Source organism: Vibrio sp. 10N.222.55.C6, from assembly GCF_041473395.1.
Lineage (GTDB): Bacteria > Pseudomonadota > Gammaproteobacteria > Enterobacterales > Vibrionaceae > Vibrio > Vibrio crassostreae_C.
Map to the genome: position 1 here is coordinate 57672 of NZ_JBFRSD010000010.1, position 46051 is coordinate 103722.

The window sequence follows — 46051 nt, forward strand, 5'->3', positions numbered from 1 at the left end:
TAGAAGAGTAATCGTATGAAGATTTTAAGCCTAGAATTTGAAAACCTGAACTCTTTGAAAGGGCGCTGGAAGCTCGATTTTACCCAATCGCCGTTTGCAGAAAACGGTCTGTTCGCAATTACTGGTCCAACTGGGGCGGGTAAAACCACCATTCTTGATGCGATTTGCTTGGCACTTTTCCATCGCACACCGCGTTTGAAAAGCATTGCTAAAGGTAATAATGAATTAATGACTCGTGGTACGGGCGAGTGCTTTGCTGAGCTTGAATTTGAAGTGCAAGGTAAAACGTACCGCTCTAACTTCCACCAAAAGCGCGCACGTGGCAAACATGATGGCGCACTGCAAACGCCGACCTGTGAATTTGCAGATGCCGACACAGATAAAGTGTTAGAGACCATGCTCACTAAGAAGATCAAGTTGGTGGAGCAGGTCACGGGCCTCGATTTCTCACGCTTCACTAAATCCATCATGTTGTCTCAGGGTGAGTTTGCGGCGTTCTTAAATGCCAATGCTAACGACCGTGCAGAGCTACTTGAAGAGCTGACGGGAACAGAAGTTTATAGCCTGATTTCAGAGCGTATCTACGATCATTTTAAGTCGAGTGAAGAGTCGCTTAATCAACTTAAAGCGAAAGCTGAAGGTGTGAGCTTACTGTCTGAAGAGCAAATCAAAGAGCTGACCGCAGAGCGTGAAACGCTAGAAGTAGAGCAGAAGCGTTTAGCCGAGCAATTAAAAGAGTGGCAAGTGCATCTTAGCTGGTGGAAAGACGTGACCAAAGCTGAGCAAACTATTGCGGCCAGTGAGCTCGATCTGAAAACCGCTCAAGATGAACTAGACCGTAACCAACCGTCACTAGAGCGCTTGGCAAACAGTGAGCCGGCTGAAAAGCTGCGTCCAGTACACAAAGATTTAAAGCGTTGCGAACAAGAGGTGAACACTACTCAAGCTCACCTAGATAACAGCACCAAGTTACTTGCCGCTCGCGATGCAGAAAAACAAGACGCGCAGAGCAAGCTTTCTCAACACAGTGCGATTGTCGAACAGGTAAAAGCCGAACAGCAGGATCAAGAGAAGATCATCGAGCAGGTTCGCCCGTTAGATAACCACATTGCCGTGCTCAAAGACAAACAAACTGCGGCCGTTAATGCAGTGAATACACTCAATGAGCAGCGCACGCAGCAGAGCAAGCAACAGGTCGTTTTGGTTAAAAAAGTTGATGAGCTAAAACAACAGCAACAACTCAGCACTGAGTACTTAAATACGCATCAAGCTGACCAGCATTTGGAAAAATACCTAGGTCAGTGGCAAGCAAAGGTCGAGCAAGTTCGTACTCTAGAGCGCCAGCATTCAGAGCAGTTGAATTCAGCGAAGCAAGCGTTGTCTGCGGTTGATGCACAGCAAACGATTATCAAATCTGCTCAAGACGCTAAAGCAACACAAGATAAAACTTTAGCTGAATTGGTTGTGCTAGAAAGTAGTGCAAAGCAACAGTGGGAAGCCTTGCAAGGCAACACTAGCGAGCAAGTGTTGAATTCGCAAAAAGATCTGTTGGAGTTTTGGAATCGCAATACGCACTCATTACTCGAGATCAATCGTGGTTTCCTAAATGCCCAACAACAGCTGCACGCAAAAACACAGGCACATCAAACCAACACCCAGTTGGTCGACAAGCTTTCGAAAGAGCGTGAAGTGTTGCTTCTGCGATACCAAGAAAAAAAGACCTCACTTGAACGTTTAGTTCGCTTAATTGATCAAGAAGGTGACCTTGCGAAATACCGAGCGTCATTGAAGCCAGGTATGGATTGTCCATTGTGTGGTTCAACAGACCATGCGATCGAACAATCACAAAGTTCGAAGGATTTGAATGCCCAGAAAGAGCTTGAGGAACAAGAATTAGCAGCGATTCAGAAAGAAGGCCAAGAGCATCGTCAGCAGTTAGATTCTCTTACCCTTGTGATTGTGGCGCTTAACGATGACATTCAACGTGCGCAAGCGGATATTCAACAAGCTCAGCTGAATTGGCAAGGCGTTGTCGGCAAGCTTCAACAGAGCTTATCGGATTTCGTTGGCACGGCTCCTGAACTGGCACTGCTAACGATTAACGATTTAGGCAATGAAGCTACAGTCGCGACCTTTGCTCAGCAGTGTGAACTTCAACTAAGTCAGAGCGCGCAGCAACTCAAAGCGTTGGGTGATGCTAAAGCGCATTACGCTGAAGCTGAGAAACAACGCCTGTCTGTAAGTGTTATGGCTGACAAGGCGCAGTCTAATCTCGAGTTGGCCGAGCAACGCTTAGCTGATTTGAATAAGCAAAACCAAGTCGCAAACGAACAAGTGACTCAGATAACTCAAGCGAAAGAGCAGCAATGGAACGCTTTGAAAGAGAGCATTGTTCAAACTTCTATCGAAGCACCTGAACTTGAGCATATCGATGATTGGTTTACTGCGAAATCGCAAGCATCAAGCACATGGCAGCAAACCAAACAGCAACAGGCCGATATTGAGAAGCAACTGATTACTCAAAATGCCGAATTGAAAACGTTAGACGACAAGCTAAGCAGTGTTGAGAAAGAGCTCGCGACACTGACGCAACAGAGTGAGTCTTTAGTGTCAGAACTCACTCGTGTAACGGCTGAAAGAACAGAGTTGTTTGGTGACAAAGACATTCAAGCCACCAGCAATGCGATGAAGCAAAGAGTCACTGAAGCAGTAAATGCATTTGATGCCGCGCAGTTAGTGCTTAACCGCAGCGAACTTGAACATCGAACCGAGCAAACCAAACACACTGGTTTCTCGGACGAGTTAGTCAGTAAGCAATCGAGCTACACACAAGCGTCGAATGCTTGGTTAGAAGCGCTGAAAACTAGCCCGTTCGAAGATGAGGCTAATTTTGAAGCAGCGTTGTTAGATGAAGAGGTTAGAACTCAACTTCAAAGCCTGAAGAAGTCTTTAGACGAAGCGATTGTCAGTGCGCAAGCTAGGTTGAACGCCGCCAAAGCGACACAAGTGGATCTACTAAATCACGAAAATGCGAAAGCATGGCAAGAGCAAGACCAACAGCAAGTTGAAGAAGCGACTACTGAGTGTCAAAACGCACAGCAAAGCCATGCGACCAAGATCGGTGCAATTTCTGCCAATCTTGAAACGGATAGCCAGAACCGCAGTAATCAGCAAGATCTGTTTAAGCAAATTGATGAGCAACAAGTCGAGTTTGATGATATCTCTCGTTTGAACTCACTTATTGGCTCTAAGAACGGCGACAAGTTCCGTAAGTTTGCCCAAGGTTTAACATTGGAAAACTTGGTGTACCTTGCGAACAAGCAGCTACAACGTTTGCATGGTCGTTACGAGCTTAAACGTAAAGCCGACGATGGTTTAGAACTGCAAGTGCTCGACACATGGCAGGGCGATGTGATGCGTGATACAAAGACTTTATCAGGTGGCGAAAGCTTCTTGGTGAGCTTGGCGTTGGCATTAGCGCTATCTGATCTTGTGAGCTACAAAACCAGTATTGATTCTCTGTTCTTAGATGAAGGTTTCGGCACGTTGGATAGTGACACATTGGACATTGCTCTAAACGCTCTCGATAACTTGAATGCATCAGGCAAGATGATCGGTGTCATTAGCCACGTTGAAGCACTGAAAGAGCGAGTGCCCGTTCAGCTTAAAGTGACAAAACACTCTGGCTTAGGTGTGAGTGAGATGGAGAAGCAGTACAAGGTTGTCGCTTAGGTTGTTACTTTGGTTCTTGCTAAATTTATCTGCGCAGAAATAGAAACAGAGCTAGATGAAGCAGATCCCCGACTCAGTCGTTCCTCCTTCTCGAGGATGACGGAGTCGGGAGTAGTCACAAATCACTACGCAGTCACTCCTTAAAGTCAGGAACGAACGTCATAGAGAACTAGGCTTTGTTCGTATTGCCTTCGTCATTCTCTAAAGCGAGGTACGAACGTAATAGGGAATCTAGATTTGTTCGCATTACCTTCGTCATTCCCTAAAGCGAGGTACGAGCGTAATAGGGAATCTCTAGTAAACGCAGGAAGTGGATGCTTCAAGAAGGGAACGGCCATGCACAAGAAACCCCATTTACCGACTAAGATATGTCCTGTTTGCCAAAAGCCTTTCGCATGGCGTAAAAAATGGCAGCGCTGTTGGGATGACGTGATCTACTGTTCTGAACGTTGTCGTCGTAATAAGTCTTAGTCCCATAATCTGAATAGATCAGGTCAATACTCATGATCTAAACCCGTTAACTCCAATATTTCCTTCCTTTGTCGTAATTTTGATGATCCTTTAATCGTTTCGTCATTCATTTCTCAAGTTAATATTTCTATCTGTAAGATAAGTGATGTATAAAGGCGGCATGAAGATACCTAAAAGAATACAGCCTTTAGTTGACGACGGTTTAGTCGACGAGGTGACAAGCCAACTCATGAGTGGCAAAGAAGCATCGGTGTACATTGTGCGCTGCGGCGATACGATCCGTTGTGCCAAGGTATATAAGGAAATAAGCCAACGCAGCTTCAAAAAAGCGACCGCGTATCGTGAAGGCCGAAAAGTCCGAAATAGCCGCCGCGCTCGAGCGATGGAAAAAGGCTCTGGCTTTGGTCGTGAACAACAAGAAAAGGTTTGGCAAAGTGCTGAAGTGGATGCCTTATATAAACTGGCAGAAGCGGGTGTTCGTGTGCCTGTCCCTTATGGTTGCTTTGATGGCGTACTGCTTATGGAGCTGGTCACTGACGATGAGGGTTACGTTGCACCACGTTTGAACGATGTGGTGATGCCAGCAGAGCAAGCGATCGAAGACCACGCCGTGATGATGACTTACGTAGTTAAAATGCTGTGTGTTGGTTTGATCCATGGTGACTTGTCTGAGTTCAACGTATTGGTGGATGAGTACGGTCCAGTAATTATCGACCTACCACAAGCGGTTGACGCTTCGGCTAACAACAACGCTGAGTGGATGCTGGCTCGTGACATCAATAACATCCGTGACTATTACGCTCAGTTTGCTCCTGAACTGGCAAAAACCGAGTATGCCAAGGAAATGTGGGCGCTGTACGAGAAAGGCGACTTGAAGCCAGACAGCAAACTGACGGGTGAGTTTACGGAAACCGACGACTTGGCTGATATCGAAGCCATCATGCAAGAGATAGACGCTGCGCGAATTGAAGAACAACATCGACGCGAGCGAGCTAAAGAAGAGAAAGAAGGTGTTGACGATACTAAGTTCAATTGGGCTGAATAATCGTGATGATCAGTTTTGATCTTTAGCTAGATATCAACCAAACGCCTTTTAAAACAGAGGCGTTCTTTCTAAATAAAAACCCAATGGAGCTTCAACTCTGTTGGGTTTTCTTTTTTAGCACTAATGAAAGACGGACACTCGTATCAACTACCAATTTAACTGTTCACCATCGTAAGCGTAGAAGTGCCCACTGTTATCCGGTGTGGCAGTGCGAATAATATCGACCAACTGATGGGCGACATAGCTTGACTCAAACAACTTACCTTCAGGGACATTGGTCTGAAAAGGCTTCGACAGAGCTGTGTCTGTCGTGCCCGGGTGCAGAGCCAACACGGTGCCTTTCTTAATGGTGCGTTGCCATTCGATCGACATGGTTTTGATGAACATATTTAGGGCTGCTTTCGATGAGCGGTAGCTATACCAACCGCCTAATCTGTTGTCTGAAATACTGCCAACCTTTGCGGATACCACAGCAAACTTTGGATTGTCGCTCGCTTTAAGTATCGGCGTGAAGTGTTTTGCTAATAATAAGCTGGGCAGGGTATTCACAGAGATGTTTTTGAGGAAAAAATCAGGGTCGATGGACGATAAGTTTTTCTCCGGTCCAAGATCTGGAGTGTGGAGCATACCCACGCAGTTGATCAACCAATCAAGTTGTTCAAACTCAGAACTCAAACGCTTGATATCAGCTTCGTCGGTGGCGTCGACTTTGTGCCAGGTCAAGCGATTGTTTTCTAGTTCCGGCTGTTGAGAGTGGTAAGTCGCGTCTACATGCACATCAAGAAAATCAAACCGAGAGAGCTCAGATAATAGGTGTTTAACCACAGCGAAACCAATACCGCCGCTCCCACCGACCACCAATATGTGTAATCTGAGTTGCTCCACCATTATAAGTTCTCCAAGTTTGTGATTCGTTGTTCAGCAGTATCGAGAATCGCTTGTTGTGATTGCTCATCCATGTTGTCCCAAGAGCGATATAACATGCCCATACGTGCGTTGCGGTTTAACGCATCGCGGTGCTGGTCCATAAAGCGCCAATACAAGCTATTGAAAGGGCAAGATTGCTCGCCGCTGCGTTCTTTTATCTTGTAGTGACAGCCTTTGCAGTAGTCACTCATGCGGTTGATATAGGAACCGCTGGCAGAGTATGGTTTGGTTCCTACGATCCCGCCATCCGCAAACAGTGCCATACCTCGCGTATTTGGCATTTCAACCCACTCAATCGCGTCGACGTAAATACCGAGGTACCAACTATCGACTTGGTCAGGGTCTATACCCGTGATTAAACAGAAGTTGCCAGTGATCATTAACCTTTGGATGTGGTGCGCGTAAGCAAACTCAAGAGACTGGTCAATCGCATGCTTCATGCAGTTCATCTTGGTTTGTCCGTCCCAAAAGTAATGGGGCAGGTTATTATGTGCTGAGTAATGGTTTTTGTTGGCGTAAGCAGGCATGTTTGCCCAATAGACGGCGCGTATGTACTCTCGCCACCCCAGTATTTGGCGTACAAATCCTTCGACCTGTGCAATATCGATGCTTGGCTTATCTGGTGAGCTGTCTCGAAGACAGGATGCTTGGTAGGCCGACAGTGCTGCATCAATCACTTCTTTAGGGCTCAGCAGTTTACTGTTCAGCGAGAACGATATACGGCTATGATACAAGCTCCATTTAGAGTCGTGCTCTGTCGTCATCGCATCTTGAAACTGCCCAAATAACGGCAAGCAGACTTGGCAGAAATGAGCGAGTAGAGACAAGCTTTGTGCGCGGTTCACCGGCCATAGTAACTGGTTACCGACTTGACCAATGGTTTGTACTTGGTGACGTTCGATACGTTGCAAAATGTCGGTTATATCATTGGTAAACATCAGCGGCTGAGGTAGGTTTTCGATGTCTTGTTTCTTGAGTTTCTTTCGATTGTTCGCGTCGTAATTCCATTTGCCGCCAACGGGCTTTCCGTCTTCTAGCAAAATGTCGAAACGTTTTCTCATTCGGCGATAGAAGTGTTCCATCATGATGTGTTTGTCTTTTGGAAACTGTTGTTCTATCTCCTCGAATGGAAAGAGGAAGTGTTCTGTATCACAACAACCTTTGGTCGCATTGGTCAGCTTGAGCTTGTTCATCTGCTCTAAGAGGCGATATTCATCTGGCCTTTGATATTCGAATTTCTCTGCGCCGAATTCGTGTACATAGTGCTTTAAAAGTGTGTCTAGGTTTTCAAATTGCGTTGTGTCGTCAAGAGTAAGGTGGAGTACTTGATGACCTTGTTCTTTGAGTTCGTTAGCGAAGTAACCCATCGCACAGAAAAACGCGGCCACTTTTTGAACGTGAGAGGCAACATAATCTGTTTCTTGTTTTAGCTCAGCAATGATGTAAATAACGTCATCGTTAACCTGTCTAAACCATGAATGCTCAATGTTGAGTTGGTCACCTAATACAAGTCGTACCGTTTTAAATTTCATAATGCGTCCTGGTTTGTGAGGCTTGTTGTGACTGCGTTACCGCCTGTCCATTGATTGATGAAGGCATGGTCTGGGTCGTACATTTCAGTACGTTGATTCAAATCGAAATGACGTGATTTGTTAATTATTAGACGCTTACGAGTTGATAGGCTGACAAGATCACAAATGACTACTCTAAGCGGGAAATAGGAGATTTCGGTCAGGATGAGTGTGTTGAAGAGGATATCAAGCCAACCAATAATACCGATAGAGGTTGGCAAAGCCGGTTATTTTTGAGTGTCGAACTGGAGCTTCTATTCCATAGGAACAACGAGAATATCGATAGGGGAAGTATCGATGATCTGTTTAGAATGGGAGATGAGCTTATGCCAAAAATCATGGTGATGGCCGCATAGCAATAGGTCAACGCCGTTGGCTTCGATGGCATTTTTGAGCTTATCGTTCAAATCACCCGTTCCCACGAAAATGTGCTTGATTGGGTGCTTGGCGTAGGCTTCAAACTCTTTCAAATGCTTAACGGCATCTTCATTGATGGGTAAATCACCGTCATTTCCCTGAATATCAACGAGCTCTGGATAAATTTCTCCATGCGTACCATCGATATAAACAAATGAAATGCCAGCCTCCAGTTTATCAGCGAAGAAGGTCGCTCTATCAATGAGAATCTTGGTGTCGTCAGACAGTTCAAGTGCGACCAGAATATGTCGGTAATCCATAATTAAAGCCTCTTGTTGTGAGTTATGTAACAAGCATAGTTTCTGTTGACGCAAATGATATCGAAGAGATCTCATATTCCGTAAAATCATCATTCAATGTTCTTCTAAGCACTATCGTATTTATATCGCTTTGATTGGTAAGAAATTTACAAAAGGTTGATATAGTGGTTGAAGCGCTAGCTTATGCTGTTAGATAGGCTTGATAGTTCAATGCGCCAATAACGAAGAGGCATCAATGACAGCACTACTAACCATTCCCACTCGAACATTAGGTTTCGACTACGATATTGAGATCCGAGACTGGTCTCAAAAGCTCGTCGGCTTTCATGTGTTTGAAGATGGTAGACGACCGCTTGATGGAGGCATTGGGCTGAGCCTCAACCTTGTTGAACAGTTTGACGTGAATGGTCGTTGGCTAAATTCATTACCTGCGCGTTATCGTGAAATCACCGACGACTTTCCAGAATACCAATACCAGATGTTGTGGCTTGCTGCGAATACTTATGAAGCCGCGCAATTGCTTGAATTAAGGCCTGTTATTTTGGCTTTGATCTGCATGAAATACAGTGTCGACAACAAGAAAGCACTGGCACTAAGTCGCTTAGGGCAGAAGAAGATCCTTACCAAGTTGGGCTTAGACGGCAGCAAGGCGACACTCAAATTCATCGACAAGCTAGAGCTTCATTACAATGTTGGTGATGAACTCGACCACATTGTTCGTATTCTCGAACCGCTGCAAAGACGAGTCCTTAAGTTTAAGCATTACTCAAAAGTTGGATACACAGCCCTGCGTTTGGACCAAGTTCATCCATTTCTAACTGGCAGCCGATTAGGGATTGCAATGGTGGAAGAGGGTAGACTTAATGCACCGTCGAAGATGGCGATGTTCCAAGATGCGATATTGTTAGGGCAAGATTTGGAGATGGATGATCCACTGCGTGCGATTACCAGTCAGAACTCTTTTGCGATGTTTGAGCAACTGCATGACCGCTGGACGGAGCAACGCCAATTACGACGCTTAGAGGGTAACTGCCCAATGGATAAAGACATCCCTTATCCCGTTCCTTTACTTGGCAATGACAACATTCATCCGCTCACGGATTATTACGACCTTGAACACGAAGGCATCGAGCAGAAGCACTGTATTGGCGTGTATCACAACCGAATCATGAGCGATCGTTATGTGGTGTTCCGCATGCTCAAGCCTCAGCGTTTAACCATAGGTTTACGCCGCGTCCCGAGCAAAGCATTTCCTTTTGAAATAGACCAAATCTGCGGAAAACGAAATGCACCTCCGTCGGAATCCGCTCGCCAAGTGATTCACGACTGGCTAGAAGCGAGTAAGCAAAAATATCCTAAGCAATAGCCATTAAGTAGAAGGAATACAGGATGTTTCAACAAGGCGATCTTTGCCCTCATTGTGGTTTGATTATTGTGATGCCTACGGATCTGCAAGGTGAATGCCTAGGATGCGGCGAAGAAATTAATCAAGACCCAGCAGACGATTACGACGAAGAAGAGTAGCTTTACCTACACTTAGATTAAACAAGGCTAGGATAGCCGAATTACTCTCTTTAAAAGGACGGAAAAATGCAGAAAGTAATCTTTAGAAATTGCGATGAAAACTCACCTTATTGGCATGAGTTAGAGGGCTTATTTCAAAGTGAATGGTCTGATTTCAAGTTTAAAGATACATATAAAGAAAACGTACAACTCCCTCCAGTAATAACAGTACTTCGCGATAATGTGGTCATTGGTGGCTTGGCGTATTCCTATTTTCAAGAACCTCACCAAGTTCGTGATGTAGTGTGGATCAACGCTGTGTTTGTCGACCCTCAATGGCGCGGTCAAGGCATTGCCAGTGAACTGATTAATCGTGGTGTCAGACAGGTTTCTTCTGCAGTGCAAACTCAACTCTACGCGTACACCAATATCATGGGTCTCTACCAAGGGCTAGGTTGGTCAATCGTAAATATCGAATCAGAACCGAACCATAAAGTGATGAGTATTGAGCTTAATCGATAAGCTCGGAATAAAAGCCTGATATTAGTTTATCTGCCGTTCGAGTAATGAATTTCTCCCTTTCATCCATAATGCATAAACCTGTTAAATTTTCGTTGAAACTCATGCCGATATCGCCTTTAAATCAAACAACTAGCTGTTGATTAAAACGATCAAGACGATTTATTGCAGCAGTTGTTGAGCACAAAGCCTATATTGACTAGAATGACGCACTTTTTTTATTTACGTACATACAGGTAATGAACATGAGCGATACTAATTCAAGACCAGCTTTACCAGATCATCTTGCAGGCAACCCACGCAGCCCACACCACGTTGCTGAGTGTTTCGAATACCCAATCGGCATTCGTCTAAATGGTAAAGAGCGTACTGATGTTGAAGAATACTGCATCAGCGAAGGTTGGGTTAAGATCCCTTCTCCAAAAGCGCTAGATCGTTTTGGTCAGCCAATGCTTATTACTCTAAAAGGCACTGTAGAAGCTTTTTACATCGACGCATAATCATGTCGTGTGGCTAGCTAATACTTCGAGTAATTAGCTAATGTTTGCTTAATTAGCCAACATCAAGCCACCAAGCGTTATTACCTAAAAGGGTCTAGAGAAATCTAGACCCTTTTTGTTTGCATTGATTTTAGCGAACTTCTTTAACCAATAGCCCAAACCACCTTCATAACTCCACAGATTCAACCAAAATTGTTGTTATTCACTATGCATTCGCAGTAATAACAAAGTTGTTGTTGGTTGATTTATGTTCGCTCGCTCTTTTTGGATTTATTCGTACTCGAAAGTTCTGATGTTTAATTAAACAGATACAAACAAAAATATGAAGCGCAGTCTAATTAAATGAAACTAATATGCTGTATTTAAAGTTATTTTTTGTTAATAACTACCTCTATCACAGAAATTAATCCTGAAGCACATACAATTCTCTTGATTTCGAATGAGCGCTAAATTTTTTCGTTCGAGCATTTAAATTCTTCCTTCGCCCAATAATTATGAGGTTCTTATGTTTGGAATATTCAAACCTATGGCGCATATCGATCGCTTGTCATCAGATAAGATCGATAGCACCTACACACGACTACGATGGCAGCTGTTTCTTGGCATCTTCGTTGGCTATGCGGGGTACTACTTAGTCCGTAAAAACTTTAGTTTGGCGATGCCTTATCTCATTGAACAAGGTTTTAGCCGTGGAGAACTAGGGGTTGCATTAGCGGCGGTATCTATCGCTTACGGCTTATCTAAGTTCTTAATGGGCAGTGTTTCTGACCGTTCTAACCCTCGTTACTTCCTCAGCGGTGGCTTGTTAATGTCGGCACTGGTGATGTTCTGCTTTGGCTTTATGCCTTGGGCAACAGGCAGCATCACTGCGATGTTTATCCTGCTGTTCTTGAATGGTTGGTTCCAAGGTATGGGTTGGCCAGCTTGTGGACGAACCATGGTCCACTGGTGGTCACGAAAAGAACGTGGTGAGATAGTGTCAGTATGGAACGTTGCTCACAACGTGGGTGGCGGTTTGATTGGCCCAATGTTCTTGTTGGGGCTGTGGGCTTTTAACGACGATTGGCGAACCGCTTTTTATGTTCCTGCATTTTTTGCCACTCTCGTTGCTGTCTTTGTTTGGTTTACTGTAAGAGATACACCTCAATCTTGCGGCTTACCACCGATTGAAGAACATAAAGACGATTACCCAGACGACTACGATACGTCTCATGAGAAAGAAATGACGGCGAAAGAGATCTTCTTTAAGTACGTTTTCTCTAACAAACTGTTGTGGTCAATCGCTATTGCCAATGCGTTTGTTTACCTTATCCGCTATGGCGTACTCGATTGGGCTCCAGTTTACTTAAAAGAAGCAAAAGACTTCTCTGTAGATAAATCATCTTGGGCTTACTTCTTGTATGAGTGGGCAGGTATCCCTGGCACCTTATTGTGTGGTTGGATTTCAGATAAGTTATTCAAAGGCCGACGTGCACCTGCAGGTATCTTGTTCATGGTTCTAGTGACAGTCGCTGTGTTGGTATATTGGCTGAATCCAGCAGGTAACCCAACGGTTGATATGCTGGCACTGGTTGCGATTGGTTTCCTTATCTATGGTCCTGTAATGCTGATCGGTTTGTATGCACTGGAACTTGCGCCTAAGAAAGCAGCGGGTACAGCGGCTGGTCTAACGGGTTTGTTTGGTTACTTAGGTGGCGCGGTTGCTGCGAACGCAATACTCGGCTTTATGGTTGACCATTACGGCTGGGATGGCGGCTTCATTATTTTGGTCGGCGCTTGTGTGGCTTCAATCATCTGTCTGCTTTACGCCTTCTTAGGTGAGCGTGCGCACCATAAACAAAAAGATCTCGAACGAGAGAGAGAAGCGCTAGCTCAGTAGTGTATTTACTGAATCACATCTATAAATAACAACAGAGGCAGGTATATCCTGCTTCTGTTTTATCAAGGGAAACAATAATGAAAACAACGTCACTGTCTCTGACCTTATTAGCACTAAGCTTATCTGCAAATGCATTAGCAGATCCTTTAGTGATTGCGCATCGCGGCGCTTCTGGTTATTTACCTGAACACACTTTACCCGCTAAAGCGCTCGCTTACGCAATGAAACCCGACTACATCGAACAAGATGTCGTGATGACCAAAGACGACCAATTAGTGGTTTTGCATGATCATTATCTAGACCGCGTCACCGATGTCGCGGATCGCTTTCCAACACGCGCTCGCGCAGATGGCCGCTACTACGCGATTGATTTTACGCTCGCTGAGATTAAATCCCTGAAAGTGACCGAAGGCTTTAACCTCGATGACCAAGGTAAAAGAGTGGCAGGGTACCCAACGCGCTTCCCAATGTGGCAGTCTGATTTTCGTGTCGCTACCTTTGCAGAAGAGATCGAGCTGATCCAAGGCCTAAATAAGACCTTAGGTTATGACGTCGGCATCTATCCTGAAATTAAAGCACCTTGGTTCCATCGTCACGAAGGCAAAGACATCTCCAAAGCGGTACTTGCGACCTTGCATCAATATGGTTACCTATCGAAAGACGACAAAGTGTATTTGCAGTGTTTTGACGCCAATGAACTTCAACGCATTAACGATGAGCTCATGCCAGTGATGGAAATGGATCTTAAGCTCGTTCAGTTGATGGCCTATACAGATTGGAATGAAACCAAGACCTACCAAGGTGACAAAGCAACGCCGTACAGTTACGACTGGATATTTGAAGCTGGTGGCATGGAAAAAGTGGCGTCTTATGCGGAAGGAATAGGCCCTTGGAAGCCAATGTTGGTGGACGATGCATCGACCAAAGATAACATCATTATTAAACCGTTAATGAAGTCAGCAAAAGACGCGGGCTTAGATGTTCACCCGTACACGTTCCGTGCTGACCCAGGAAGAATCCCAGCTTATGCTGATAACTTTGATGGCATGTTGGATGTCTTCTACAACCAAGTCAAAGTTGATGGTGTGTTTACCGACTTCCCAGACAAAGCGGTCGACTTCTTGAACCGTTAATACCCCGTCAGTTACGAGCTATTAGTAACGAGATACTAAGAGCCAAAAGCACCGACTAAAGGTGCTTTTGGCTCTTCTTTCACTTTTTGGATCTCCTTGTACTGGCCTCGAAATCCTACCTATATTCTTCTTTCTCAGCCCGCATTTTGATATTCACTCGGTTTACAGCTATAACCTGACTTGATAGGTTACTCCCAATGCAGCCAGATGCTTAATCTATAAGTGTTTATCGGCTCAACCTGATATTGAATTTGGAAAGATCATGGAAGAAAGAAGCAAAGCTTATCTTGATAGCTACCTCAACACATTACCAGCAGACGTTGCTTCGCAATACACCTCTTTTAGTGCCGACTATTACTGTGCTGATGAATACAACGCCAACCTCTGCGCCCAGTTAATTCTCAAGGGTGAAAAACAAGCGTCTTGCAGCCTTGAATATTGGTACAGCCATGAAGGCGAGACGAGACCAGTAGTTGGTCACTTGCAAGTCGTCACTGACTGGGATGGCAAGCCAGTTTGCATTGTAGAGATCACTTCAGTCTCACAGTGCAAATATAACGAAGTGACGGCGGAGTTTGCTGCTGCCGAAGGCGAGGGTGACAAAACACTCGAATGGTGGAAAGAAGCTCACTGGAACTTCTTCTCTCGTGAATGTGAAGAGCTCAAGATCTCACCAAGTGAAGACATGTTACTTATGTTGGAGCGTTTCAAAGTGGTTTATCAATAAAGGGTATTTTGTGTTTAGAAGATCGTGCTCCATAAACAGTAACAAGGTTGTCCATAATGAGCCTAACCGTCCGAGAAGTTTTTATAGGCTCGCTTAAACATTAGATAATTCATCGTATGCAGGAGGCAAGATGACAAAGCTAATCGAATTAACAGAAATAGTCTTATTCGACTGGGGCAATACGCTGATGGTCGATTTGCCAGACGCACAAGGGAAGATGTGTGACTGGGAAACCGTACAAGAAGTGAGTGGTGCTCGTGCATTACTGGGGGAGTTGTCGAAAACTCATCTAGTTTATGTTGCTACCAATGCTGGTGATTCCAGTAAAGACGACATCATTCGAGCCTTTGAGCGTGTTGGCCTGTCTCAATATATCTTGGGTTACTTTTGTAAGGCGAGCATTGGCTTTTCTAAGTTCGAGTCGGGGTTCTATCCTGCCATTATTTCTAAGCTCGGTGTTTCACCACAAGAGATCACCATGGTAGGCGACACTCTAGAGAAAGACATTTACCCAGCACTTGAAGCGGGTTTGCAAGCGGTGTGGTTGAACACGGAAGGTGCTGAGCTTAAGTCACAGCATCCAGGTATCGTACAAGTTCAATCCCTAAGCGAACTGTTGGAGTAGCGCGATTAACTCTCTGATATTAAGTTCAGATAAAGCGCTTGTCCGTTTTGACGTAAACCTCTCATCTCTTTGCTGTTTAATCCTCTAAGCTAACTCTAGTTTCCACTATGAGGGCTAGGTTATGAGTGTCGAACGTCACGGAATATCGGTTGGAATTGAACGTGTTAGCGGTGAAACCATCGTTGTGTTCAAAGCGAAAGGCAAACTCACACACGATGACTATCAGGCAATGATGCCAATTCTAAATACCACGCTAGAAGAACTCGATTCATCTGAACTCAAGATGCTGGTCGACATCTCCACCTTAACGGGTTGGGAGTTACGTGCTGCTTGGGACGATTTTAAACTTGGATTAGAGCTCAATTCGAAGATAGACAAAATCGCGATATATGGTGATAGAAGCTGGCAAGAAATGGCATCAAAAGTCGGCAGTTGGTTTGTGTCGGGTGAGATTAAGTCATTCGAAGATCATGACTCTGCGCTTAATTGGCTAGTCGATTGATTCTATCTGCGGACAGCTAGCTAACAATCCCTAAACAACGCCAATGACAGTAGACGAGCATTGTCTCGAAAGCTGTTATTTTTCGTTTTGGCGATGATATTTCCTATTCGATTCAATAGAATATGTTCACTGCTGGATGTAATATACGCCTAGCGCGATACGTTGTGCTAACCAAAATAATAAACACAATAACAAGGTCTAACGACATGCATAAGGTAATTGATAAGCTGGCTTGGATATTCATCAAAGACGGCGAGTTGTTGATGGTGAGATCAAAAGGCAAAGAACTGTTCTATCTACCGGGTGGTAAGCGTGAAGCTGGCGAAAGTGATGAGCAAGCACTGGTTCGCGAAATCAAAGAAGAGATCTCAGTCGATTTAGTGCCTGATTCCATCAAATACGTCGAGACGTTTACAGGCCAAGCTGATGGCAAAGCGGAAGGCGTATCAGTGCAATTGACTTGTTATCTTGCTGATTATACTGGCGAACTGTCTCCAGATGCTGAAATCGAAGAGCTTAAGTTTGTTGATGGCAACGACAGAGCGGTATGCTCATTGGCAGCACTGGTTGCGCTTGATTGGTTAGAAGCGAACCAGTATTTGGCTTAAGGTTTTGGCTGATATTAGCTAATGCTGAAAATTGATCTTCAAAAGATCATCGCTTACGAATAGCTTGAAGGGCGGCTGTCTTTCATCAATAGGTCGAGTTTCCTTTGAGCTTTCTTCGTGTTTTGTAAATCCACCACCTCAATCATTTCACACTCATCTCGTACCATCTCATTAATCAGACTTGGATAGTGTCTGCAATCTTCTGGTCGGTCTAAGTAGATGCTGCATGTGTACTTGGCTTGAGCCTTGGTGTCTTTAGTCGGAACTAGCTCCAGAAAAGGGCAGCGAGTTAAACGTTCGCCAGATTCAGGGTTAAACCATATCTCGCTTCCTCGAACATATTCAAAGATGTCTGGGTTGAACAGCTCCCACAAATCGATCTCTTCTTGAGTCGCGGCAAGGTCGCCATCTCCGTATTTGATACAGCATTTTCCGCATTGATTACAATCTTTCATTATCGACTTCATAAGTTGGTGAGCTTTTATCATTTTACCACTGATAGCCGTGGCACGTTGACTTTGTTGTTCATGGTTAAGCCGTTACGGGGAGGCATCTTGGAATGGCGGTGCTTAAAATCAATTTATCTATGCACCACCACTCCAATCAAAGATGTAAACAGTGATACAATTTGCGCCTCTCACGTTATTCAAGCAAAGGCATCAAAATGAGAACCGTATACACCACCGAAGGCAACATTAACGCAAAGAAACAAAAAGAGGCTTACCCAAAGCTCGCTTTATGTGACAAGTGCGTTGGTGACTATGTGGTTATCGAGCAAGGTGAACGAACTTACAAGCTTTGTGCTAAATGTGGTGCCGACGATTAATGCGCCTTGATAAATACCTATGTAAAAGCACTGACCTAACCAAGCCTGAAGCGATTGAACGCATCCATAATGGCGAGGTGAACGTAAACAGTGAAACAGTTACTGATGAGTCAGCCCAGGTTCATGAAAGCAACACCATCTTGTTAAATGGCACGCCGCTTAAGTTGCGTGAATTTCGTTACCTCCTGATGCACAAGCCTGCGGGTACTATCTGCTCTAATATCGATGAAGTTTATCCTTCATTGTTTAACTACATCGAGATAGACAAAGCATCAGAACTGCACATCGCAGGGCGCTTAGATGCCGACACCACAGGCTTAGTCTTGATTACCGATGATGGGCGATGGTCATTCAACATCACGCTGCCAACCAAGTCATGTAAGAAGGTGTACCGCGTGACATTGTCACGAGGTATCAAAGACGATGTCGCTGATAAGTTTAAAGCGGGCATTCAATTGCAGGGCGAACAAAAGCCGACGCGTCCGGCAGAGCTCGAGGTGATTACCAGTAAAGAAGTGCTGTTGACCATTACAGAAGGCAAGTTTCATCAAGTAAAACGAATGTTTGCTGCGGTCGGGAATCGAGTTGTTGGCCTACACCGTGAACAGATTGGTGACGTTCGTTTGGATGTTGAAGCAGGCCAGTGGCGTTATCTAACTAAAGCCGAAGTTGACTCATTTTAGCAAGACTATGAATAAGAGCTCGGAATAAACGCCGTAACCACTTAAAGCGTTAAGCGTGTCAGCACCAGAACATCAACACTATAAGGATGTAGGATGGAAAATCTAAAAGTCTCAGAAATTAAGTCTTTCGTACCCGCGAAAGACTTCGATTTATCCAAGCGTTTTTACCAGTCAATCGGCTTCGAAGTGATGTCTGAATTTCACGATATCGCCTATCTACGACACGGCAGTTGCGCCTTCCTTTTGCAAAACTTTTATGAACCTGCGCACTGTCACAATTACATGATGCACTTGCTGGTTGAAGACGTAAAAAGTTGGTATCAACACATCCAAAACTCTAATGTAGTGTCGGAATTTGAAGTTACCGTTTCCGAGGTTGTTGAGCAACCTTGGGGAATGCTTGAGTTTTGTATCACCGACCCAAGTGGTGTGCTGTGGCGTGTGGCTGAAAACATCAGGCCGCGTTAATTCATCCAACTTGCATTGATAGTATGTCTAGGTTCACGGTGCTTTTCTGTCCTATTTGCTAGAGTGACAATTCAATGAGCATGGAGGTTTTATAATGGGAACTGTAATCGGTTTGGTGATTTTAGTTGCTATAGATTGGTATCTTGTTCGTAAAACAGGGCTTCATATTCATAACTGGATCTCTAAAAAGTATGCCGTGTATTTGTCGGAGAAGGGAAACAAAAAATAGCCTTTCTTATTAAGTCATCGGTATAAAAAGCGTTATCGGCTATTCATTTTACACACATTGCAAAGATTGGAGGATTTATGAAAGGTAAAGGAAAGTGCCTATGTGGCTCGGTTAAGTTGGAAGTAGAGTACGCCAGTAATGAATTGGGGGCTTGTCATTGTAGTATGTGTAGAAATTGGTCGGGCGGTCCGATGTTAGCCATTGATTGCGCTGATTCAGTTAAAATATCAGGTGAATCGAATGTAGTTAGATATAAGTCGTCCGATTGGGCTGAGAGGGGTTTCTGCGGTAAATGTGGTACTCACTTGTTTTACTTTTTGGTGCCAAATAATCAGTATCACCTTCCTGTCGGTTTATTGATGTCTGGGGATGACTACAAGTTAACTCATCAGATATTCATCGATGAAAAGCCCGAATACTACGAATTTAAAAATGAAACAAAAAATATGACTGGTGCAGAAGTATTTGCCCACTTTGAAAGTGGAGAGTAGCACTTAGTTTTTATTAGCTTAAGACTAATTCACAACGCTCGGCATTTTTTAGTTTCGGTCGAGTTTTGTGTTTGCGGTGTAATGGTTTCGGTTAGGTGGTGCTCACGCCTAACATCCCAGCATCAACCCCCAACTTGAAGTACCTCGAAACTCGATTATGTGAACTCCTAATAGCTGAATAGTTACTCTAATATACAATGAGTTTTCTAATGGCTCTGAGGGGGCGGACATGACAGATATGGCAATATCAAGTTACCTTGGCTGGTTGTTACTTCTTATAGGTTGTTATCCTTTCTTGCTTGTTGGTGTCAGTATGTTTTTCTATGATGCAGAGCGTAAACAAGCATTAAGGTGGTTGAACGGAGTTAGTTTTCTATTGGCTGTATTCCTTCTTTACATGCATATGCAGACAGAAGTCATCTATGGTCGGGAACTGCTCGAAGCCTGGTATCATGATAACCCAGAAGATAGGCCTCAATAAAAAGTACATAACAAGTGTTTATTATCCATTTCGGTATATAAAAATGATGCTAAACGATTGGCATTTCCAGCTAGAATCAACTTTAGTGTTTTCGGCACAATGGGTGAGGTGAGGTGATCGCGATGTCAGCTACTTCAAGCGGCGATAACTCTTCTAACCAATAGTGCTTATCGGAGTGAACCATGTTCTCTTAACAAGTATAGCTCACCATTTTTGGCATCAACTACGTACGGTTTTTGACTGGTTAAAAGAGTTACTTAATGTTGGTAATTACTTAGGTTACTATTTAGCTCAGTATTGATTTGATATACAAAATTTTTGGACGAAGGTTATGAGAAAAATAATATTAAACATTGTCTTACTATCGGTGTTTGTTGCGTCTTTATTTCTAACAATTTCATCAGCAATAGACATTTCAAAAGAAGTGACAGTAAAGCTCCATGAGTTTGATTGGAGTGGTGTCTCCGGTGTAATGGACATGGTCATGGTTATTTTAACTTTCGTCTTACTGGTTGGACTGAAACAAGGTTCGAAATCTATTGAGGAATCGACCCGAAGTCGTAATGCCGAATTGTTGAATTGGGCGATGGAAGAGATGTCAGCATTAAAACCTGCGATTAGGTTGGTGACAGACGCTCACAAAAGAGAGCCTTATAGTCAGGTAACTAGTGACGTTAGTGTGGATTATGTATCGACATGGAGCAAAGAAGAATTACAAGCAGCTCAAGCTGTAAGTGTCGCGTTGCAGAGAATGGGGTACTTTGCTACTCATGATTTGGTATCAAAAAAGCATTTTCTGAATCTTTGGGGGCCTTTATATCTATCATGTTGGTATTCACTCGAAGGTTGGGTTAAACATAAGCGACTTCAACTTGATGAACCTTTTGATATCGCTGATGGTGCATACTCGAGACTGTACTTTGAAAAATACGCCATGTACTGTGAAGAAAAGTTACCGCCTTTGTTATTGAATAATACAAGAAAGCAGTTTGGCTTAGAGCCAATGGTTCAACCCAAAGCCCACATTAAGTTGGGCATAAAATTGAAAGCAAGGCTCACAGAAAAGGTTGATATCTAACTATTCACATCACAATACTTTTTGGAATCAAAGGGGCTTGTTAACGCGATCAACACATAAATGCCAAGAGTGTATTGGCTGATCGTATATTGAAGAATGTTTCTTCAAAGGGAGATGCATGTCATTGGTTATGTGTAATGGAGAGAATAAGGGAATAACGAAAGTACTAATTGCGGGGGCTAGTGGATACATTGGTCGTCACGTTACATCGCTATTCACAAAAAGTGGCTTTGAAGTTTTTACATACGGTAGAGACAAAGTCGTCACTCCTCCTTTAGTTGGGTTAATAAAAGATAGAGCTGACTATGAAGGCTTCTTTGACGTGGTTGTGAATTGTGCGCGTCCACATTGGTCACAATTCTCCGCACATGAAATTGCCGATGTGGAGCAGGAATTGCTCTCTGAGTTAGACCTACTTGCTGCTAAAGGAGCAACAAAGATACATACATCAGGTGTTTGGCTATTTGGCAACGCCTCTAGCGCTGATTTGAGACAGTTTAGACTGAAACCCTTAGACGCCGTTAGATTAGACGTAGAAACGATACATAGCGCTATTAGAAACAGGTGGCACGTCGTTTACTGTCCTAGTTTGGTTTATGGCGGTGAGGATTGTCAGCTAAAACGAATTGTAGAATCTTTCGCTAGCCAAACGATTCAAGTAGGTGTGCCGTCTATCGGCTATAACCAATATGTTCATGTCTACGACATTGCGAAGTTCTATCTACTTTTGGCGCAAGGCCGAACCTTAGAAAAGCAGCATTTTATTGCTGAGACGCAAGGCTATAGTCCTGCAGAGTTCGCTCGACTCTTACTAGCTGCAAAAGCTGTAACAAAAGTAAGAAAGGTCCGTTGGGAAGAGTTTGAGGTAGAAAACGGTTCGTTAGCTGTAGAAGTCGAGAAGATGAACCTTACACTTCCAATTAGTTATTCGTTTGAGGCTACTGAGTCAATTAGCGAATATATTGGAAATTACATATAGTTGAGTGCTTATTTCTGATTCCCAACCCTCGGTACTTTTAGTTGAGTTTAGTCTCTCCGGCGTATGAGCTTAAGTTAATCAGCAGCGTCATTTTTTAGTTAGCTCGCATTGAACGACAAGCGCGCTCCACACCTTTATACAGCATGAGGCTTACCAAACATGGAGAAGACCTTGATCGTACGGACTGCGACGAAAGAAGACTCAAGTGTCTTGTTAGAGTTTATTGAACAAAAAGCTGACTTTGACCGGAGTATGAGAGGGTTTAGTGGTGAAATCTCGACAACTATAGAGAAAATCGAACGCACACTATTTGGTGATTACGCATTTGCTCATGCATTAATATTGGAACGGAATTGTGAGCCTTTTGGCTTCGCACTGTATCACTATCGATATTCATCCTTCAGTGGAGAGCCATCAATCTGGCTTGACGACCTATTGGTAACAGAAAATCAAAGATCAAAAGGGTATGGCCATGAACTTATGTTGGCTTTAAAGTCACAAGCGGAGTCATCATATGCCTCTCACATCTCATGGACGGCAAGTCCACATAATAAGAAAGCGCATGATTTCTACAAAAGGTTGGGTGCAGAGGTTGAGCGAATGGATGGTCAAAGACCTTATTTCCGTTGGGCAATGTGCGATTCGTAAATGAATCAAAAGGAACTATGAAAATAACGACGCTGGTTGACAACTCTCGACTGGATAACAGGAAAGATTTAGCCGTTGAGCGCGGACTATCACTGCATATTGAAACTGAATCGCTAAAGATCTTGTTCGATATGGGAAGTGGCGATACGTTTTGTCAAAACGCACCATTACTGGGTATTGATATCAAAGATGTAGACCTCGCTGTCATATCACACAGGCATCATGATCATTGTAATGGCACCGCTGATTTTGTTGCTCATAACTCTAAAGCCAAAGTGTTTCTTAAAAATTGCGAACAGAAAAGCTATCATTTCCGGGCTTTCGGTTTCAAAAGTGATGTCGGGATCAATCCGGACTTACTAGAAAACAGCAACGAGCAGTTAGTCTTCGTTAATCGTACGACTGAGATCGCCTCAAATGTCTTTGCTATCACAGATATTAGCGTGAAACACGAACAACCTAAGGGTAATAAATACCTTTATACACAGTCGAAGAATCGACAGGAGCGCGACTCATTTGATCATGAATTACTGTTGGTGATTAAAGAGAAAGACGGTTTAGTTATATTTACTGGTTGTGCGCATAGTGGCGTTCTCAATATGGTTGAAACAGCGGTTACTATGTTCCCAGGAGCGAGAATAAAAGCCGTTGTCGGGGGCTTTCATCTAGTGGGGTTACCATTATTGAATAGTATTGGTGGCACAAAGCAAGACATTAGAGAGCTTGGATTGACGCTGTCTCAATACCCCATTGATAAACTGTATACAGGGCACTGCACAGGCAAGAAAGCTTATGGCCTGTTGAAAGAAGTATTAGGCGAGCGTTTGGAAGCAATGCCGACAGGTCGGCGTATTCATGTGTAGCGTTGGTCAAACCTTAGCTGTACGTTTGTCACTTGGTAAGAATTAAGGAGTTTTAAGTGAGTCAGGAAGTAAGAGTAGGTGTAGCTGCGGTTATTCTACGTGAAGGACGAGTACTACTTGGAGAACGAATTGGTTCTCATGGGGCTCATACGTGGGCAACGCCGGGCGGACACCTTGAGTGGGGTGAAAGTATCGAAGAGTGTGCCAAACGCGAAACACTCGAAGAGACTGGTTTAGTTGTTAGTGCATTTGAGAAGCTTTCTTTTACCAATGATATTTTTGAGAAAGAGAACAAGCACTATATAACGCTGTTTGTTGTTGCTTCTGACGCTAGCGGCGAACCAGAGATAACAGAACCTGATAAATGTAAGCAGTGGAAATGGTTTAAGCTCGATGAGTTACCAGAGCCATTGTTTCTTCCTCTGACGAATTTGCTTAACGATCCGGTCATCCTTGGGAAGCTAGCGCCGTAAACGTGAACGATTGGAGGGCATATCAATGAGATCACCTTTTCAAGTTTTAGTCTTTCCCTACAAAACAGTCGATAACAAATCTCGATTTTTAATCGCACGCAGAAGGGACAATGGTGTTTGGCAGGCAATATCGGGTGGTGGCGAAGACAATGAATCATTACTTGAAGCAGCAAAACGAGAACTCTCTGAAGAGACTCAGCTAGTCGGTTGTAATTGGCAGTTGCTCGATTCAATGTGCATGCTTCCAAAAGTCTTTTATGCAGGAAATCACAATTGGACTGAGCATCCATTCGTAATTCCTGAGCATTCCTTCTCAGTTAAAGTGACGAAAGATCCTCAATTATCAAATGAACACACAGATTACCGTTGGTGTGACTACCAAGAAGCTATTGAACTTCTAACATATGACTCGAACAGAAACGCGCTTTGGGAGATCAACGAAAGGCTTTACAAAGCTAGCTAAAGTATACAGATTAATTAAATCTATATTAGAGTAGAAATCCTGATTAGATTCTTACTAATCTCTCGCTATTTAGTGAATAGGTAAATCATGACATTACGAGTAGTTCCAGAGCTTTATTGTTTCGATATTAATGTGAGCAAATCCTTCTTTGTCGATGTGTTGGGGTTTGAAGTGAAATACGAGCGCCCAGATGAGGAGTTTGCTTATCTAACGCTTGATGGTGTTGATGTGATGCTTGAAGGGATTGCGGGCAAAAGTCGAAAATGGCTTTCAGGTGACCTGGAATTTCCTTTAGGGTGTGGCGTTAACTTTCAATGGGATGTTATCGATATCGAACCACTTTATCAGAGAGTTAACGAAAGCGCCGCTGATTCTATTTACTTAGCGTTAGAGTCGAAGTCTTATCAATGTGGGGGTTTGATCGCGACTCAGAAGCAGTTCATCGTTCAAACTCCTGACGGTTATCTCTTTAGGTTCTGCCAAGATATTCGTTAACACATAAGTATTATTAGCTACTCATTTATTACGAGAAACACGGCTAACTAAGTACCCGTATAAACAAGGAGAGTAGAGTGGTCAACATTCGGGAAATGGACATTTCAGACTACGACTCAGTGATCGCGTTGTGGTGCCAGACAGAAGGCATGAGTATTCGCGATGCCGATTCGAAAGAAAGCATTGCGAGCTATTTAGAGCGTAACCCCGGTCTGAGTTTTGTGGCTGAAAGTAACAACGAGATCATTGGCGCTGTGTTGGTCGGAACGGATGGACGTCGTGGGTATTTACAACATTTAGCTGTCTCGGCCAACTTCAGAGGGCAAAAGTTAGGTTGTAAGCTTGTTGCAGAGGCGGTCAACGCCCTTGCAGGGTTAGGCATCCCGAAGACCCACTTGTTTGTCTATAACGACAACATCAATGCTCAACAGTTTTACGAAAAGTTGGGCTGGTTTCCTCGAGATGAAGTTCGAATGTACTCGTTTAATAGTTCGGATAATAGTAACGTTTAGCTTTAAAGGTTCGCGCTGGCTGAGCTTGAATTTGTAACAGGTTCGCGCGCATCCGCCCAATATCAAAACAATCCTTGGAGTATTTAGAAATGTTGTTTTCTAGTCTGTCTAAACCATTGGTTCATAGCTCCGAGTTATGTTCTGAGCTGCTCAACTTCTTAACCGAGCATAAGAGTGATTTCGAAGAAAAGTTAATCCCAGACCTGTCATACATCGATGATATGGCACATGTGGTGAACGGTATCAAAATCAAAGACGTTCTACACATCAATGAGAATCAATACCGACTTCAATATTCGTTTGATTGGGAGTTGTTTCTAGGTTGTTCAGATAGGAACGAAACCGGTGTAGAGAATGGAAGTGTTCTATTCACACTTGAGGATGATAACGTTCTTAATATCAACTTCCCAAACTACGGTTCTCGAGACACTAGCGATGAGCTCTAGTCGGTTTTTCGTGGGTGCTATACAGAAGGAAGAGCAATGATAACTATCGAAAGGCTTGAAGAATCCCATGTGGCGTCAGTTCAGGCCATCCAACTCGCCGATGAACAGGTTAAGTTCGCTGGTACAGCTGCAGAGTTTTTATTAGACGGCAGTGAAACGACGCACTTGCACGTGATTAAGTCTGATCACGAAATTGTTGGTTTCTTTAAGCTGGATATCGCTTACGCAGAGCACTACCAATTCTGCCCTGAAGGAAGCATTGGGCTAAGAGCTTTTGTGCTTGATAAAAACCAGCAAGGTAAAGGTTTAGGAACTGGCACGGTCAAAGCTTTGGTTCCATATTTAAAAGCGAATTACTCAGCGTATCAGTCGATTTACTTAACTGTGAATTGCAAAAATCCCGCAGCATTTAACTGTTATCAGAAAGGCGGCTTCGAAGATACCAATGAACAGTATTTAGGTGGCGCAGCAGGCCCGCAATTTATCATGCGCGGTCGAATTGCTTAGTAATATGAAACCGATTAATTGTTGATGGGACACTCCTGAACAGCTATATGCAGGTTGAGAGTCTTAAAGAACACGAAAAGGAAATTTGATGAAGGTTCAATATCTTGAAGTGGTTACCCCGGAAGTCGATGTTGTTTGTGCAACATACGCTCAGCTCTACAACGTGAAGTTCAGTGGTGCAGATGTAAACCTTGGTGGGGCGCGCACTGCAAAGCTATCTAATGGTGGGGTAATTGGCATTCGAGCGCCGCTTCGTGAAACTGAAGAACCAACTGTTCGTCATTACACGCTGGTAGATGATATTCAGTCTGCAGTAAATGCCGCCGAGAAACTTGGCGCCGAAGTTGCGGTGCCGCCAATGGAGTTACCACGTCACGGGATGTGTGCCATTGTTATTCAAGGTGGCGTCGAACTCGGATTCTGGGAGTTATAGCTGATGAATAGCCTTTAGATTGTGAAGGACGAGATACTACGATTTATGATACGACACCTAGTGTCTTTACCTGCTTCATGGCATCATTCCCCGCAGTAAAACCCCAACAAGGTATGTTATGAAACAGAATATTGTCCACATTGCACTCGTGGTAAAAGACTACGATGAAGCGCTTGATTTCTATGTAAACAAGCTTAAGTTTGATCTCATCGAAGACACGTATCTACCAGAAGAAGATAAGCGTTGGGTTGTTGTTGCTCCACCAAATTCAACTGGTGTGAGCCTATTACTTGCTAGAGCTTCCAAGCCAGAGCAACTTGATTTTATCGGTAACCAAGCTGGTGGACGCGTATTCCTATTCTTAAACACCGATGATTTCTGGCGTGATTACGAACGCATGACGTCTTTGGGCATTAACTTTGTCCGAGAGCCTAAAGAGCAAGGCTACGGTACCGTTGCTGTGTTTGAAGATCTTTACGGCAACTTGTGGGATCTGCTTCAGTTAAACCCTGAACACCCTATGGCTAACAGGTAGAAAAGCTTAGCCCACAACCTTAATTCTAGTCATATGGATTGGCAGGAGCGACATGGAAGTCACAAGGTATCAACCCAAGTATTTAACCGCTTTACAGGCGCTGTATCTAGAATCAAGACAGGACAACTTTCATTGGGCTGATGCCGACGCTTTTAAGTTATCCGATTTCGAATTAGATACAGAAGGTGAAGAAATATGGGTCGCCGTTTCTGGCAATAAGGTTTTAGGTTTTGCCTCTATTTGGGAACCTGAGAGTTTCATCCATCACCTCTATGTTTGCCCGCGAATGCTACGTTCTGGGGCAGGCTCTGCTTTACTCAATACCTGCAAACAACATTACACTGATCTGACTTTGAAGTGTTTGACTGCCAATGAAAATGCTATTGGCTTTTACCAGTCGCAAGGCTTTGTTATCTCATCCACAAAAGGAGAGGGATTAGAGCGTTATCACTTAATGACTTACCAAGTTTAGTAATAATAAGCTTAGTAATAACAATCATGGCAATGACAAGCGCTGCAATTACAACAAGGGTCTTCAAGTCGGGAGTTTAAACCGAGATTATGGAAATAAAACAGCTGTCAGCGATTGAGGTACTTCCGGTTAGGCATCAAGTGCTTTGGCCTGATAAACCGATATCGTTCTGTATGGTGCCAGATGACGAACACGCAACGCATTACGGTGCGTTTATTGGTGAGCAGTTGGTTTGTGTCGCGTCTATCTATATCCAAGGCAATGAAGCGAGGTTGAGAAAGTTTGCCACGCTGCCTGAATTCCAAGGGCAGGGAATCGGTTCAAACGTGATTGAGCATGCAATCTCTAACCTCAAAGATCTAAACATCCAATATTTTTGGTGCGATGCACGTACAACGGCTTTAAGTTTTTATCAAAAGTTTGGGATGGCTGTAGAAGGCCCTGAATTTGAAAAATCGGGTGTTGCGTATTACAAAATGTCGGTTCATTGGGAGTAACGCTTCTCTTTCGTTAGGTTAACCCTCCGCACCGCTAAATCATCAACTTAAGTTAAGGAAGCTCATCGTGGAAGAAATCAAAGGCATTCTGCAATTCATGGTCGAGATTGAACAATTAAAGGATGTTCATCGACAGACAAAACCGGTTGGATTGGATCGATATGAAAACTCCGCTGAGCACAGTTGGCACGTCTGTTTGAGCGCACTCATGTTGAAAGACTATGCCAATGAAGAAATCGATATTACGCGAGTAATGAAGATGCTGCTGATTCATGATCTTGGGGAAATCGATGCCGGAGACACCATCATTTATGCCAGTGAAACCGCAGAAAACAAGCTCAAAGAGAGAAACTGCGTTGAGCGCTTGCTGAAATCATTACCGAGCCATTCAAGAAGCGAGTATTTGGATTTATGGCTTGAGTTCGAAGCAGGTGAGTCACCAGAAGCCAGATTTGGTAAGGCGATCGATAGAGTGCCGCCTTTGCTTCATAACATCCATGGTGGTGGTCACAGCTGGAAGAAGCACAACATATCCAAAGACAAAGTACTGACCTTCAATGGCGAGCGTATTTCTAAAGGCAGTCGTGCCTTATGGAAAGAGCTAGAAGTGCAACTTGAAGGTGCTGCGGAAAAAGGGCTATTAAAGTAAAAGTTAATTTCATACCTTAGCGTAAGAATAGCTTTAGCTTTTCAATGAGGGAGATCTCGATGGTAACTGATTCAAGATGCATGGCACTTACCTTGTGTCTCATTTCTTTCTAATAAAACTCTAGTGGACAACAATAAGTTCGAGAACCGAGTGATAAGTTGTTAGTATGTATCAAATTTATAAATATCAGTTGGCTTATATAAATGCTTGATAATAAGTATATTAAACACCCTTATCACTGTGAGCAGTGCGACGCACTTACCCCGCACCTTGCTGTTAGCGCTTCCGATGCTGAATCTAAAGCGGACGCTGAATCTGAAAAGAAACAATGGAAGTTAGGCGTGTTGATGGAGTACCTGGTGACGTTATTGTTTAGAGGTGACCATAATGTTCCCGGTTTTTATGTAGACAGTGATTACGAATACCAATGTGAGAAATGTGGGACTAAGTCGTGGCACTGATTGTGTGTTTAACTTTTGAAAAAATCCCCACCTAAACTGATGATAATAAGACGCATTAGAAAAGTGATCCTCTCTGCAAACTGAGAATGGAATCGCGTCTATACTGACATGGGTTACGTCGCTGAATTTGGAAGTGGCGCTATGAATGTAAGTTTGATTAGGTTAAATCTCAGAGGTGACGATGAAAAAATTACTACCACTATGCGCCATTTTACTCTCGGCATCATTTTCAGCTGCGGCTTCTGATGGTTTGATTAAATACCAAAGTAATTATTCAGTGAAAGAGACCGCTGACCGCTTTGAAGAAATCGCCAAGAGCAAAGGTTTGACCTTGTTTGCGAGAATCGACCATCAGAAAAACGCGAGTAAGGTCGATCTTGAATTGAGACCAACGGAAGTCATCATCTTTGGTAACCCGAAAGTAGGGACACCATTAATGCAATGTGCTCAAGAAGTCGCGATAGATTTACCGCAGAAGGTGTTAGTCACTGAGGATTCTAATAAGAAAGTATGGTTGTCTTACAACGATCCTAATTACTTGGTAGAGCGTCACGCGATCAATGGCTGTGACGAGGTCGTTAAGAAAGTATCGGGTGTACTAAGCAAGCTATCAGAAGCGACAGTGGCGAAAAAGAAAGCAAAATAACCAAGATCAATAAGCACTCATTAAGACTATTAATGGGTGCGATATGACGATGATATCGCTTATTAGTCATTGTGTTGACAACTAAGCAACAATATATAAAAGTAGTTTTATGAAACTGAATTTAGCGCCATCTAACCAACGAATTATCATCATTCCATAGGAATGGTGGGATTGTTGATGCGCTTTGTTTATCGAACCCACCCGTAAGGTGGGTTTTTTGTCGCTGTCTTATGGGTTTTATCTGAATAGAGGAAGTCATATGAAAAAGATCGCGGTTTTTGGCAAGCCTGGGAGTGGAAAATCCACAATCAGCAAGGCGTTAGCACTAGCTACAGGGATAGAGCTTCACCAGTTAGATTCTATTGTTTATAAGGCCAACGGAGAGTTTGTTGAACGTGAAGTATTCGAGCAGGCTCATGAGAGCATACTTAAGTCAGAAAGCTGGATCATCGATGGTTTTGGCCCTCTAGGCTCGTTCAACACACGTTTAGATGCAGCTGATACCTTGGTTTATATCGACCTTCCTTATTCAATTAGCTACTGGTTTGTAACCAAGCGAATGCTCAAAGGTCTATTCGTTAAACCTGAAGGCTGGCCTGATGGAAGTTCAGTTATAAAAGGCACGATACAAAGTTATAAGACACTAAAACTGTGTCCTAAATTTTGGAATGACGACTTTAAAGCGCAGTTAGAATTGCGCGCTAAAGAGAAAGAGGTTTACATCATCAGAAGCGTGACTGAATTGAATAACTTTGTTCATCAACACGTCACTTAACAGTCGAGAGCTTACCTTTCTTTGAAACGCTTTAATTTGCTCATAACTTCATGAAAATATATAGATTTAACTCAACATGTGGCATATTTGCCATGTGTTGAATTTGTGCTTTGAATTAAGGCTATAGATATTATGTATGGAAGTGAGAAGACGAGAGCGTTCTGCTGTAACTGTAAGGAACTTACACTGCATAGGTACACGATGTTCAGTAGCCAAGTGCAAAAGGCACCACAAGCTGAAGATAAAGAACCGAGCTTACTCCAACGAATTTTATCGGAGTTTCTATCTTTTGGTGTTACAGGTTCGGGCGCGACAGGTGATTACAAATGTACCCAATGTGGAACATATCTGAATACACCAGACAACCTCGACTGAGTTTGTGAGTTTGGCTTAGGCAAATAAAAACGGGAAGACCTCAATGATCTTCCCGTTAGGTATTACTTAACTCATCGTGCTATTGGCAGTTTGAGTGAGAAGCCTTATGCACAACACTTCTTGTATTTTTTACCGCTGCCGCAAGAACACGGATCGTTACGGTTAGGGGTCTTTTCAAACGTCATCGTTTTTGGCTTGTTCAGTAGAGTATCAAGCTCGATGGTGTTCTCTTCTTTGTCTGCGTCGACTGTAACAGTAACGAAGATAGTATTTTCAGCGGCTAGTGCTTCAACTTCTGCTTTGCGCGCTTCAGTTTGAACCATTACTGCGATTGGAGATTCTTCAGTACCCGCTTTCACATCGCGGTTTACGTTGTAGCCAGCAAGAACGTGGTTCTGTCTTGTTTCGATACGGCCTTTGAAAAATAGTTTCGACATTGGGTACTCATTAAAAATGTTGAATGGCGCTATTTTTAACGGCGATAGCGCAATGGAGCGGGGATTATACGCATATATTGCAATTGATAAAGCAGTGATGTGAGCAAACACTGTTTGGTTTTTGTTTGCTAGTAACGGTTTGTTCTCTAGCTTTGCTTCTATTCGACAAATTTCGAAATTCAAGACAATAAAATTGCCCTAAATAGGCTTATGAATGATAAATTCAAATTACTAATCGAAACAAAGAGATAGTGTATGAAGTTAGATGCCACCCTGTGGGATTACGATGGAACCATAGTCAATTCCTTCCAAAGAATATCGCAATCACAAAAGATATTATCTCTTTAGTCGCGCCACACTTGTCAGGTGATAACTTACCTAAATATTTGCTCAGCGAAGCGCTTTATCATGAAGCCAACCACGGGGCTAAAAACTGGCAAGCCTTATATATCGACTATTACGGCTTATCACACGATGAAATGTTGATCGCTGGTGGAATGTGGGCAGAGCATCAAGAGAAAAACCAAACAGCCGTCGCCTTGTTTGAAGGAATGGAAACCGTGGTTAATCAGTTTGCTCATCTTCCTCATGGGATCTGCTCTCAAAACTCTCAATTGAATATTCGTGGTGTGCTCGACAGTTATGGCATCGGCGATTTGTTTAAATCGGTAGTGGGTTATGACGATGTTTCGAACGGCAACCAAAAACCCCATCCATTTGGTGGTGTGAAATGTGTCGAGAACATATTTGGCGCCGATCCGACTAACGAGCTTTGTTTGATGTACATCGGTGACCATGAAGCGGACACACAGTTTGCTCGCAATATTGAAGCCGCGCTGGGTAAAAACGCAAAAGTGATTGCCGTTGCAGCAGGTTATAGCCGATCGAAACCTGAAAATTGGCAAACCAAGCCCGATTACATTGCTAACAGTGTCGATGATCTTTTAACGATCATTAGCAAGTACGCATAACGAAGCAGACATTTAAAAATCACCACACCTGAATGACTTTAAGGAAGAATAATGACACCAAAACAAGTGGTATTAGGTTTTTGGGATGCAATGCGCAGTAATGATTTTGCCAAGGCAAGCGAATGGCTAGCCGCAGATTTTGAAGGCTATTGGCCTCAGTCGTCTGAATTGACGGTAGGCCGCCACAACTTCACGGCAATCAACTCTGAATATCCAGCCAATGGTGTTTGGGAGTTCACGCTCAATTCGATTGTCTGTGAACGTGATACGGTAGTAACGGACATTTCAGTTACTGACAGTGTGCTGAAAGACCGAGTGATCACCTTTCACACGGTTGTTGATGGTTTAATTCAAAAGCAAACTGAGTTTTGGCCAGAACCATTCGAAGCGCCGGCGTGGCGATCGCAGTGGGTTCAGATCGTATCGAACAATTAGTTTGTATCGATACGATCAGTTTGTCACGAACAATCAGGTTGCACAGAATAAGTAAACATTAGGAGGTTTCATTGAGCAAGGTAGTGGTTGTAACCGGCGGAAGCCGAGGTATTGGCGCAGCGACGTCTAAATTGTTGGCCAGTCAAGGCTATGCTGTATGCGTTAACTTCATACACAATGAGTCGCGAGCTGAAGATCTAGTGAATGAGATTCGCGAACAAGGCGGAACCGCGATTAGTGTGCGTGCGGATGTGTCTGTTGAATCGGACGTGAAATCCTTATTCGAGATTGCTCGTAACAAGCTAGGTCCAGTGACTCACTTGGTTAATAATGCCGGGATCTTGTTTACCCAGTCACCATTGGTTGATATTGAATTGGATCGCTTTGAAAAGGTGATGAAGTCCAACGTATCAAGCTGCTTTCTGTGCAGTAAAGCCTTTATCAAACAAGCCGATGGCGCAGGTTCGATTGTGAATGTATCGTCTGCCGCTTCTCGTACTGGCGCACCGTTTGAGTATGTGGATTACGCAGCATCGAAAGGTGCGATGGATTCACTCACCAAAGGCTTATCGCTTGAATTAGCTTCACGCAATATCCGAGTGAATGGCGTAAGGCCAGGTTGTATTTATACTGAGATGCATGCAGACGGCGGAGAGCCAGATCGCGTAGACAGACTAGCTTCGCAGTTACCGTTACAACGAGGTGGCACACCAGAAGAAGTCGCGAACTCTATCGCGTGGTTATTATCAGACGAAGCTTCGTATGTCACCGGCTCGTTTATTGATATTGCAGGCGGTCGATAGGGCACGTTTGCCTTTACACTAATATAAACAAGTTACAACCATCAACACGCAACAAAAGTACCTAACTAAAAGAACGAAACTAAGAGTACAACCATGAAAAACTATTTTGAAAGCCCGTTTGTTGGAAAGTCACTCAAAGAACAAGTGACCAACCCGAACATCATCGTGGGCGAGCACAGCTATTACTCGGGTTACTACCATAACCACAGCTTTGATGACTGTGCGCGTTACCTATTACCGGATAGAACCGACATCGATAAGCTGATCATTGGCAGCTACTGCTCGATTGGTTCTGGCGCCGTGTTTATGATGGCGGGCAACCAAGGCCACCAAAACCAGTGGGTGAGTACCTTCCCGTTTTTCTATCAAGACGATGAGAAGTTTGAAGGTGCGATAGACGGCTTCGAACGCTCTGGTGATACCGTGATTGGTAACGATGTGTGGATTGGTACAGAAGCCATGATCATGAGTGGTGTTAAGGTTGGTGACGGAGCCATCATCGCAAGTCGAGCGGTTGTGACTAAAGATGTCGCGCCATACTCGATTGTCGGTTCAAACCCAGCACGCCATATCCGTTATCGTTTCAATGAGACTGAAATCGCTCAGTTGCTAGAAATGAAATGGTGGGAATGGAGCGAAGAACAAATCAAAGGCGCAATGTCGCTAATGTGTTCTTCAGACATTGGTGGTTTGTACCATTATTGGAAAGGATTCTTGAAGCCTTAAATTGTCGTTCACAGATGAAATGTGAATGGTGAGAACGAGATTAAATTTAACAAATTATTCAATAATCTGATTATGGCAATGCGATTGTGATACGAGTAACTTATTGATTATATGCATATTGCATAGTATGGCGTGTCGCATTAGCGTGGTGGATGAATTGGAGGGGTATTATGATTAGTTGCAACGATTACGATTATATTGAAATTGTGTGTATGCACCGATACCCAATCAAGTTAACGCTGAAGTCTGGCGAGCAGATTGAATGTGTCGGGTTAGATACCCAGCGCAATGACAGCCGTGAAGAGTGCATTAAAGTCAGTACTCAAGGCGAGCAACAACTTGTCGTATTAACTCAAATAGCGACATTGGATGTCTGTGTCGACAACCCTCACTTTCAGCATGTTTCATTCAAAACGTCATAGGCTTTCAAATGAATAGAACCATAGAACAATGCTATTGCACCGCGTGCAGAGAAGAGACACAACATGTTGTTGTGTTGGTCAGAAAGACGAGTGCGTTTGCAGACAAACCTAACCAAAAGCGAAGTGAGTTTTGGGCAGGCATGATAAAAGGTTGGTTCCTTGGCCCGTTTGTCGCGTCAATGGATGAGTTTTCTCGTCACCTTGTCTGTGAAAAATGTGGACACAAAGAGATTCAAGATTAGAATTCGATTCAACGCGTACTGAACCTTCTGGTTTAAGAAAATGGCTTAGGAAATAGAAGAGTGAAAGAACAAATATTAGAAGCGGTAAAAGCATATGGTTTCTCGGTAAGAACCAACAATACCGATGAGGTTGATCCGGCTAAGGCGCAAATTGGGCAATTGTGGCAAGGCTTTTTCGAACAAGCTTTTCCTAAGCTGACCCCAGACTCAAAGGTATACGGCGTTTACACCAACTACGAGTCAGATTTTACGGGCGAGTTTGATGTTATCGCGTGTACCAATGCGCTTACCGATAATAGTTTAGATAATCTAGTTGAAACCAATATCGAAGCAGGCAAGTACTTAACGTTTTCTGCTGAGGGTGAATTACCGCAAGCTGTGATCGACCTATGGGGTGAAGTGTGGGCGTATTTCAACGCAGCAGACTGCCTACATGTTCGAGCTTACACAACAGATTTCGAATTCTACAAAGGTGAAACTGAAGTCGAGATTTCGATTGCGATTAAGTGATTGGTTTAAAATGAACAAAAGGCTTAGCTTAGACTGTGGTCGCTAGTTAAGAGACAGTAGTTACCGGTAAAGAGACAACGGAAACCCAGTTAAGTCTTTGAATATTTGCTCATTACAAAGAAGATACAGTGTCACGTACTTACCTTGATTACTACGCTTTCTCTATCTTTGAATTACCATTATCCACCAAAAAGACAATCGTGCTTGGTTTCATTCCACAAAGGGTATTGCTTCATGACTTGGGTGTAGAGCTTACTTTCAAGGTGCGCTCTTAACCAACGTCCTACGTTTTGATATTCCGATTTCACAAACCACTTCTTTTCGACTCGCACAAACTGACTGACGAAAGGCATCACCGCAAAATCGGCCAAGCTTGGGCTTTCTCCAAAAAAGTAGGGCTGATCGGTAAGTCGCACTTCTAACTGCTTAATGAAGGTTTCGCAGGCTTGTCGGCGTTGTTCAACATCGATGTTTCGGTAACGAACCGATGCACGATACCTTTCTAAGTGACCAATAAATTCTTCATCGTTGGTTTTAATGAGCTGCTGAACTTGTTCGCTAAGCGTTGGATTGCTTGAACGCAGAAGATCTTGAGGATCGTTTTGTTGAAGTGACCAGTTCATCACATCCAAGCTCTGTTCAATGACTTGTCCATTGGGTAACACCAATACAGGCACTGTTCCTTTTGGCGAACTGGCCAATAGTTCGCTAGGCTTGTCTTTGGTAACGATTTCTCGAAGTAACACTTTTTGCTGTGATAGTGCGATGCCCATTCGTCCGCGCATTGCATAAGGGCAACGGCGTAAAGAATAAAGGATAGGTAGATCGGATTCGTTCGGAATTATTGAGGTCATTTAGTTTGAAAAGTGTTGTACGGTGGTAAAGAGATCGTGATGTGGGTAGAATACGCGGCTTAAAAATTATAAGTAAGTGAGCGACTTCAAAAATGAGCAGAAAAATTGAGTTATTAGCCCCAGGTGGCGATGTAGAAGCGATAAAAGCCGCCATCGTAGCGGGTGCTAATGCAGTTTATTGTGGTTTAGACACATTCAACGCTCGTAACAGAGCCTCTAACCTGTCGTTAGACGAATTGAATGGTGTGATTCGCCTTGCTCATGAATACGGCTGTGAAGTGTTCCTGACTCTTAACGTTGTGCTACTGGAGCACGAGACTAAGAGCATCACCAAACTGCTGAACCAGCTTGTGAACACCAAAGTGGACGGCATCATTGTTCAAGACTTGGGTTTATTCAACCTGGTTAAGAAGCATTTCCCATCGTTAGACGTTCACGCGTCGACTCAGTTAACTACGCACAACGAAGGTCAGATTAAGTTCTTGTCTAAGATTGGCGCGACGCGCGTTAACTTGTCTCGTGAGTTGAACCTGCCTGAAATCAAGATGCTGACGGAAGTGGCACACGATCACGACGTATTAACCGAAGTGTTCGTACACGGCGCTCTGTGTATCGCATTCTCTGGTCAATGTTACTCAAGCTCAGTAAGTGTGGGTAACTCAGGTAACCGTGGTCGTTGTAGCCAAGCGTGTCGTGATGAGTACGAAATCACCAACGCGGGCAACAAGTTCCCACTTAACCTGAAAGATAACTCAGCTTACTACGACCTACCTGAATTGGTTGATGCGAAAGTCGACTCATTGAAAGTAGAAGGCCGTATTAAAGGCGCACACTACGTTTACACTGTGGTAGACACATGGCGTAAACAGATTGATAGCTTTGTAGAAAGTGGTTTGTTGATCGAAGACGATTCGAACCTGCACAAAGTATTCAACCGTGATTTCACCAACTCTTTCCTAAAGGGCAACCTAACGAAAGACATGTTCATCGATAACCCGCGCGACAACAGCATGAACTACGCTGTTGAAAAAGCGACGGAGCAGAACAACGAAATCTCAGTTGTACAGATTCAAGAAGTGACCAACGAACTTCACCAAGCGAAAGACGTTCTTGGTAACGAAATGCGTGACAAGATCGAGTTCCTTGATATTCGCAAGACACCAGTAGCACTGTCGTTCAGCGCAAAAGTGGGTCAACCATTTACGGTGACTGTGAACACGCCAAAAGAGAACTTTACTCTTCAATCTAAATCGCTATTGAAAGCGGTTGAAGAGAAGGCGATTACTCAAGAGCTACTTGAGAAGCGCTTCAAAAACGTGAAGAGTGCAGTTCACACGCTAGAAAGCCACGACTTCAGTGAAGTGGATGCAGGCTTGTTGATTCCTCTAAAAGAAGTTTCAGACCTAAAAGACGAGATCGACTTCATTCTGAACGGCTCTGTGGAAGTGATTAAGCACGTTGAAGTGCCAGCACTGCCTCAGCACCCTAAAGTGAACGAGAAGCCGACTATGTCGATGCTTATCGCCGATGTAGAAGACTTACACCTGTGTGACGTGACTGACGCGGATGTTTACTTCAAACTTCCAGAAAGCTTCAAGAAGCGTTGTAACAAGTACATCGACATCTTGGCAGCAAACCCACGTTTGATTCCTTGGTTCCCAGCGGTATTGATCGGTAAAGATTACGACGAAGCGGTTCGTATTCTTGAAGAGATCAAGCCAGCTCGCATCGTAACCAACAACACGGGTATTGCTTACAAAGCTTACGAGATGGGTATTGAGTGGGTTGCAGGCCCGCTCATGAACACGACCAACTCTCACGCACTGGTTACTCTGAAAGAAGAGCTGAACTGTGCAGGCGCATTCATTTCGAACGAGATCAACAAAGGTCAGATTCGTCATATTCGTCGCCCAGAGAACTTCAAACTGTTCTACAGCATTTACCACCCAATCTTGATGATGACCAGCCGTCAGTGTTTCTTCCAAAGAACCGTGGGTTGTAACAAGCCAAGCATCGAAGCAGGTTGTATGTTGAAGTGTGAGAAAGCGACCACGATTACCAACGTGAAAGGCATCTCTTTTGCGGTTGATAAACAGAAGGGTGGCTACCCAAGCATTTACAACCACGAGCAGTTCTTGAACCACGACGCAGTAACTGACTTCTCTGGTCTGTTCGACGAGTTCTTCATTGACCTAACCAACATCGGTGCAGGTTCTAAAGAAGTGAAAGACAAAGTTGAGCTTATCAAGCATTTCGAAGCGCTACTGAACGGCGTTGAAGGTTCACAACAGAACCTAGAGCAGATGGTTGAAGTTCGAACTAATGCTCAGTACGTGCAAGGTCTATAGCGTACAAGGTTTATAGGGTTCAATGTCTATGGGCTGTAAGGCTTATAGCTTCTAACGCAAAGAGCGTTCAAGGTTTATAACGCTCAACCGCTTATAAGCACTCTGAACCAATAAACAAAAGGCCACTCAATCGAGTGGCCTTTTTAATGTCTGAAACTTTCTGAATCTTTCTCAACCAACGAATACGTTATTCTGTCACGGCTTCTTGTTTGAAGCATGGGCTTTTCAACGTGTTCATCTTTTCGATTTCATTGGTTAAGCGCAGCGAGAGCAGGGCTTTCTGGTTCGAAGCAAAATCAAACATCACGATAGTCGCAGTGCCAACGGTCGTCAGTTTCTGTTGAGCCTTACTGACAATCGCGTATTCCATGGTGAATCGGTCATCTTGAATATCGGTAACACGTGAGCCGACCATCAAGGTATCTGGATACGTGACTGGGCGGAAATACTTACAGTAAGTGTCACCAAGAACAGGACCAACTTTGGTAATCGCCATCTCTTCCATCAGCTCGACGTGCTTGAAAAAATCTAAGCGAGCGGTTTCGAAATAGCGAAAATATACAGCGTTGTTAACGTGATTGAGTGCGTCCATTTCTCCCCAAGCGACAGGGATTTCTGTTACTACCGGGTAGTCAGATAATAGTGCTTCCATGCGAACTCTCTTATTGTTATGTAGGGATAAGTTGTTATTGGAATAAAAACCCTACCGCTAAATTAACAAAACTGCAACACGCGTGATTTAAGTTTTTGAAGCTTGAAACCACACAATGTCAGTGACTTAGTTGCACATCCACTCAATAGTTAGGCACTAAGGTGTTTGAATTGCAGCTCAACCAAGCGTTGGTACAATTCGCAGCTATTGATGAGAGACTGGTGGTCGCCGATGTCTACTAGTTGTCCTTTATCGAGCACCGCAATTTGGTCGGCGTGTTTAATTGTTGATAATCGATGGGCGATAATGATCGTCGTTCTGCCACGCATTAACTCTTCTAACGCTTGTTGTACGTGATGCTCACTTTCACTGTCTAGTGCGCTGGTTGCTTCATCCAACAATAGAATATTTGGATCTTTCAAGATGGCACGTGCGATAGCAATACGTTGTCTCTGCCCACCAGAAAGCCTTACACCACGTTCACCAAGAAAGCTGTTGTAGCCATCAGGTAGGTTTTGAATGAACTCGTGTGCGTGCGCTTTCTTCGCCGCTTCGATCACTTGCTCGTCTGTTGCCTGCGGGTTGCCGTAGCGAATGTTATGGAACACATCGTTACTGAACAGAGCAGGTTGTTGCGGTACCAATGCCATCTGCTTTCTTAGCTCGTTAGGATCAAACTGATTCAGTTCAACACCGCCTAAGGTGACCTTACCCACTTGTGGGTCGTAGAAACGTTGCAGCAGTTCGAACAGGGTAGTTTTACCTGCGCCAGACGGGCCAACCAGTGCCAACACTTTGCCTTCATGGGCAGTAAGCGTGAGGTTGCTTGTTGCGGGTTGGTCCGGTCTTGATGGATAACAGAAGGTCACATCATCAAATGCAACTTCTGGCGTTACGTTAGCAAGCGAAGTTGGATTCGCAACTGGCGCAACAATATGGCTTTCAACTTGTAGGATCTCGATTAATCGCTCGGTCGCACCTGCCGCGCGTTGCAGTTCACCCATCACTTCAGAAATCGTACCTAACGATGAAGCAACCATAATTGCGTAGAACACAAACGCGGCTAAGTCACCAGCCGACATAGTGCCGTTGATAACATCACTGCCGCCAACCCACAGCATCCCTGATATTGCGCTGAACACGATAACAATCACACCAGAAATAAGAATCGCGCGCTGTTTTACACGCTGGCGACCAATCTCATACGCCTTTTCCACTTCTACCGCGAATGATGCTTTCTCTTGCGCTTCTCGGCTGTAGCTTTGGACGGTTTTAATGTGTTCAATCGCTTCACCTGCATAAGAGCCGACATCAGACATCGAATCTTGGCTTTGACGAGACAAGGCTCTCACACGACGCCCGTACACAAGAATTGGAATCAAGATAAATGGCACCGAGGCCAATACAATCAACGTCAGCTTAATATTGGTCGCAAACAGCATGATGATCGCACCAATACACATCAACGCGCTGCGCATCGCCATAGAGAACGATGAACCTATGATGCTTTGAAGCAGAGTAGTATCCGTGGTGATTCGCGACATGATGTCGCCACTGCCATTGGTTTCAAAGTAACTCGGGTGCAGCGTCACCACGTGATTGAAAACCGACAGGCGTATATCCGCACTTACTCGCTCACCAACAGAAGAGACCAAATAGAAGCGGAAGAAGGTGCCAATCGAGATCAGCACGACCACCACCATGATGAATTGAATCGCGCTGCCTAAGTCTGACAACGATTGTTGGCTGAAGCCTTGGTCGATAAGAAGACGAATACCGTGTCCGACTGAAAGGGTTAAGCTCGCTGTGAAGATCAACGCGATCAACGCAGCAATAACACGACCTTTATAAGGCTGAATGAATTTACTCAGCTCAAACAAAATACTGAGGCTTTTTTTCTCAGGTTTGGGTTCTGGCGCTTGTTGAGTCGATCGCTGAGTCTGTCGCTGGTTCGAGTCGAGCGTAGAAGAGACATCGTTTTGCATATGACTGCCTTAATGTGTTGTCGCTTTAAAAATAGATGGCTTGTTGCTTGTTGCTTATGGCTAATTGCTTTATGACTTATTGCCTGTACTGCGCGTTGTTCGCTGGGCAGTAATTGTTGTTGAGAATTGAACCCATTAAAGCATTTATTGCGCTGTGACGCTCCCTAGGAAACTCAATTTCCAATATTTCATCAACACTAAGTGAATAATTCGAAGCGACCTTAAAGGAAAACTAAGCATTTTGATCCAGTCAGTTGGATAGGGAACCAAGCTATTTAACCTTAATTTTTATGCAAGTAAATTAGCGTTGATAGGAGAGTGCACATATAAACAAGCAACCATGCGATGATTTATAAATTGATAGCAAAACGTTTGCTTTTTATCTCGATATTAGCTTTATCAATGGCTTGCGATTTTTGGTTGTAAGACCAGTTATAGCGACTGTTTTTTGTGGAATATTTGTTACAAAAATTCAATAAAGTAGTTTTTTATACATTTTTCTTGCATAAAAACTCGGATTGAATAGAATAACCAACAAATGACAATTAATGCAGTATTGTGGCATGAGTATTCAAGCAAAGAGCATCAACAAATCATACGGTGATACCCAAGTTCTTCACGACATCAGTTTCGACTGTGAGAGTGGCGAAACCTTGGTATTGCTTGGCCCAAGCGGCGCGGGCAAGAGTTCATTACTGCGTGTATTGAACCTGCTTGAAATCGCGGACAACGGCGAATTAGACATTGCGAATGAGCAATTCGATTTTTCAAGCCAAATCCAAGAAAAGCAGGGGCTTAAACTTCGTCGTAAAGTCGGCATGGTGTTCCAGCAATACAACTTATGGCCACACATGACGGTGATGGAAAACTTGATTGAAGCACCAATCAAAGTGGCGGGTTTGGATAAGCAAGAAGCGATTAAGCAAGCGCAAGAAGTCCTAAAGACACTTCAACTTGCCGACAAAGCAGACGCTTGGCCACTTCAACTGTCTGGCGGTCAACAACAGCGTGTTGCGATTGCACGTGCGCTGATGATGAAACCGGATGTGTTGTTGTTTGATGAACCAACAGCGGCGCTTGATCCTGAGATCACCAACCAAGTCGTGAGCATTATTAAAGAATTGAGCGGAACGGGCATTACCCAAGTGGTCGTGACGCACGAAGTCGATTTCGCGAAGAAGATTGCTAGCCACGTTCTGTACCTAGAGAAAGGGTACATCGTTGAACACGGCACCAGCGATTCATTCGTTAATCCGCAGACACCTGAGTTTGCCGAGTATCTGACTCATTAAGTAAGTCACTTATTAAAAGAAAGTTGACTCACTAGATCTAGCTAAACACAACATCAATTAAAACAATCAAATTATAAGAATGGCCACAGGCCGCTATTACACAGTATTCGGAGTAACAAAATGAAAAAGATTCTACTAGCTTCACTTATCGGCCTTGCTTCTTTTAACGCAGCAGCTCAAGAAGAAATCAAATTCGCGATGGAAGCAACGTACGCACCATTCGAATACATGGATGAGAACAACCAAATTCAGGGTTTTGACGTAGACTTAGCAAACGCACTTTGTGAAGAGCTGAAAGCAACGTGTACTTTCCACAACCAAGCATTCGATAGCTTGATCCCTGCACTTAAATTCAAACGTTACGATGCGGCTATCTCGGCAATGGACATCACAGAAGCGCGTCTTAAACAAGTGAACTTCTCTAACGCATACTACGATAACTCTGCAGCATTCATTTCTTTCGAAGGCAAAGTAGCAGACCAAGCAGCACTAGAAGGTAAGCGTGTTGGCGTTCAAAACGGTTCTACTCACCAGAGCTTCCTACTTGAGCAAATGACTGGCGTAACAGCGGTACCTTACTCAAGCTACCAAGATGCATTCATCGACATGAAGAACGGTCGTATCGATTCTGTATTCGGTGACACAGCCGTTGTAGCAGAATGGTTCAAGAAAGAAGACAACCTAACGTACGTAGGCGACCAAGTAACAAACCAAGAGTACTTCGGTAACGGCTTTGGTATCGCAGTAAACAAGAGCAACCAAGAACTTGTAGACCAGCTTAACGTTGCACTTGCAGCAGTGAAAGCGAACGGCGAATACGACAAGATCTTCAACAAGTACTTCGGTAAGTAATTTATGGAATTAACGGGTTACTCTTTAGGGCTCGTCGAAGCAAGCTGGATGACTGTTCAGCTTGCGTTCGTAAGCCTATTGGTTGGATTGGTTCTAGCAGTTTTGTTTGCAAGTGGTGAGATGTCTCGTCGTATTGCAATCAAATGGCCAACGACTGCATTTGTGACGATTGTTCGTGGTTTACCAGAAATTCTGGTCGTACTGTTTATCTACTTTGGTTCGACACAAGTTCTGTTCATGATCACTGGCGATTTCATAGAAGTGAGCCCGTTCTTATCTGGTGTTGTTGCACTGTCACTTATCTTTGCTTCTTACGCTTCGCAAACCTTGCGTGGTGCATTAAAAGCAGTAAGCAAAGGGCAGAGAGAAGCAGCAAGCGCGCTTGGTATTTCTCAGTCTCGTGCATTCTTTCGTATCGTGTTACCTCAAGCGGTAAGACACGCACTACCAGGGTTAACCAACCAATGGTTAGTGTTACTGAAAGATACCGCGCTAGTTTCGCTAATTGGCGTAACAGATTTGCTGAAACAAGCACAACTAACATCAGCGGCAACGCACGAAGCATTTACTTGGTACGCGACCGCAGCAGCAATCTACTTGGTCATCACTTTAATCACACAAAGATTGGTAAAAGTGATTGATGGTAAGTTATCTATTCAAGGTTTGGGTAACAAAGGGGCAATGGCATGAATCAACAATACCTCTCTCAAATGCTTGAGGGCCTAGCGACCAGCCTGCAACTCACAGGCGCTTCACTGCTGGTTGGCTGTATCTTGTCACTGCTGATGACGGTAACGCTAATCCTAAGAATACCGGCGATTCACTGGTTAACACGTGGCATCATCACGCTGTTCACCGGCACACCATTGTTGGTGCAGATCTTCTTGGTGTATTACGGACCGGGTCAGTTCGATTGGATTCGTGAAAGCTTCATGTGGACTTGGTTAAGCCAACCTTGGTTCTGTGCAATGTTAGCATTAGCATTGAACACCGCGGCATACAGCACGCTACTGTTCAGAGGCGCATTCAACGCCATTCCAGCAGGGCAGTGGGAAGCGTGTCGTGCACTTGGCATGGACAAAGTAGCAACGCTTAAAGTGTTACTGCCATACGCACTACGCCGCGCCGTTCCAGCTTACTCGAACGAAGTGATTCTAGTTTTCAAAGGTACGTCACTGGCAAGCACCATCACCATCATGGATTTGATGGGCTACGCTCAGCGTATTAACGGCCAAACATACGACACGCTAACCGTGTTCGGCATTGCTGGCGCATTCTACTTAGCAGTAAACGGCATATTAACGCTGATCTTCCGCCAAGTAGAGAAGAAAGCCCTCGCATTCGAAGCCGCGTAAGCTAGCCACTCACAAGCTTAACTAACGTATAAAGCCTGCCTTTATGTTCGCATAAATGGCAGGCTTTTTTGTGTTTGGGGTATGTGTAAGGGTGCTGTATTTATATCCAGTAGGGCGGGGTGTTCGCTAGAGTCATAACATATGAAAATATTCTGCATTTTGTCATTCAACGAGTCTATCTATGTTTTAAGTCACTGAAATGCTGTGATTAATCGTGGTACATTGCCGTGCATATGAAACTAGATAGAAAAATTCTATATTTAAATGCAGAATTTTTCAGTCTAATAGCTGTTAGCCCGGCAATTTGAGACATCATGCCAATAACAAGAGGTTATAAGTTGAAATTAATAAAATTGTTAAACATTAATGTGCAAAGAGTAGTTTCATTTTTCTTTGTCATTTTAATGATTGTTTCCTCAATCTATATGGCAGTAAATGATAAAGAGATGGCTGCCTCTATTTGTATCCTCTCTTTTTCAATAGGTATAGCTTTCATAAATCTCGACAAATTTTCGATTATTAAGGCAGCCGGTTTTGAAGCGCGATTAAAAGATGCTGTAGATGAAGCCTATACAGCGATTGACGAACTTAAAGCTATTGCCATTAACGTATCAAAACCTACGATTTCGTTGTTAGCAGTCAGAGATGCGTTTGCATATTTACCATTGGATAGCAAGCTGACCTATGCTCGTGGTATTGCAGAAACTCTTAAAGAACTAAAAGTTGAAGAGAGTGAAGCAACTGAAATACTGTCAACCCTTTATGATCGAGTTGAAGAAGAGCATAGGCAACGTATTTTACACGCCATAAATGAAAAACTTGAAGACTCAGACCCTAGAAAAGTTAAAGATTTTTATAGTATTGACATGAATGAGTGGCCAATTCCTAGGTTAAATAGTCTTTCAAGTGAACTCGAAGTTGATATTGAAGAGCTACTTGAAGCGCATAGATACTTTGTTGAAAACAAAGCGCTAAAAGTACCGGAAGATTGGCAGGGCTAACAAACGACTATGGCGTCAATGATTAATTTTTGGCAGTGTTTTCATCCCACATGGCGCCATCTCTCAGCATAGAGTTAAGAGTCACAACCATCTTTCGAACACACGCGATTATTGCGACTTTCTTAGGCTTTCCGGCAGCTACAAGTCGAGCATAAGTTGCTTTGAATACGGGGTTACATTGCATGGCTGACATCATTGCCATATATAACACTGTGCGTACTTGCGCTCGACCGCCTTGGATCACGCGCTTACCTTTGTAGCG

The 46051-nt window shown here is 43.8% G+C and carries 60 protein-coding genes and 1 pseudogene (1 of these 61 running past the window's edge); 52 read left to right on the forward strand and 9 right to left on the reverse strand.

The annotated features are described in order from the left end of the window. The 4 genes from sbcD to AB4486_RS10040 form a co-directional block, all read left to right on the forward strand. Window positions 1-11, forward strand: the end of a protein-coding gene (gene sbcD / locus AB4486_RS10025) for an exonuclease subunit SbcD (protein WP_017063974.1). It extends 1243 nt beyond the left edge of the window; 11 of the gene's 1254 nt are visible here — the last part of the coding sequence; its start codon lies off the left edge, out of view; it ends in the stop codon at window positions 9-11. A 4-nt stretch (window positions 12-15) separates the two neighbouring features. Further along, window positions 16-3732: an AAA family ATPase gene (locus AB4486_RS10030; protein ID WP_372117075.1), complete on the forward strand. Its 3717-nt coding sequence runs from the start codon at window positions 16-18 to the stop codon at window positions 3730-3732. A gap of 336 nt (window positions 3733-4068) precedes the next feature. Continuing rightward, window positions 4069-4203, forward strand: coding sequence for a DUF2256 domain-containing protein (locus tag AB4486_RS10035; RefSeq protein ID WP_081324519.1), 135 nt, complete (start codon window positions 4069-4071; stop codon window positions 4201-4203). Window positions 4204-4363: 160 nt separating this feature from the next. Continuing rightward, window positions 4364-5248, forward strand: coding sequence for a PA4780 family RIO1-like protein kinase (locus AB4486_RS10040; protein WP_372110471.1), 885 nt, complete (start codon window positions 4364-4366; stop codon window positions 5246-5248). 147 nt (window positions 5249-5395) lie between these two features. On the opposite strand, the gene AB4486_RS10045 is transcribed toward AB4486_RS10040, so the two are convergent. The 3 genes from AB4486_RS10045 to AB4486_RS10055 form a co-directional block, all read right to left on the reverse strand. Then, window positions 5396-6136 carry an SDR family oxidoreductase gene (locus AB4486_RS10045; protein WP_372106268.1) on the reverse strand — a complete coding sequence of 247 codons (741 nt, stop codon included), beginning with the start codon at window positions 6134-6136 and terminating at the stop codon, window positions 5396-5398. Continuing rightward, window positions 6136-7707: a cryptochrome/photolyase family protein gene (locus AB4486_RS10050; protein ID WP_372110469.1), complete on the reverse strand. Its 1572-nt coding sequence runs from the start codon at window positions 7705-7707 to the stop codon at window positions 6136-6138. The genes AB4486_RS10045 and AB4486_RS10050 overlap by 1 nt, the downstream gene beginning before the upstream one ends. Window positions 7708-8000: 293 nt before the next feature. Beyond that, the gene (locus tag AB4486_RS10055) at window positions 8001-8423 is read right to left on the reverse strand and encodes a universal stress protein (protein WP_017063967.1); all 423 of its coding nucleotides are present in this window, start codon (window positions 8421-8423) and stop codon (window positions 8001-8003) included. A 235-nt stretch (window positions 8424-8658) separates the two neighbouring features. Here AB4486_RS10055 and AB4486_RS10060 point away from each other — a divergent pair, with 235 nt between their 5' ends. From AB4486_RS10060 to AB4486_RS10105, 10 genes are all read left to right on the forward strand, one after another. Then, on the forward strand, window positions 8659-9789 hold the full coding sequence (locus AB4486_RS10060; protein ID WP_017059201.1) for a PcfJ domain-containing protein: 1131 nt from the start codon (window positions 8659-8661) through the stop codon (window positions 9787-9789). Between the two features lie 23 nt (window positions 9790-9812). After that, the gene (locus AB4486_RS10065) at window positions 9813-9947 is read left to right on the forward strand and encodes a hypothetical protein (protein ID WP_017059202.1); all 135 of its coding nucleotides are present in this window, start codon (window positions 9813-9815) and stop codon (window positions 9945-9947) included. Between the two features lie 66 nt (window positions 9948-10013). Next, window positions 10014-10448 carry a GNAT family N-acetyltransferase gene (locus AB4486_RS10070; RefSeq protein ID WP_017059203.1) on the forward strand — a complete coding sequence of 145 codons (435 nt, stop codon included), beginning with the start codon at window positions 10014-10016 and terminating at the stop codon, window positions 10446-10448. Between the two features lie 242 nt (window positions 10449-10690). Next, window positions 10691-10945, forward strand: a complete 255-nt coding sequence (locus tag AB4486_RS10075) for a DUF3297 family protein (protein ID WP_017059204.1) — start codon at window positions 10691-10693, stop codon at window positions 10943-10945. A gap of 505 nt (window positions 10946-11450) precedes the next feature. Continuing rightward, window positions 11451-12824 carry a glycerol-3-phosphate transporter gene (gene glpT, locus AB4486_RS10080; RefSeq protein WP_029235174.1) on the forward strand — a complete coding sequence of 458 codons (1374 nt, stop codon included), beginning with the start codon at window positions 11451-11453 and terminating at the stop codon, window positions 12822-12824. A 77-nt stretch (window positions 12825-12901) separates the two neighbouring features. Further along, window positions 12902-13957, forward strand: a complete 1056-nt coding sequence (glpQ, locus tag AB4486_RS10085; protein WP_372117077.1) for a glycerophosphodiester phosphodiesterase — start codon at window positions 12902-12904, stop codon at window positions 13955-13957. 262 nt (window positions 13958-14219) lie between these two features. Next, complete coding sequence (locus AB4486_RS10090; RefSeq protein WP_017059207.1) at window positions 14220-14684, forward strand: ASCH domain-containing protein; 465 nt, start codon at window positions 14220-14222, stop codon at window positions 14682-14684. 130 nt (window positions 14685-14814) lie between these two features. Next, window positions 14815-15309, forward strand: coding sequence for an HAD family hydrolase (locus AB4486_RS10095; RefSeq protein WP_065583633.1), 495 nt, complete (start codon window positions 14815-14817; stop codon window positions 15307-15309). A gap of 121 nt (window positions 15310-15430) precedes the next feature. Next, window positions 15431-15811 carry an STAS/SEC14 domain-containing protein gene (locus AB4486_RS10100; protein ID WP_372117079.1) on the forward strand — a complete coding sequence of 127 codons (381 nt, stop codon included), beginning with the start codon at window positions 15431-15433 and terminating at the stop codon, window positions 15809-15811. Window positions 15812-16017: 206 nt separating this feature from the next. Then, on the forward strand, window positions 16018-16419 hold the full coding sequence (locus AB4486_RS10105) for an NUDIX domain-containing protein (RefSeq protein WP_372102171.1): 402 nt from the start codon (window positions 16018-16020) through the stop codon (window positions 16417-16419). A gap of 53 nt (window positions 16420-16472) precedes the next feature. On the opposite strand, the gene AB4486_RS10110 is transcribed toward AB4486_RS10105, so the two are convergent. Then, window positions 16473-16874 carry a YkgJ family cysteine cluster protein gene (locus tag AB4486_RS10110; RefSeq protein ID WP_372117081.1) on the reverse strand — a complete coding sequence of 134 codons (402 nt, stop codon included), beginning with the start codon at window positions 16872-16874 and terminating at the stop codon, window positions 16473-16475. A 209-nt stretch (window positions 16875-17083) separates the two neighbouring features. Between AB4486_RS10110 and AB4486_RS10115 the strand changes: the two genes are divergently transcribed. From AB4486_RS10115 to AB4486_RS10235, 25 genes are all read left to right on the forward strand, one after another. Next, the gene (locus AB4486_RS10115) at window positions 17084-17245 is read left to right on the forward strand and encodes a hypothetical protein (RefSeq protein WP_372117083.1); all 162 of its coding nucleotides are present in this window, start codon (window positions 17084-17086) and stop codon (window positions 17243-17245) included. Then, entirely contained in the window at window positions 17245-17928 is a 684-nt protein-coding gene (locus AB4486_RS10120; RefSeq protein ID WP_372117084.1) for a pseudouridine synthase, read from the forward strand. The genes AB4486_RS10115 and AB4486_RS10120 overlap by 1 nt, the downstream gene beginning before the upstream one ends. A 93-nt stretch (window positions 17929-18021) precedes the next feature. Beyond that, a complete protein-coding gene (locus AB4486_RS10125) occupies window positions 18022-18396 on the forward strand; it encodes a VOC family protein (RefSeq protein ID WP_017059214.1) in 375 nt (124 codons plus the stop codon). A 94-nt stretch (window positions 18397-18490) separates the two neighbouring features. Further along, complete coding sequence (locus AB4486_RS10130) at window positions 18491-18625, forward strand: hypothetical protein (protein WP_017059215.1); 135 nt, start codon at window positions 18491-18493, stop codon at window positions 18623-18625. Window positions 18626-18702: 77 nt separating this feature from the next. Continuing rightward, window positions 18703-19116, forward strand: a complete 414-nt coding sequence (locus AB4486_RS10135) for a GFA family protein (protein WP_017059216.1) — start codon at window positions 18703-18705, stop codon at window positions 19114-19116. 229 nt (window positions 19117-19345) lie between these two features. After that, a complete protein-coding gene (locus AB4486_RS10140; RefSeq protein WP_017066550.1) occupies window positions 19346-19597 on the forward strand; it encodes a hypothetical protein in 252 nt (83 codons plus the stop codon). A gap of 331 nt (window positions 19598-19928) precedes the next feature. Continuing rightward, window positions 19929-20675: a hypothetical protein gene (locus tag AB4486_RS10145; RefSeq protein WP_017061792.1), complete on the forward strand. Its 747-nt coding sequence runs from the start codon at window positions 19929-19931 to the stop codon at window positions 20673-20675. A 118-nt stretch (window positions 20676-20793) separates the two neighbouring features. Next, window positions 20794-21654 carry an NAD-dependent epimerase/dehydratase family protein gene (locus AB4486_RS10150; protein WP_372117086.1) on the forward strand — a complete coding sequence of 287 codons (861 nt, stop codon included), beginning with the start codon at window positions 20794-20796 and terminating at the stop codon, window positions 21652-21654. A gap of 159 nt (window positions 21655-21813) precedes the next feature. Further along, window positions 21814-22302: an N-acetyltransferase family protein gene (locus AB4486_RS10155; RefSeq protein WP_372117087.1), complete on the forward strand. Its 489-nt coding sequence runs from the start codon at window positions 21814-21816 to the stop codon at window positions 22300-22302. Between the two features lie 17 nt (window positions 22303-22319). Beyond that, window positions 22320-23165 carry an MBL fold metallo-hydrolase gene (locus AB4486_RS10160; protein WP_017061795.1) on the forward strand — a complete coding sequence of 282 codons (846 nt, stop codon included), beginning with the start codon at window positions 22320-22322 and terminating at the stop codon, window positions 23163-23165. A gap of 56 nt (window positions 23166-23221) precedes the next feature. Beyond that, window positions 23222-23638 (forward strand): NUDIX hydrolase, encoded by a 417-nt coding sequence (locus tag AB4486_RS10165; protein ID WP_017061796.1) that lies wholly within the window; start codon window positions 23222-23224, stop codon window positions 23636-23638. Window positions 23639-23663: 25 nt separating this feature from the next. Next, a complete protein-coding gene (locus AB4486_RS10170; protein ID WP_017061797.1) occupies window positions 23664-24101 on the forward strand; it encodes an NUDIX pyrophosphatase in 438 nt (145 codons plus the stop codon). A gap of 87 nt (window positions 24102-24188) precedes the next feature. Then, a complete protein-coding gene (locus AB4486_RS10175; RefSeq protein ID WP_017066549.1) occupies window positions 24189-24596 on the forward strand; it encodes a VOC family protein in 408 nt (135 codons plus the stop codon). A 77-nt stretch (window positions 24597-24673) separates the two neighbouring features. Then, window positions 24674-25108, forward strand: coding sequence for a GNAT family N-acetyltransferase (locus tag AB4486_RS10180; protein WP_029235822.1), 435 nt, complete (start codon window positions 24674-24676; stop codon window positions 25106-25108). Window positions 25109-25197: 89 nt separating this feature from the next. Next, window positions 25198-25554, forward strand: coding sequence for a hypothetical protein (locus AB4486_RS10185; RefSeq protein WP_102428717.1), 357 nt, complete (start codon window positions 25198-25200; stop codon window positions 25552-25554). Between the two features lie 36 nt (window positions 25555-25590). Beyond that, window positions 25591-26061 carry a GNAT family N-acetyltransferase gene (locus tag AB4486_RS10190; RefSeq protein WP_372117089.1) on the forward strand — a complete coding sequence of 157 codons (471 nt, stop codon included), beginning with the start codon at window positions 25591-25593 and terminating at the stop codon, window positions 26059-26061. Window positions 26062-26149: 88 nt separating this feature from the next. Further along, window positions 26150-26494, forward strand: coding sequence for a VOC family protein (locus tag AB4486_RS10195; RefSeq protein WP_017066545.1), 345 nt, complete (start codon window positions 26150-26152; stop codon window positions 26492-26494). Window positions 26495-26612: 118 nt separating this feature from the next. Next, on the forward strand, window positions 26613-27029 hold the full coding sequence (locus AB4486_RS10200) for a VOC family protein (RefSeq protein ID WP_017061801.1): 417 nt from the start codon (window positions 26613-26615) through the stop codon (window positions 27027-27029). A gap of 52 nt (window positions 27030-27081) precedes the next feature. After that, a complete protein-coding gene (locus tag AB4486_RS10205; protein ID WP_372117090.1) occupies window positions 27082-27501 on the forward strand; it encodes a GNAT family N-acetyltransferase in 420 nt (139 codons plus the stop codon). 89 nt (window positions 27502-27590) lie between these two features. Beyond that, window positions 27591-27998, forward strand: a complete 408-nt coding sequence (locus AB4486_RS10210; protein ID WP_017066542.1) for a GNAT family N-acetyltransferase — start codon at window positions 27591-27593, stop codon at window positions 27996-27998. A gap of 67 nt (window positions 27999-28065) precedes the next feature. Then, window positions 28066-28647 carry an HD domain-containing protein gene (locus AB4486_RS10215; protein ID WP_372117091.1) on the forward strand — a complete coding sequence of 194 codons (582 nt, stop codon included), beginning with the start codon at window positions 28066-28068 and terminating at the stop codon, window positions 28645-28647. A gap of 203 nt (window positions 28648-28850) precedes the next feature. Next, the gene (locus AB4486_RS10220; protein WP_017066541.1) at window positions 28851-29108 is read left to right on the forward strand and encodes a hypothetical protein; all 258 of its coding nucleotides are present in this window, start codon (window positions 28851-28853) and stop codon (window positions 29106-29108) included. A 181-nt stretch (window positions 29109-29289) separates the two neighbouring features. Next, window positions 29290-29754: a DUF302 domain-containing protein gene (locus AB4486_RS10225; protein WP_017066540.1), complete on the forward strand. Its 465-nt coding sequence runs from the start codon at window positions 29290-29292 to the stop codon at window positions 29752-29754. A gap of 259 nt (window positions 29755-30013) precedes the next feature. Continuing rightward, window positions 30014-30529, forward strand: a complete 516-nt coding sequence (locus tag AB4486_RS10230) for an adenylate kinase (protein WP_065583646.1) — start codon at window positions 30014-30016, stop codon at window positions 30527-30529. A 132-nt stretch (window positions 30530-30661) separates the two neighbouring features. Beyond that, the gene (locus AB4486_RS10235; RefSeq protein ID WP_029235167.1) at window positions 30662-30904 is read left to right on the forward strand and encodes a hypothetical protein; all 243 of its coding nucleotides are present in this window, start codon (window positions 30662-30664) and stop codon (window positions 30902-30904) included. 104 nt (window positions 30905-31008) lie between these two features. Here AB4486_RS10235 and AB4486_RS10240 read toward each other — a convergent pair whose 3' ends face one another. After that, the gene (locus AB4486_RS10240; protein WP_017068336.1) at window positions 31009-31341 is read right to left on the reverse strand and encodes a PBPRA1643 family SWIM/SEC-C metal-binding motif protein; all 333 of its coding nucleotides are present in this window, start codon (window positions 31339-31341) and stop codon (window positions 31009-31011) included. Window positions 31342-31596: 255 nt separating this feature from the next. Between AB4486_RS10240 and AB4486_RS10245 the strand changes: the two are divergent. The 7 genes and pseudogenes from AB4486_RS10245 to AB4486_RS10275 all read left to right on the forward strand — a co-directional run bounded on the left by AB4486_RS10245 (window position 31597) and on the right by AB4486_RS10275 (window position 35450). Next, window positions 31597-32312, forward strand: a pseudogene (locus AB4486_RS10245) (HAD family hydrolase). Between the two features lie 51 nt (window positions 32313-32363). After that, window positions 32364-32747 (forward strand): nuclear transport factor 2 family protein, encoded by a 384-nt coding sequence (locus AB4486_RS10250; protein ID WP_372117093.1) that lies wholly within the window; start codon window positions 32364-32366, stop codon window positions 32745-32747. A gap of 71 nt (window positions 32748-32818) precedes the next feature. After that, window positions 32819-33550 carry a glucose 1-dehydrogenase gene (locus AB4486_RS10255; protein WP_017066537.1) on the forward strand — a complete coding sequence of 244 codons (732 nt, stop codon included), beginning with the start codon at window positions 32819-32821 and terminating at the stop codon, window positions 33548-33550. A 93-nt stretch (window positions 33551-33643) separates the two neighbouring features. After that, window positions 33644-34276, forward strand: a complete 633-nt coding sequence (gene catB, locus AB4486_RS10260) for a type B chloramphenicol O-acetyltransferase (protein ID WP_017063920.1) — start codon at window positions 33644-33646, stop codon at window positions 34274-34276. A gap of 170 nt (window positions 34277-34446) precedes the next feature. Next, window positions 34447-34698 carry a Rho-binding antiterminator gene (locus AB4486_RS10265; RefSeq protein ID WP_017068339.1) on the forward strand — a complete coding sequence of 84 codons (252 nt, stop codon included), beginning with the start codon at window positions 34447-34449 and terminating at the stop codon, window positions 34696-34698. Between the two features lie 8 nt (window positions 34699-34706). Beyond that, window positions 34707-34940 (forward strand): hypothetical protein, encoded by a 234-nt coding sequence (locus AB4486_RS10270; protein ID WP_017068340.1) that lies wholly within the window; start codon window positions 34707-34709, stop codon window positions 34938-34940. Between the two features lie 60 nt (window positions 34941-35000). After that, on the forward strand, window positions 35001-35450 hold the full coding sequence (locus AB4486_RS10275) for a GyrI-like domain-containing protein (protein WP_372117095.1): 450 nt from the start codon (window positions 35001-35003) through the stop codon (window positions 35448-35450). A 179-nt stretch (window positions 35451-35629) separates the two neighbouring features. Here the strand turns inward: AB4486_RS10275 and AB4486_RS10280 are convergent, their stop codons facing one another. Next, a complete protein-coding gene (locus tag AB4486_RS10280; protein WP_017063917.1) occupies window positions 35630-36223 on the reverse strand; it encodes a glutathione S-transferase in 594 nt (197 codons plus the stop codon). Window positions 36224-36396: 173 nt separating this feature from the next. Between AB4486_RS10280 and AB4486_RS10285 the strand changes: the two genes are divergently transcribed. Beyond that, window positions 36397-38652: a peptidase U32 family protein gene (locus AB4486_RS10285; RefSeq protein WP_372117097.1), complete on the forward strand. Its 2256-nt coding sequence runs from the start codon at window positions 36397-36399 to the stop codon at window positions 38650-38652. Window positions 38653-38839: 187 nt separating this feature from the next. On the opposite strand, the gene AB4486_RS10290 is transcribed toward AB4486_RS10285, so the two are convergent. Then, window positions 38840-39304, reverse strand: coding sequence for a thioesterase family protein (locus AB4486_RS10290; protein ID WP_017061819.1), 465 nt, complete (start codon window positions 39302-39304; stop codon window positions 38840-38842). A gap of 149 nt (window positions 39305-39453) precedes the next feature. Next, on the reverse strand, window positions 39454-41289 hold the full coding sequence (locus AB4486_RS10295; protein ID WP_372117098.1) for an ABC transporter ATP-binding protein/permease: 1836 nt from the start codon (window positions 41287-41289) through the stop codon (window positions 39454-39456). A 563-nt stretch (window positions 41290-41852) separates the two neighbouring features. On the opposite strand from AB4486_RS10295, the gene artP reads away from it, so the two are divergent. The 5 genes from artP to AB4486_RS10320 all read left to right on the forward strand — a co-directional run bounded on the left by artP (window position 41853) and on the right by AB4486_RS10320 (window position 45789). Beyond that, window positions 41853-42581: an arginine ABC transporter ATP-binding protein ArtP gene (gene artP, locus AB4486_RS10300; protein WP_372117100.1), complete on the forward strand. Its 729-nt coding sequence runs from the start codon at window positions 41853-41855 to the stop codon at window positions 42579-42581. A 120-nt stretch (window positions 42582-42701) separates the two neighbouring features. Then, on the forward strand, window positions 42702-43433 hold the full coding sequence (locus tag AB4486_RS10305) for a lysine/arginine/ornithine ABC transporter substrate-binding protein (protein ID WP_004733839.1): 732 nt from the start codon (window positions 42702-42704) through the stop codon (window positions 43431-43433). A gap of 3 nt (window positions 43434-43436) precedes the next feature. Continuing rightward, window positions 43437-44123, forward strand: a complete 687-nt coding sequence (gene artQ / locus AB4486_RS10310; protein ID WP_017063912.1) for an arginine ABC transporter permease ArtQ — start codon at window positions 43437-43439, stop codon at window positions 44121-44123. After that, window positions 44120-44788: an arginine ABC transporter permease ArtM gene (gene artM / locus AB4486_RS10315; protein ID WP_017087151.1), complete on the forward strand. Its 669-nt coding sequence runs from the start codon at window positions 44120-44122 to the stop codon at window positions 44786-44788. Before artQ ends, artM begins: the two co-directional genes overlap by 4 nt. Window positions 44789-45126: 338 nt before the next feature. Next, a complete protein-coding gene (locus tag AB4486_RS10320) occupies window positions 45127-45789 on the forward strand; it encodes a hypothetical protein (RefSeq protein WP_158089202.1) in 663 nt (220 codons plus the stop codon). Between the two features lie 22 nt (window positions 45790-45811). On the opposite strand, the gene AB4486_RS10325 is transcribed toward AB4486_RS10320, so the two are convergent. Beyond that, a partial coding sequence (locus AB4486_RS10325; RefSeq protein ID WP_372117102.1) for a transposase occupies window positions 45812-46051 on the reverse strand: 240 nt, incomplete at its 5' end.

What these genes read in the sequence shown, in the direction of transcription:
- AB4486_RS10030 (WP_372117075.1), top strand. Translation starts at nt 16, where the DNA reads ATGAAGATTTTAAGCCTAGAATTTGAAAACCTGAACTCTTTGAAAGGG.
- AB4486_RS10035 (WP_081324519.1), top strand. Translation starts at nt 4,069, where the DNA reads ATGCACAAGAAACCCCATTTACCGACTAAGATATGTCCTGTTTGCCAA.
- AB4486_RS10040 (WP_372110471.1), top strand. Translation starts at nt 4,364, where the DNA reads ATGAAGATACCTAAAAGAATACAGCCTTTAGTTGACGACGGTTTAGTC.
- AB4486_RS10045 (WP_372106268.1), bottom strand. Translation starts at nt 6,136, where the DNA reads ATGGTGGAGCAACTCAGATTACACATATTGGTGGTCGGTGGGAGCGGC.
- AB4486_RS10050 (WP_372110469.1), bottom strand. Translation starts at nt 7,707, where the DNA reads ATGAAATTTAAAACGGTACGACTTGTATTAGGTGACCAACTCAACATT.
- AB4486_RS10055 (WP_017063967.1), bottom strand. Translation starts at nt 8,423, where the DNA reads ATGGATTACCGACATATTCTGGTCGCACTTGAACTGTCTGACGACACC.
- AB4486_RS10060 (WP_017059201.1), top strand. Translation starts at nt 8,659, where the DNA reads ATGACAGCACTACTAACCATTCCCACTCGAACATTAGGTTTCGACTAC.
- AB4486_RS10065 (WP_017059202.1), top strand. Translation starts at nt 9,813, where the DNA reads ATGTTTCAACAAGGCGATCTTTGCCCTCATTGTGGTTTGATTATTGTG.
- AB4486_RS10070 (WP_017059203.1), top strand. Translation starts at nt 10,014, where the DNA reads ATGCAGAAAGTAATCTTTAGAAATTGCGATGAAAACTCACCTTATTGG.
- AB4486_RS10075 (WP_017059204.1), top strand. Translation starts at nt 10,691, where the DNA reads ATGAGCGATACTAATTCAAGACCAGCTTTACCAGATCATCTTGCAGGC.
- glpT (WP_029235174.1), top strand. Translation starts at nt 11,451, where the DNA reads ATGTTTGGAATATTCAAACCTATGGCGCATATCGATCGCTTGTCATCA.
- glpQ (WP_372117077.1), top strand. Translation starts at nt 12,902, where the DNA reads ATGAAAACAACGTCACTGTCTCTGACCTTATTAGCACTAAGCTTATCT.
- AB4486_RS10090 (WP_017059207.1), top strand. Translation starts at nt 14,220, where the DNA reads ATGGAAGAAAGAAGCAAAGCTTATCTTGATAGCTACCTCAACACATTA.
- AB4486_RS10095 (WP_065583633.1), top strand. Translation starts at nt 14,815, where the DNA reads ATGACAAAGCTAATCGAATTAACAGAAATAGTCTTATTCGACTGGGGC.
- AB4486_RS10100 (WP_372117079.1), top strand. Translation starts at nt 15,431, where the DNA reads ATGAGTGTCGAACGTCACGGAATATCGGTTGGAATTGAACGTGTTAGC.
- AB4486_RS10105 (WP_372102171.1), top strand. Translation starts at nt 16,018, where the DNA reads ATGCATAAGGTAATTGATAAGCTGGCTTGGATATTCATCAAAGACGGC.
- AB4486_RS10110 (WP_372117081.1), bottom strand. Translation starts at nt 16,874, where the DNA reads ATGAAAGATTGTAATCAATGCGGAAAATGCTGTATCAAATACGGAGAT.
- AB4486_RS10115 (WP_372117083.1), top strand. Translation starts at nt 17,084, where the DNA reads ATGAGAACCGTATACACCACCGAAGGCAACATTAACGCAAAGAAACAA.
- AB4486_RS10120 (WP_372117084.1), top strand. Translation starts at nt 17,245, where the DNA reads ATGCGCCTTGATAAATACCTATGTAAAAGCACTGACCTAACCAAGCCT.
- AB4486_RS10125 (WP_017059214.1), top strand. Translation starts at nt 18,022, where the DNA reads ATGGAAAATCTAAAAGTCTCAGAAATTAAGTCTTTCGTACCCGCGAAA.
- AB4486_RS10130 (WP_017059215.1), top strand. Translation starts at nt 18,491, where the DNA reads ATGGGAACTGTAATCGGTTTGGTGATTTTAGTTGCTATAGATTGGTAT.
- AB4486_RS10135 (WP_017059216.1), top strand. Translation starts at nt 18,703, where the DNA reads ATGAAAGGTAAAGGAAAGTGCCTATGTGGCTCGGTTAAGTTGGAAGTA.
- AB4486_RS10140 (WP_017066550.1), top strand. Translation starts at nt 19,346, where the DNA reads ATGACAGATATGGCAATATCAAGTTACCTTGGCTGGTTGTTACTTCTT.
- AB4486_RS10145 (WP_017061792.1), top strand. Translation starts at nt 19,929, where the DNA reads ATGAGAAAAATAATATTAAACATTGTCTTACTATCGGTGTTTGTTGCG.
- AB4486_RS10150 (WP_372117086.1), top strand. Translation starts at nt 20,794, where the DNA reads ATGTCATTGGTTATGTGTAATGGAGAGAATAAGGGAATAACGAAAGTA.
- AB4486_RS10155 (WP_372117087.1), top strand. Translation starts at nt 21,814, where the DNA reads ATGGAGAAGACCTTGATCGTACGGACTGCGACGAAAGAAGACTCAAGT.
- AB4486_RS10160 (WP_017061795.1), top strand. Translation starts at nt 22,320, where the DNA reads ATGAAAATAACGACGCTGGTTGACAACTCTCGACTGGATAACAGGAAA.
- AB4486_RS10170 (WP_017061797.1), top strand. Translation starts at nt 23,664, where the DNA reads ATGAGATCACCTTTTCAAGTTTTAGTCTTTCCCTACAAAACAGTCGAT.
- AB4486_RS10175 (WP_017066549.1), top strand. Translation starts at nt 24,189, where the DNA reads ATGACATTACGAGTAGTTCCAGAGCTTTATTGTTTCGATATTAATGTG.
- AB4486_RS10185 (WP_102428717.1), top strand. Translation starts at nt 25,198, where the DNA reads ATGTTGTTTTCTAGTCTGTCTAAACCATTGGTTCATAGCTCCGAGTTA.
- AB4486_RS10190 (WP_372117089.1), top strand. Translation starts at nt 25,591, where the DNA reads ATGATAACTATCGAAAGGCTTGAAGAATCCCATGTGGCGTCAGTTCAG.
- AB4486_RS10195 (WP_017066545.1), top strand. Translation starts at nt 26,150, where the DNA reads ATGAAGGTTCAATATCTTGAAGTGGTTACCCCGGAAGTCGATGTTGTT.
- AB4486_RS10200 (WP_017061801.1), top strand. Translation starts at nt 26,613, where the DNA reads ATGAAACAGAATATTGTCCACATTGCACTCGTGGTAAAAGACTACGAT.
- AB4486_RS10205 (WP_372117090.1), top strand. Translation starts at nt 27,082, where the DNA reads ATGGAAGTCACAAGGTATCAACCCAAGTATTTAACCGCTTTACAGGCG.
- AB4486_RS10210 (WP_017066542.1), top strand. Translation starts at nt 27,591, where the DNA reads ATGGAAATAAAACAGCTGTCAGCGATTGAGGTACTTCCGGTTAGGCAT.
- AB4486_RS10220 (WP_017066541.1), top strand. Translation starts at nt 28,851, where the DNA reads ATGCTTGATAATAAGTATATTAAACACCCTTATCACTGTGAGCAGTGC.
- AB4486_RS10225 (WP_017066540.1), top strand. Translation starts at nt 29,290, where the DNA reads ATGAAAAAATTACTACCACTATGCGCCATTTTACTCTCGGCATCATTT.
- AB4486_RS10230 (WP_065583646.1), top strand. Translation starts at nt 30,014, where the DNA reads ATGAAAAAGATCGCGGTTTTTGGCAAGCCTGGGAGTGGAAAATCCACA.
- AB4486_RS10235 (WP_029235167.1), top strand. Translation starts at nt 30,662, where the DNA reads ATGTATGGAAGTGAGAAGACGAGAGCGTTCTGCTGTAACTGTAAGGAA.
- AB4486_RS10240 (WP_017068336.1), bottom strand. Translation starts at nt 31,341, where the DNA reads ATGTCGAAACTATTTTTCAAAGGCCGTATCGAAACAAGACAGAACCAC.
- AB4486_RS10250 (WP_372117093.1), top strand. Translation starts at nt 32,364, where the DNA reads ATGACACCAAAACAAGTGGTATTAGGTTTTTGGGATGCAATGCGCAGT.
- catB (WP_017063920.1), top strand. Translation starts at nt 33,644, where the DNA reads ATGAAAAACTATTTTGAAAGCCCGTTTGTTGGAAAGTCACTCAAAGAA.
- AB4486_RS10265 (WP_017068339.1), top strand. Translation starts at nt 34,447, where the DNA reads ATGATTAGTTGCAACGATTACGATTATATTGAAATTGTGTGTATGCAC.
- AB4486_RS10270 (WP_017068340.1), top strand. Translation starts at nt 34,707, where the DNA reads ATGAATAGAACCATAGAACAATGCTATTGCACCGCGTGCAGAGAAGAG.
- AB4486_RS10280 (WP_017063917.1), bottom strand. Translation starts at nt 36,223, where the DNA reads ATGGGCATCGCACTATCACAGCAAAAAGTGTTACTTCGAGAAATCGTT.
- AB4486_RS10285 (WP_372117097.1), top strand. Translation starts at nt 36,397, where the DNA reads ATGAGCAGAAAAATTGAGTTATTAGCCCCAGGTGGCGATGTAGAAGCG.
- AB4486_RS10290 (WP_017061819.1), bottom strand. Translation starts at nt 39,304, where the DNA reads ATGGAAGCACTATTATCTGACTACCCGGTAGTAACAGAAATCCCTGTC.
- AB4486_RS10295 (WP_372117098.1), bottom strand. Translation starts at nt 41,289, where the DNA reads ATGCAAAACGATGTCTCTTCTACGCTCGACTCGAACCAGCGACAGACT.
- artP (WP_372117100.1), top strand. Translation starts at nt 41,853, where the DNA reads ATGAGTATTCAAGCAAAGAGCATCAACAAATCATACGGTGATACCCAA.
- AB4486_RS10305 (WP_004733839.1), top strand. Translation starts at nt 42,702, where the DNA reads ATGAAAAAGATTCTACTAGCTTCACTTATCGGCCTTGCTTCTTTTAAC.
- artQ (WP_017063912.1), top strand. Translation starts at nt 43,437, where the DNA reads ATGGAATTAACGGGTTACTCTTTAGGGCTCGTCGAAGCAAGCTGGATG.
- artM (WP_017087151.1), top strand. Translation starts at nt 44,120, where the DNA reads ATGAATCAACAATACCTCTCTCAAATGCTTGAGGGCCTAGCGACCAGC.